A 52,418-nucleotide genomic window follows, 5' to 3' on the forward strand; every position below is an offset into this window, starting at 1 on the left:
GGCGAGTGCGACCAGCTGCGCGCCCGGCTCGGTGCCGTCGCGCGCGGAGAGGCCTTCCTGCTGCAGGGCGGTGACTGCGCCGAGGCCTTCGACGGCGTGTCGGCCGAGCAGATCCGCAACAAGCTGAAGACCCTGCTGCAGATGGCGGCCGTGCTGACGTACGCCGCCTCCGTGCCGGTCGTCAAGGTCGGGCGCATCGCCGGCCAGTACTCCAAGCCGCGCTCGAAGTCGACCGAGACCCGGGACGGCGTGACCCTGCCGGTGTACCGCGGAGACTCGGTCAACGGCTTCGAGTTCACCCCGGAGTCGCGCATCCCGGACCCGGAGCGCCTCAAGCGGATGTACAACGCCTCCGCCGCGACGCTCAACCTGGTGCGCGCCTTCACCACCGGTGGTTACGCCGACCTGCGCCAGGTGCACGCCTGGAACCAGGACTTCGTGCGCAACTCGCCGTCCGGCCAGCGCTACGAGCAGCTCGCCCGCGAGATCGACAACGCGCTCGCCTTCATGAACGCCTGCGGGGTGGCCCCGGAGGAGTTCAAGACGGTCGAGTTCTACTCCTCGCACGAGGCGCTGATCCTGGACTACGAGACGGCGCTGACCCGCACCGACTCGCGCACCGGCGACCTGTACGACGTCTCCGGCCACATGGTCTGGATCGGCGAGCGCACCCGCCAGCTGGACCACGCGCACATCGAGTTCGCGTCCAGGATCCGCAACCCGATCGGCGTGAAGCTCGGCCCGACCACCACGGTCGACGAGGCGCTCACCCTGATCGACCGGCTCGACCCGGACCGCGAGCCCGGCCGGCTGACCTTCATCACCCGGATGGGTGCGGGCAAGATCCGCGAGCACCTGCCCGCCCTGGTCGAGAAGGTCACCGCTTCCGGCGCCCAGCCGGTGTGGATCTGCGACCCGATGCACGGCAACACCTTCGAGGCCGAGACAGGCCACAAGACCCGCCGTTTCGACGACGTGCTCGACGAGGTCAAGGGCTTCTTCGAGGTGCACCGCGCGCTGGGCACCCACCCGGGCGGCATCCACGTCGAGCTCACCGGTGACGACGTCACCGAGTGCGTGGGCGGCGGCGACGAGGTCCTCGTCGACGACCTGCACCAGCGTTACGAGACGGCCTGCGACCCGCGGCTCAACCGCAGCCAGTCGCTGGACCTGGCCTTCCTGGTCGCGGAGATGTACCGCAACCAGTGAGGCCGGCGCCCACGATGATCGCAATGTGACAAACGCCCCTCCGCTTTCCGGGCCACCGGGAGCGGAGGGGCTTTGCTTTGCGGGTACCTTGGGTAAGGTAAGGCTTAGCGAGGTAAGGCGAGCCTTGCCGATCAACGAACACCAGCCCGGGAGAACCGCCGATGTACGTGTGCATGTGCCATGCGGTCACTGAGGCCCAGGTGAAGCAGGAGATCGACGGCGGCGCCGTCACCCCGCGCCAGATAGCCAAGGGCTGCAAGGCCGGCACCGACTGCGGTTCCTGCGTCCGCCGTATCCAGGCCCTGCTCGGTGAGCACGGTGCCCGCCCGTGCCCGACGGCCAGGCTGGCCGCCAAGCTGGGGCTGGCCGATCCCGCAGCTGAGACCTCGCCCGAGCGCGGTCTCGAAGCCGCCTGAGCTCAGCTCTCCGGCTGTTCGACGAGCGTCGCCAGGTAGAGCGGCTCGCCGAGCTTCTCCAGCAGCTCCAGCTGCGTGTCCAGGTAGTCGATGTGGTGCTCCTCGTCGGCGAGGATCGCCTCGAAGATGTTGGCCGAGGTGACGTCGTTCTTGGCCCGCATCACGACGATGCCGCGGCGCAGCCGGTCGATCGCCTCGACCTCGATCTGGCGGTCGGCCTCGAACATCTCCTTGACCGTCTGGCCGATCCGGACGTGGAAGAGCCGCTGGTAGTTGGGCAGGGCGTCCAGGAAGAGGATCCGGTCGGTCAGCGTCTCGGCGTGCTTCATCTCGTCGAAGGACTCGTGCCGGGTGTAGGCGGCGAGCTTCGTCCAGCCGTTGTTCTCCTGCATCTTGGCGTGCAGGAAGTACTGGTTGATGGCGGTCAGCTCGGCGGTGAGCTGCTCGTTGAGGAACTCGATGACCTCGGGGTCGCCCTGCATGGCGTGCCTTCCTGTAGCCGTCCGTCGCTTGCCCGCATCGTGGCACCGGAACGGGGGGTGATTCCAGTAAGTTCACACTTACTCGACTCTGTGGCGCATTGTCCGATTTGCCGATGGTCGGATTTCGTGGAGGGGCGTGCACGAGGGGCGCGCAACGCACATCGCCCGCCGTCTGCGACCATGGAGTCATGGGTCAGCACGAACCGGAACCGGCGCAGCCGGCCGACCCGAGACTCCCGCCCGGCCAGCGCCTCCAGCGCGGCTGGCCGGTGCTGCACTACGGCCCGGTGCCCCGCTTCAAGCCGCAGAGCTGGGACTTCCAGGTGTTCGGCGCAACCGCCTCGGCCGAGAAGCACACCTGGGACTTCGAGGGCTTCCACGCACTGCCGCGGGTGACCGTGCGCGGCGACATGCATTGCGTCACCCGTTTCTCCATGCTCGGCAACGAGTGGGGCGGCGTCGCCGCCAAGACCGTCGTCGACCTGGTGCCGCCCGCCCCCGGCGTCACCCACGTCATGGTGTGGGCCGAGTACGGCTACAGCGCCAACCTCAGGCTCGCCGACTTCACCGACCCGCAGACCGTCTTCGCCACCCACCGCAACGGCGAGCCGCTCACCGTCGAGCACGGCTTCCCCGTCCGCCTCGTGGTGCCGCACCTGTACGCCTGGAAGGGCCCCAAATGGGTGCGGGCGGTCGAGTACATGCGGGCCGACCGCCGCGGCTTCTGGGAGGAGCGCGGCTACCACAACCTCGCCGACCCGTGGGCCGAGCAGCGGTACTCCTACCAGGAGAAGCCGGGCGACGGGCCCCTGCGGTAACCCGTCAGGGGGCGCCTAGAACAGGCCGAAGCTGATCACCACGGTGCTGCCCTGGGGGCGGGGGGTGCCCGCCTTGGGGGTCTGCCCGGAGACCTTGCCGGTGCCGAACAGGTTCAGCCCTGTGGTCTGCACCTTGAAGCCGGCCTCGGTGAGCGCCTTGGCGGCGTCGTCCTTGCTCAGGCCGACCACGTCCGGGACGGGCGCCATGCCCTTGCTGACCACCAGCGAGACGGGGGTGTTCGGGCTGACGGAGGTGCCGGCGCCCGGCTCCGCGCTGATCACCGAACCCTCGGGCACGTCGTCGTCGAACTCCTCGCGGGTCGTCCCCGGGGTCAGCCGGGCATCGGTGAGCGCCTTGCGGGCCCGCTCCACCGGCAGGCCCTCCACGGACGGCACCGGCACCCGGTCGGGACCCTTGGAGAGCACCACCTTCACCGGATCGCTCCTGCGGGCGCGGGCACCCACCCCGGGATCGGTGGAGATCACCTGCCCGGCCTTGACGGTCTCGCTGAACTGCTGGCTGAACGTGCCGCGCAGCCCCGCCCCGTCCAGGGTCGACACCGCCTGCGCCTCGGTCTGCCCGAGCACGCTCGGCACCGTCGTGTACAGCCCGTCCGAGAGCAGGTACGTCGCCCCGCCGACCAGCAGCAGCACCACGGCGATCACCGCGGTCCAGATCAGCGGGGTGCGCGAGCGCGGCGGCCGCGGTGCCCGCGCAGGGCGGGCCGGCACCGTCTCGTCGTACGGGCGCGGCGGGGTCAGCAGGTCGGCGGGTACGTCCAGCACGCTGGTGCGCTCCACCGGCCGGTCGACCACCGCGGTGATCTCACCGGTCGGGTACTGCGGGGTCGGCCGGGTGGAGGCCGGCGGCTCGGCGTCCAGCTGGGCCGGGGTGAGCGCGCGGCGGGCCCGCTGCAGCGCGGCCAGCAGCTCCACGGCGTCCCAGGGGCGGGCCTCCGGGTCGCGGGCGGTCGCGGCGGCCACTATGGCGTCCAGCTCCCGGCCGACGCCGGGTGCGGCCAGCGAGGGCGCCGGAACGTCCTCGTTGAGGTGCCGGTAGATCACCTGCATGGCGTTCTCGCCGGTGTGCGGCTTGGCGCCGGTCAGCATCTCGTACAGCAGGATGCCGGCCGCGTAGACGTCGACCCGCTGGTCGGTGGGGCCCTCCTGGCGGATCTGCTCGGGGGCGAGGTAGGAGACGGTGCCGAGCACGGTGCCGGTGGAGGTGGTGCTGGTGACGGCGTCGCCCGCGCCCTCCGTGCCGGTCAGCAGGCGGACCAGGCCGAAGTCGGCGACCTTGACCATGCCGCCGTCGGTGATCAGCACGTTCTCCGGCTTGACGTCCCGGTGCACCAGGCCGGCCCGGTGGGCGGCGCCCAGCGCGGCCAGCACCGGCTCCAGGATGTCCAGGGCGGCCCGCGCCGACAGCGCCCCGCGGTCGCGCAGCAGGTCGCGCAGCGTCCGCCCGGGCACGTACTCCATCGCCAGGAAGACCGCCCGGCCGTCGGCGCCCTGGTCGAAGACGTTCACCACGTTCGGGTGGGAGAGGCGGGCGACCGCCTTCGCCTCGCGGATGAACCGGCCGGTGAACTCGTTGCCGCCGTCGGCGGCCAGCGCGGGGTGCATGACCTTCAGCGCGACGACCCGGTCCAGCCGGGTGTCCGTGCCGCGGTACACGGTGGCCATGCCCCCGACGGCAATGCGGCGATCCACCCGGTACCGGCCGTCGAGCAGGGCACCGATCAGGGGGTCGTCGAGCGTCATGTCCACCCGAGGAGTGTAGGGCGCAGGGGTGACCCTCGGCTCGGGACGGCGCGGCCCCGGGCCGGGTTGTGCCGATGTTGAGACATGCGGTGGCGCCCCCGGGGGCGCGGGGTGCCCCGGAGCGTTAGAACGCCGGGTGCTCGCGGGTGTCGAGGTGGGCGCGGCCGGCCATCTGGGAGGACGCCTCGGCGTGGAAGCGGCGCGGGATGCGGCCCGCGCGGTAGGCCAGGCGCCCGGCCTCCGCGGCGCGCCGCATGGCGTCCGCCATCAGCACCGGGTCCTGAGCCCGCGTCACCGCCGAGGCCAGCATCACCGCGGAGCAGCCGAGTTCCATCGCCAGCGCCACGTCCGAGGCGGTGCCCGCGCCGGCGTCGAGGATCACCGGCACGCCCGCACTCTCCACGATCAGCTGGAAGTTGTGCGGGTTGCGGATGCCGAGGCCCGAGCCGATCGGCGAGCCCAGCGGCATGATCGCCGCGCAGCCGACGTCCTCCAGCTTCCGCGCCAGCACCGGGTCGTCATTGGTGTACGGGAGCACGGTGAAGCCGTCGTCGACCAGCGTCTCGGCGGCGTCCAGGAGTTCGATCGGGTCGGGGAGCAACGTCCGCTCGTCCGCGATCACTTCGAGCTTCACCCAGTCCGTGCCGAGCGCCTCCCGGGCCAGACGGGCGGTCAGCACGGCCTCCCCGGCGGTGAAGCAGCCCGCGGTGTTCGGCAGCACCCGGATCGCGTTGCGGGCCAGCACGTCCAGCACCGAGCCCTGGGTCGAGGCGTTGACCCGGCGCATCGCCACCGTGGTCAGCTCGGTGCCGGAGACCTGCAGCGCCTGCTCCAGCACGTCCAGGCTGGGGGCGCCGCCGGTGCCCATGATCAGGCGCGAGGTGAAGGTGGTGTCCGCGATGGTGAGCAGGTCGTCGGCCATCGTCAGCCTCCCTGGACGGCGGTGAGGATCTCCACCCGGTCGCCCGCGCCGAGCACGGTCGCCGGCCAGGCCCCGCGCGGCACCACGGCCTCGTTGACCGCGGCCGCCACCCCGGTGTTCGCGGCGCTGACCTCGGCCACCACCTGGGCCAGCGTGGTGCCCGCGGGCAGCTCGCGCGGCTCGCCGTTGACGGACAGGGGGACGGGCGCCGGTTCGGTGTTCAGCATGCGAGGGCCTTCGAGTGGAAACGGTCGGGGGAGAAGGGGGCGGCGAGTCCGGGGACGCTCCCGGTGGCCAGGTACTCGCCGAGCAGGTCGGCGGTCACCGGCGTCAGCAGCACCCCGTTGCGGTAGTGCCCGGTGGCGGCGACCAGCCCCGGCAGCGCGGTCGGGCCGAGCAGCGGCGCGTTGTCGGGCGAGCCCGGGCGCAACCCGGCGCCGGTCTCCACCAGCGGAAGCTCGGTCAGACCGGGTACCAACTCGTGTGCGTCGCGCAGCAGTTCGTAGACCCCGCCGGCGGTGACGGTGGTGTCGAAGCCCTGCTCCTCGCTGGTCGCGCCGATCACCAGCTCGCCGTCCGCCCGCGGCACCAGGTAGATGTGCTGCCCGCGGACCACCGCCCGCACGTTGCGCGACAGGAACGGCCGGTACGCCGGCGGCACGTGCAGCCGCAGCACCTGGCCCTTCACCGGCCTGACCGGCGGCAGCACACCCTCCGGCAGGCCCGGCAGCAGGTGGCTGCGGCAGCCCGCCGCCAGCACCACCCTGTCGCCCGCGAGCTCCTCGCCGCCGTCGGTGCGCACGCCCGCCGCCCGGCCGTCCTCGACCAGCAGTTCCCCGGCGCTCGCCCGGTGCAGCACCACCCCGGCCCGCTCGCAGGCCGCGACCAGGGCGCGGGCCAGGCGCCGGCCGTCGACCTGGTGGTCCCCGGTGACCAGCAGCCCGCCCCGGACGCCCGGAGCCAGCATCGGCTCAAGTCGGCGGCACTCCCGCCCGGTCAGCCACTGCGAGTCCAGGCCCAGCCGGCCCTGGAAGGCGTGCAGTTCGCGCAGTTCCTCGCGGTCGTCCGCGTCCAGCGCCACCGCGAGCGTGCCCGTCCGCCGGTACCCGGTGTCCAGGCCCGTCGCCTCGGTCAGCTCGGCGGCGAACGCCTCGTACCGCTCGTTCGACGCCATCCCCAGGCGCAGCAGCGGCTCCTCGCCGTACTGCAACTCGGTGACCGGCGCCAGCATGCCCGCGGCGACCTGCGCCGCACCGCCGCCCGGGGCGGGATCGACCAGCGCCACCGACAGGCCGCGCTGCGCCGCCCGCCAGGCGACGCCGAGCCCGATGATGCCGCCGCCGACCACCAGCACGTCGGAATGGGACCGTGCCACGTCGCTGATTCTCCCTTCGCCGGCATGACCCGGATCAGGTTCGGACGGTCGCAGGCCGCTCCAGCCCGCCTCTCAGCCCGGTGCACCGGGCTCCCGTGTGGTGTGCACCCACCATAACGCCGGGTGTCGCCCACCCCGAAAGGGCGTACACGGGCTGGACACCCCGGCCGATAGGGTGGCCGCCGTGGCAGAGCTGAACAGCACGGACCGGGTCGTCGTCGTCGGCACCGGCATGGCCGGCGCGCAGTGCGCGCTCGCACTGCGGCAGGGGGGATTCGGCGGCCGGGTGGCCCTGGTCGGCGACGAGCCGCACCGCCCCTACGACCGGCCGCCGCTGTCCAAGGACGTCCTGCTCGGCAAGACCGACAGCACCGCCTTCGACATCGACTGGGAGGACCTCGGCGTCGAGCTGCTCCTCGGCCGCCGCGCCACCGGCCTCGAACCGGGCGTCCTGCACACAGACGCCGGCCCGCTCGACCACGACGCCCTGGTCGTTGCCACCGGCGCCGAGGCCGTCGAACTGCCCGGCGCGGCCGGCGCCCGGCTGCTGCGCACCGTCGACGACGCCCTCGCGCTGCGCGCCGACCTCACCCCCGGCACCCGGATCGCCCTGGTCGGCGCCGGCTGGATCGGCGCCGAGACCGCCACCGTCGCCCGTCGGCTCGGCTGCCGCGTCACCGTCGTGGAGGCCGGGCCCGCCCCGCTGCCCGGCGCCCTGCCCGCCGAACTCGGCGCGCTGATGGCCCGCTGGTACGCGGACGCCGGCATCGACCTGCGCTGCGGCACCGGCGTCGCCGCCGTCGAGCCCGGCGGCCTGCTGCTCGCCGACGGCAGCCACGTCCCGGCCGACCACGTCGTCGTCGGCATCGGCGCCCGCCCCGCCACCGGCTGGCTGGCCGGCTCCGGCGTCGCCCTCGACACGAACGGCGCCGTCCTCGCCGACGAACGGCTGCGCACCACCGCCCCCGGCGTCTGGGCCGCCGGCGACTGCGTCTCCTACCCCTCCGCCCGCTCCGGCACCCGGCTCACCGTCCAGCACTGGGACCACGCCCTGCACTCCGGAGCCGCGGCCGCCGCCTCGCTGCTCGGTTCCGACGCCGCGTACGACCCGGTGCCGTACTTCTGGTCCGAGCAGTTCGGCCGCATGGTCCAGTACGCCGGGCGGCACGGCGACGCCGACGAACTCCTGTGGCGCGGCACGCCCGACGACCCCACCTGGTCGGTGCTGTGGCTGCGCGACGGCGCCCTCACCGCCCTGCTCGCCGTCGACCGGCCGCGCGACCTCAACCAGGCCAAGCGGCTCATCGACAAGGGCACCGTGCTCGACCCGGCCCGCGCGGCCGACCCCGAGGTGCAACTCAAGTCCGCCGCCGCCTGACCCGGCGCCCGGCCCCCGACGCCCGGCGGCCGTCCGGTCACGATCCGTCATCGGTCACCCGCGCCCGGTGCGGGCTGCGTGCACGCGGGGCCCGGCAGGTGGCAGTCTGGTGCCGTGAGTGAGATCGATCCCAAGATTGACGCCCTGGTCCCGGCCTGGATGTACCTGCCCGACATCTCCGAGCTGTGGGGGGTGCAGGTCACCGAGGTCCGCAACATGGTGAAGTCCAACACCCTGCTGGCCGTCCGCCGCGGGGAGAACAAGTCGCTGCAGGTGCCCGCGGCCTTCATCACCCCCGACGGCCCGGTGAAGCACCTCGTCGGCACCCTGACCGTGCTGCGGGACTCCGGCTTCAACGACGAGGAGATCCTCGAGTGGCTCTTCACCGAGGACCCGTCGCTGCCCGGCAGCCCCATCCAGGCCCTGCACGAGAACCGCGCCACCGAGGTCAAGCGCCGCGCCCAGGCGATGGCGCTCTGATGGCCGACCCGCGCGAGCTCCTGGCGGACGCCCGGCTGTACCTGTGCACCGACGCCCGGCGCGAGCAGGGCGACCTGCCCGCGTTCCTCGACGCGGTGCTCGCGGGCGGCGTGGACATCGTCCAGCTCCGCGACAAGGGTCTGGAGGCCCGCCAGGAACTCGAGTACCTGGAGGTCTTCGCCGACGCCGCCCGCCGCCACGGCAAGCTCTTCGCCGTCAACGACCGGGCCGACGTCGCGCACGCCGCACGGCCGCAGGTGCTGCACCTCGGGCAGGACGACCTGCCGGTGCCGGCCGCCCGCGCGATCCTCGGTGAAGGGGTCGTGATCGGACGGTCCTGCCACGCCGAGGCGGAGGTCGACGCCGCGATCGCCGAACCGGGCGTCGACTACTTCTGCACCGGCCCGGTCTGGCCCACCCCCACCAAGCCCGGCCGGCCCGCACCCGGCCTCGGCCTGGTCTCCTACGCGGCCAAGGCCGTGACGGACCGTCCGTGGTTCGCCATCGGCGGCATCGACGAGACCAACCTCGACGAGGTCCTCGCGGCCGGCGCCCGGCGGATCGTCGTCGTCCGCGCCATCACCGCCGCCGAAGACCCGGGCGCAGCAGCCGCCTCCCTGGCCCGCCGCCTCCGCAACGCCTGAGGGCCAAGCCGGCCCGTCAGGGGTGCGGGGAACTGCGCAGTCCGAGAGCGGGCATCACGACGGTACGGGCCGAGCCGGTTTCCGTACGACGACCCGCATCCGAATTGCGCAGTTCCCCGCGCCCCTTCTTGTGGTTTGCCGTTCTGGCTCGGTGGGCCCAGCCCGGACTGCGCAGTTCCCCGCGCCCCTGATCGAGCTCTCCGGGTCAGTGCTTCCGGACGGTGGCGGCTTCGGCGAGGGCGAGGAGGGTGGGGCGGGCGGGGCCGTCGGCGAGGGGGGCGGCGTCGAGGGCGGTGAGGGACTGGTGGACGAGTTCGTCGATGCGCGCCTCGACGCGGTCGGCGGCTCCGCTGCGCTCCACCAGCGCCCGCAGGACGGGGATCTCCTCGGGGGCCAGGTCGGCCGCGCCGAGGCGTTCGTCGAGGTGCCGGGCGTCGGCGGGGGAGAGGCCCCGCATGGCGTGGGCGACGAGGAGGGTGCGCTTGCCCTCGCGGAGGTCGTCCCCGGCGGGCTTGCCGGTGACGGCGGGGTCGCCGAAGACGCCGAGGAGGTCGTCGCGGAGCTGGAAGGCCTCGCCGAGCGGCAGCCCGAACGCGCTGTAGGCCTCGACGAGTTCCGGTCCGGCGCCGGCGAGCAGGGCGCCGGTCTGCAGCGGCCGTTCGATGGTGTACTTCGCGGACTTGTAGTGGAGGACGGTCTGCGCCCGGTCGAGGGCGCCGTCGTCGGCGGAGTCGCCGGCGACGGGCTCCAGGACGTCGAGGTACTGGCCGACCATCACTTCGGTCCGCATGAGGTCGAAGACGGGCTTGGCGGCGCGGACGGCCTCGTCGGGCAGCCCGGAGGACTGGAAGAGTTCGTCGCACCAGATGAGCAGCAGGTCGCCGAGGAGCACGGCCGCGCTGGCGCCGTACTGCTCGCGGTCGCCGCGCCAGCCGTGCTCGCGGTGCACGGCCTCGAAGCGGCGGTGCACGGAGGGCAGCCCGCGGCGGGTGTCGCTGCGGTCCATCAGGTCGTCGTGGACGAGGGCGCTGGCCTGGAGGAGTTCGAGGGCGGCGGCTGCGTTGGCGATGCCGGGGTGGTCGGCGGGGCCGCCGGCTCCGCGCCAGCCCCAGTAGCAGAAGGCGGGGCGCAGCCGCTTGCCGCCGTCGAGGAGGAAGTCGCGCAGTGCTTCGGAGACCGGCCCGAGCTGGGGGGAGATGCCGGCGAGCAGGGCGCTCCGGCCGTCCATGAACGCGGCGAGGGCGTGGTTGACGCGCTCGCGCACGGCCTCCCGGTCGATCGGGTTGGCCGGCAGGCTGGTGGGGGAGGGCACGGTGTACTCCGGGTCGCTGGGCTGACAATCAGCCTATCCGGCGGCGGTGGGGCCTCCGAATCGGTGCGCCGGCCCCCGCCTCTGCTGCGGCCGGATGACCTGCGTCACCCCGTGTCCCACGTGCGTATCTCATTCAGTGGACTGCGTTTGGTCACGCTCCGCGGCGGACCGATAGCCTGCCAGCATGGCACTCGGCATCCCCTCCACCCGGACCGACCGCGCGCAGACCGTCCGGGACCTGCTGGCGGCCGGCGACCGGTCGTTCTCGTTCGAGTTCATGCCGCCGCGCAACGAGGCCGCCGAGCGCCGCCTGTGGGATGCGATCCGCCGCGTCGAGGCGCTCGACCCCAACTTCGTCTGCATGACCTACGGCGCCGGGGGCTCCTCGCGCGGCCGGACGGTCAACATGGTCGGCCGGATCGCCACCGAGACCACGCTGACGCCGGTCGCGCACCTGACCGCCGTCGACCACTCCGTGGCCGAGCTGCGCAACATCATCGGCCAGTACGCCGACGCGGGCGTGCGCAACGTCCTCGCCGTGCGCGGCGACCCGCCCGGCGACCCGATGGGCGCGTGGGTCCGCCACCCCGACGGCGTCACCTACGCCTACGAGCTGGTGGAGCTGATCAAGGGCATCGGCGACTTCTGCGTGGGCGTGGCCGCCTTCCCGCAGATGCACCCGCGTTCGGAGAACTGGGACGACGACATCCGGCACTTCGTCGCCAAGTGCCGGGCCGGCGCCGACTACGCGATCACGCAGATGTTCTTCGAGGTGGAGGACTACCTGCGGTTGCGCGACCGGGTCGCCGCGGTCGGCTGCGTGACGCCGATCATCCCGGAGATCATGCCGGTCACCAACATCCGGCAGCTGGAGCGCTTCCCGCAGCTGTCCGGCTCGGACTTCCCCGAGGAGCTGAAGGCGCGCTTCCTGGCCGTCGCCGACGACCCGGAGGCGGTGCGGGCGGTGGGCATCGAGCACGCCACCGCGATGTCCGAGCGGCTGCTCGCCGAGGGCGCTCCGGGCCTGCACTTCATCACCCTCAACCACTCCACCTCGACCCTGGAGATCTACCAGAACCTGGGCCTGCACCAGCGCTGAATCCGGGGCTGTCGCGGATGCGGTGGTGTTCGCCCGGAGCCTGTACAGTCGCCGCACGGCCGGGGCACGACTGGAGGTAGCGGATGGGCATCGGATACCTGCTGCTGTACGCCGCCCTCGCGGTCGTCGCACTCTGGCTGATCGCCGAGCTGCTGCTGCAGAACCGTGCCCCGGTGGTGTGGCGCGGTGTCGCCCTGGCCGGTTTCCTCACCGTGGTCTCCGGCATGCGGCTGCAGTCGGTGCTGGTCATCGGCGCCGGCGCGGCCGCCTTCGCGGCCGGCCAGTTCTTCGTCACCACCTCGGTGAAGCGCGGTTTCGTCGCCGGCTGGTCGCTGCGCCGGCCGGACGGGACGCTGCCCGGCCCGCTGGCCCGTGTCCCCCTGCTCGGCGCCGCCACCGGCGGTGCGGCCGGTGCCGCGGCGGTCGCCGTGCCCGAGCCGTCGACCGTCGGTGAGGTCGGCCCGGTCGAGCCCGACCTGCTGGGCGCCGCGTACGCCGAGGTCGAGGAGATCGCCGACGACGGCGTGTACGCCGAGCAGCAGGTGTACCACCAGCAGGAGCAGCAGGCCTGGACCCAGCAGGCCGTCCCGCAGCAGCCCGCCTACCAGGACGCGTACGGCCAGCAGCAGGCCGGCTACGGCTACGGCTGGGACCAGCAGTGGGCGGCGCAGCAGCAGGCCGCCCACGCCCAGTACCAGCAGCAGGACCAGTACGCCCAGCAGGCCGCCTACGCCCAGTACCAGCAGGACCCGTACGCCGCGCAGCAGTTCGCCGCCCAGCAGGCGCAGCAGGCCCAGCAGCAGGGCTACTACTACCAGCAGGGCTGGGAGTACCAGCAGCAGCAACAGCAGCCGGTCGTCCCGCAGCAGCAGGGCCACCACCAGCAGCAGACCTGGGACTACCAGCAGCAGGGCTGAGCGTCAGGCCGGGCCGATCAGCCCGGCGGTGATCGAGGCGGACATGCCGACCCGGGCGAGCCCGCCACCGGGGTGGGCGCCGCCGCCGATCCGGTACAGGCCCGGGACGCCGGACTCGTTCGGCGGGTTGAGGGTGCCACCCGCCAGTGAGGGCACGGGCACCCACGGGGTGGACCGCACCTCCCGCCACAGCACCCGTTCCCGCAGGTCCAGCCCGGACTCGGCGAGGTGGTCCAGCAGGTGGCCCGCGTAGGCGTCCAGGTCGTCGCCCTCCCGCACCCCGCAGGTGACGGTGAGGGTGACCGCCTCGTGCCCGGCGTCCGGCACCAGGGCCGGGTCGTCCGGCCGCAGCACCTGCACGGTCGGGCCCTCGGGGACGCTCTCCTCGTGGATCAGTGCGTCCGTCTCCCAGCTCGCGCCCGCGGCGTGCACCACCGTGCGGTGCACGGTGCCCTCGGGCCGTCCGCCGCGCAGTGCCAGCAGCACCGTCACCCGGCCGAGCCCGCTGCCCGGCTTCTCCCACCCGAGGCCCGGGTCGGCGGAGGAGGAGAGCACCAGGTCGGCCCCGATCCGCTCGCCGTCGGCGGTGAGCACCCCGCAGGCCCGGCCGTCCTCGGTCAGCACCTCGGCCACCCGGGTGCCGAAGCGGAAATCCACCCGGCGCTGCTCGCAGCGGCGGAACACCGCGTCGGCCAGCGCCCGGATGCCGCCGCGGACGTACCAGACGCCGAAGGACTGCTCCATGTACGGCAGCACGGTCGCCCCCGCCGGGGCGTCGAGGTCCAGGCCGAAGCGGGTGGCGTACTCGGTGAGCAGCGCCGTCAGCCCGGGGTGGCCGCCGAGTTCGCGCCGGGCCACGTCGGCGAGGCTGTACGAGCCGCGCGGCAGCCACTTGGCGGGGCCGCGCCGCGGCGGCCGCGGGTACGGGTCGGTGAGGCGACCCTCGGGCAGCGGCTCCTCCATCAGCGGGCGGCGGGTGGCCTCCCAGACGGCGCGGCCGCGGTTCATCACCTCGCCCCAGCGCTCGCCCGAGCCGGCGCCGAAGGCCTCGTCCAGGGCCTTGGCGACGCCGCCGCGGGAGGCGTTGGGCAGCACCAGATCGGTGCCGTCCGGGAAGAGGTGCCGGCTCTCCGGGTCCACCGGGACGAGGTCGACCAGCTCCTCCAGCGGCTCCCTGCCGGTCTTCAGCGCCAGGTCGCGGTAGACCGCCGGCAGGTTGAGCAGGCCCGGCCCGGTGTCGAAGGCGAAGCCGTCCCGCTCGTACCGGCCGACCATGCCGCCGTACGTCTGCGCGGCCTCGCAGACCGTCACCCGGTGCCCGAGGGTCCCGAGCCTGGACGCTGCGGCGAGCCCGGCCATGCCTGCGCCGATGATGACGATCCGTGCCATGGGCGCCGAGTCTACGGGCGAGCCCGCGCAGGTCACTCGGGGGCTGCCACCCGGGGCACCCCTGCCCGGTCAGTACTGCGGCTGGACGGCTGCCGCGCGGGCGGCCTTGCGCTCGCGGCGGCGCTGCAGGAAGCGGCGGATGCGGGAGACCGCGAACCAGACCAGCAGCACGCCGAGCACCAGCAGCACCGCGGCGCCGGAGGCCGCCACCCACGGGTGGAAGATCGCCAGGGTGACCAGGCCGGCCACCGAGAGGTCCTCCAGCACACTGACCACGATGTTGGAGGCGGGCTCCGGCGAGGTGTTGACGGCCATCCGCAGCGAGGCCTTGATGCCGTGGCTGACCAGCGCCGTCGTACCGCCGAGTGCGCCCGCCGCGATCTCGCTCAGCGAGCCCGGGTCGTTGCTCGCCAGCAGCACGCCGACCACCGTGCCCGCGGCCGGGCGGATCACGGTGTGCACCGCGTCCCACACCGAGTCCACGTACGGGATCTTGTCGGCCACCGCCTCGCAGAGGAACAGCACCCCGGCGGCGATCAGCACGTCCGTGCGCTCCAGCGCGGGCGGCACCGACTCGGCGCCGCCGAACCGGCCGAACAGGCCGAGCAACAGCACCACGGCATAGGCGTTGACACCGCTCGCCCAGCCGCTCGTGAAGACCAACGGGATGATGCTCAACTCTGCTCCCCTCCGGCAGGCCGCCCGACACCGGGCGGTCGGGACGTACCGTACCGGTGGTCCAAGGACGCAGCGGGCGCCCTGCCGGTTCCCGCGGCCGCGGTCGCCGGCGATCTGAGTACGGATACTCAGATCCGCGAATGAGTACGCCGACGGATGGTCGGTGACCTGCGGGGACGACAGAGTGGTGGACACCGGACGGAGCCGCTGCGAGGCACCGTCCGGGAACGACCGGGGCCGACCGCCGCCAGTGGGGGACCGGCGGGCCAGGCCCGGTCGTGCGTACGGGCCGATCGGGGCCGCGCACCGCCGACACGGGGCGGCGGAGCGCGGTCCGGGGGGCGGCCCGGCCGGGGGAGGACCGGGGGCCGGGGGAACGGCCTCCGGCGGACGTGCGGGGCGGCAGCGCCCGGCCGGGCGGCACGGGGGAGCCGCTCCGGCCGCGGCCTGCCGCCCCCGCCGCTCCCCGCCCCCCGCGTGTCCTGCCTGCCCGCCCGGCCGCACCGGCCCCACCCGATCCGTCACAGGGCCGTTCGCACCCGGGATTGTCAGTGGCGGTTGCCACGCTGGAGGGGCGCGGGCCGCCCGGCCCGGGCACCCGCATCGGACCGGGGGAGACCATGACCATCAGCCGCCCCGAGCGCGTCACCCGCCACCCTGTCGCCGACACCCTGCCCGTGGACCGCAACCGCGCCGCCGACGTGCACCCGGTGGTGCGCCGCGCCGCCGCCCCGCCCGCCGCCCTCGACCTGCTCCGCCAGGCCCACCGCACCCTGACCGCCGCCCGCAGCATGCCGGACCCGCTGGAGCGCTACGCCACCGCGCACCTGGCCGCACTGCGCACCACCGCGGCGGTGCTGGCCGTCCGCGGCCGCCCCGACCGCAACCCGCGCCGCCGGCAGGCGATCCGCAGCGCCTGGGAGCTGCTGCCCCAGGTCGCCCCCGAACTCGCCGAGTGGGCCTCCTACTTCGCCGCCGGCGCAAGCCGCCGGGCGGCGGCCGAGGCGGGCATCCGCAGTGCCGCCGGCGCCCGGGACGCCGACGACCTGATCCGGAACACCGGCCTGTACCTGCGCATCGTGGAGCGCCTGCTCGACCTCCACCCGTCCCTCCCCCAGCAGCCCTTACCGCTCGGCGGGGACTGACCGGCCGCCGCCCCGCCCGGCAGTGCGTGCCGAGGGCGCCGTCGGCGGGCTGTGCAGGGCCCAGGATCGGCCGGCGGCAGGGAGCGCGGGGCAAGATGGGCCCCTCCTGCCCGGTGGCGGGCAAGGAGGGAGAGAGCCGTCGGCACGCGACGCCGCGGGCCCTGTCGCCGGGCGGTCTAAGGTGGTGGCGTTCGGTGATCCACCCCAGTACCGAGGAGCCCCGCCGTGTACCCGACGCGTCCCCGCAGTGCCCTGCGTACCGCTGTGGTCTGGGAGGTGCTGTGCGCAGCGCTGGAGCAGCGCGCGGCGGAGCTCGACCGGCCGGTGCTGGACGTCCTCGACACGGGCGGCGGCACCGGCAACTTCGCCGTGCCCGTCGCCCGGCTCGGCCACCGCGTCACCGTGGTCGACCCCAGCCCCGACGCCCTGTTCGCCCTGGAGCGCCGCGCCGCCGAGGCCGGTGTCACCGACCTCGTCCGCGCGGTCCAGGGCGACACCCAGACCCTGCCCGAGGTCGTCGAGGGCGGCTCCGCCGACGTGGTGCTCTGCCACGGCGTGCTGGAGGTCGTCGACGACCCGGCCGAGGCGCTCGGCAACCTCACCGGGACGCTCCGCAAGGGCGGCCTGGTCAGCCTGCTCGCCGCCAACCGCAACGGCGCGGTGCTCGCCCGCGCCCTGGCCGGCCACTTCGCCGAGGCCCGCACCGTGCTCGACGCCGAGGACGGCCGCTGGGGCACCGGCGACCCCATGCCGCGCCGCTTCACCGGCGACGAGCTCGCCGCCCTGGCCGCCGCGGCCGGCCTCCAGGTGCGCTCCGTGCACGGCGTACGGGTCTTCGCCGACCTCGTCCCCGGCGTGCTCGTCGACACCGAGCCCGGCGCCATGGACGCCCTGCTGAAGCTGGAGCAGGCCGCCGCCGAGCAGCCCGCCTTCCACGCCGTCGCCACCCAGCTGCACCTGCTCGCCGCTCTGGTCTGATCCGGTCCGGGGCCGCAGCGGCGGCCCTGGACTGCACCGATTCCGACCACCCGGGCACTTGTGCGGCCGCCGCGGCGTTGGCACCGGTGCAGGACCGCACCGAAGTGGCCGATGGCACGTGTCCACCACCACCCCGAACAGCGCCTGCGGACCGTATGATCTGGGTAAAGCCGGAAAGCATGACACCCGAACGCCTGGGGCATATGGACCACACAGGATCAGGCCCAGGGGTGGCGGACCGGTCGCCCCGCGACCGACGAGTAGGAGGACTCCGTGCCGCTCTCGGAGCACGAGCAGCGACTGCTCGAGCAGATGGAGCGAGCGCTGTACGCCGAAGATCCCAAATTCGCGTCAGCGCTTGAGGGAACCGGGCTGCGCACCTACACCCGTCGGAGGGTCTACCTGGCCGCCGCAGGGTTCGTGGCCGGCATAGGCCTCCTCATGGGAGGCATGGTCGCCCAACTGATCTGGGTGAGCGTGATCGGTTTCCTGGTGATGCTTGGCTGCGCGGTCCTTGCCGTGACCGGTTGGCGGCGCGGTGCCCTCGGGCACGGATCGGGCGCCAAGGCATCCCCCGCTCCCCGCCGCAAGGCGAACGTGATGGACCGGATGGAACAGCGCTGGCAACGCCGTCGCGACGAGCACGACGGCCTCTAGGACCCGAGCCGACACAACAGCAGCAGACACAACCGCCGGGGGCGGGCAGTTCACCGAACTGCCCGCCCCCGGCGGTTCGCCTTCCCGGCGGCCCCGCGCGGCTACCCGCCGTCCGCGGGCGGCCGGCGCAGTGCCTTGCGGACGGCCCGGCGGACGGGCTGCGCCAGCCGGTCCCAGCGCTCGCCGACGGCCTCCCGGGCGGCCGACACCCGCTCGGTGGCCCGCCACCACAGCCGTGCCGTGGATGGCGGCAGCAGCACCGCCCGGGCCCGCCCGTAGCGGCCGACCGAGGCGCTCAGCGCCTCCCGGGTCGCCCGGACGTCCGCCCCGAGCGGCGACAGCGGGCCCGTCTCCCGGGCGTACAGCACCTGCTCGGTGGCCAGGGCCACCCGGCCGGCCGCCGCCCGCGCGTCCGGGTCCAGCGAGCCGATCTCGGCGATCCGCGCCACCGTGCGGCGCGGCGTGCTGGCGTCGTCCGGCGGGATGCCGAGGTCCCAGGCCGAGTCGACCAGCTCCTGCCAGGCCGCGAGGACCTGCTCGTCGGTGAGCCCGATCCGGTCGGAGCCCGGCAGGTGCCGCCCGGAGCCCAGCCGGCGCCGCCGCAGCCGCGCCCGCCAGAGCGCCGGCACGGCGAGCAGCAGCAGTGCGAGACCGACCACCGAGAACGTCGCCAGCGCCCGCCAGGACTGCCACCAGGGCTCGTTGCCGACGGCCTGGTCGGCCGCGGTCTGCTGCTCCCCGCAGTCCTCGATGCGGTGCCCGCCGCCGCAGCTGTTCGTCGCACCCGGCGCCGCCGAGGCCGCGTCGCTCGGCACGTCGCCGGGCTGCGCGGTGGTCGCGCCGGGGGAGGGCTCCACCTGCTCGCGGGTGTAGCTCGGCACGATCGCGCCCTGGCCGGCCGCCGGGGTCGGCTCGAAGCGCACCCAGCCGGTGCCGGCGAAGTACAGCTCCGGCCACGCGTGGTAGTTCGTCGACCGCACGACGTACACCTTGCCGTCGTTGGAGCTGCCTGGCGTGAAGCCGATCGCCACCCGCGCCGGGATGCCCAGCGAGCGGGCCATCGCCGCCATGGTCGACGCGAAGTGCACGCAGAAGCCCCGGCGGTCCTGCAGGAACTTCAGGATCGCGGTGTTGCCGGTGCCCGCCTCGATGTCCGTGTCGTAGTGGAACTCCGAGGAGGTGAACCACTCCTGCAGGGCCACCGCCCGGTCGAAGGCGGTGTCCTTGCCCGCCGTGACCGTCCGGGCCGTTTTCGACACCTCGGCCGGCAGCGTCTGCGGCAGCTGCAGGTACTTGGCCGGCAGGTCGGCCGGCACCGGGCCTGCCGAGCGCAGCTGCTCGGCGGTGGCCTCCACCTGCAGGCTGCTCACCGAGTACTTCACGCCGTCGGTCTTCTGCCCGTCCGCACCCACCAGGGCGCGGGTCTCCGGCTCGTACCGCCAGGAGCCCGGCACCGACACCCGGGACGCCGGGTACGGCATCGGCAGCCAGTCGGTGCGCAGGTTCTCCGAGATCGACACGTCGGTCTCGGCCTGCGAGATCGCGACCGCGGGCGAGAGCCCCTCGAGCTTCGGCAGCGGGTCCGGGCGCTGCTGCAGCTTCTGCTGCGAGAACCGCCAGTCCACGCCGTTGAACTCGTCCAGCGCGCCGATCCGCAGGTACATCTCGCCGACCGTGCTGGCATTGGTGCGGTACTGCAGCAGCGGCACCGGATCCGTCCGGTGCAGGCTCTCGGTGAGCGCCACCACCGGGTTGAGCGAGGTCACCTGCCCGCCCCTGCCGATGCCGGACCCGGAGCCGCCGCTGCCGGCCAGACCGCCCACCAGCCCGAGCCCCGCCTGCGGCAGGAACGCCGGCACCGCGAGCGCCAGCACCAGCGCCGCCACGCCCACCCGGTGCCCGCTGTGCACCGGCGGCGAGTTGGTGGCCTTGCCGGTGCCGCTGAACACCCGGCCCCAGCGCGACAGCCGGTCCTGGCCCTCGGCGCGCAGCAGCAGCAGGTAGCCGCCGGCCGCCGGGAGGAACCAGATCCACGCCCCGGACCCCAGGCCCGACAGGCCGCAGCCCACCGAGTACAGCGCCAGCAGCGGCAGACCGGCCGCCGCCGCCCGCCGGTGGGTCACCGCGAGGGCGTCCACCAGCACCGCGATCAGCGCGACCGAGCCGACCAGCACCAGCCGCAGCCCCGGCGTGTCCGGGGCGGGCACCGAGTACTGGGCGAGGTCGGTCCCGGCCTGGCCCAGACGGCCGCCCAGCGCGTCCAGCGCCCGGCCGCCCGGCAGCAGGCCCCAGGCCATCGAGCTGCGCACCGAGGTGAGCATCAGGACGTACAGCACGACCAGCAGCTGCACCGGCGTGACCGCCCAGCCCGCCACCGCCAGGCGGCGCAGCCCGGAGCCCGCGCCGGCCGCGACCATGATCATCAGGAGCGCGTGCCCCGCCCACCCGTGCGTGGTGAGCAGCGGCAGCAGGCACATCGCGGTGAGCGCGGTCGCCGTTGCCGCGCAGATCGTCAACCTGGCCCGGGTGGTCACGCGCCGACCTCGTCTCGGTAGGGGCCCGACTGCTCGGTGCGGTCGGCCGTACGCCACAGCTCGGGCAGTGAGGCTCCGGCCTTCACCGGCACCACCGTCCAGCCGGCCCGGCCGAGCAGCTTCTGCTGCTCCTCGAACGTGCTGTCGGCGGTGTCCGGCAGCAGGTGCCGCAGGCCCGCCCAGGTGGCGGTGTCGAGCAGGAACACCACCGCGCCGGCCGCCCGGCGGCGCAGCGAGCACAGCCGCTCCAGCTGCTCCTCGTCGAGACTGCCGACGATCGCCACCAGCAGGCCCTCGCCGCTGCGCAGCACCTCCTCGGCGCGGGCCAGCCCGCCGCCGTCGGAGTGCTCGACGACGGCCAGCTCGTCCAGCAGCAGCCCGCTCGCCTCGACCGGGGTGGTCGGCGAGGAACTGCCCGAGGAGGGCACGCAGCGGCCGGTGTCGGTGATCAGGCGCGTCCGGTAGCCGCGCTCGATCAGGTGGATGCCGACGGACGCGGCGCAGGACACCGCCCACTCGAAGGACGAGCCGGGACCGCTGCCGCGGTGCGCGATCTCCCGGGTGTCCAGCAGCACCGCGGCGTGCGCCTGCAGCGGCTGCTCCTCGCGGCGGACCATCAGCTCGCCGTAGCGCGCGGTGGACTTCCAGTGCACCCGGCGCAGGTCGTCGCCGTGCCGGTACTCGCGCGGGATCACGTCGTCGTCACCGGCCAGGGCCAGCGCCCTGGCGTTGGTGTCGCCGTGCCCGGCCCGCTCGCCCGGCAGCCGCACCGGCGGCAGCTGCTGCACCTGCGGCACCACGGTGAGCGTGTCGGAGGCGTTGAAGGAACGGGTCAGCTCGCACATCCCGAACGGGTCGGCCAGCCGCAGCTGCAGCGGCCCCAGCGGGTAGCGGCCGCGCAGGTCGGAGCGGACCCGGTAGGAGACCTCGCGGTACCCGTGCGGCTCCACCCGGTCCAGCACGAACCGCGGCCGCGGGCCCAGCATGTACGGGACCTTGTCCTCCAGCAGCAGCACGCCGGTGGGCACCCGGGAGACGTTGTCCAGCCGCAGGTGCACCCGGGCCTCGTGGCCGGCCGGGGTCCGGTGCGGGGTGAGCCGCCGGCCGCCCGCCACCCGGTAGCGGGTGCGCAGCAGCACCAGGGCCGCCGCCAGCGGCAGCGCCGCCAGCAGCACCCCGACCCGCAGCAGCGCGTCCTGCCCGAAGACGTACGCGCACAGAGAGGCGGTGATCCCGGCGGCGAGGAACGAACGCCCCCGGGTGGTCAGGCCGTGCAGCCCCGACCGCAGGCCGTGCGGGGTCTGCCCGGCCGGCGGCGGAGGGTTCTCGCCGGCGGCCACGTCAGCCGCGCCCCTGAGGACGGGGGATCGGCATCCTGGCGACCAGGTCGAGCACGACCTGCTCGGAGCTGCGGCGGCTGAGCCGGCTCTCCGCGGTCGGCAGCAGGCGGTGCGCCAGCACCGGGACGGCCAGCGCCTGGATGTCGTCCGGCACCACGTAGTCGCGCCCGTCCAGGGCGGCCGAGGCGCGGGCCGCGCGCACCAGGTGCAGGGTGGCCCGCGGCGAGGCGCCGAGCCGCAGCTCCGGGTGGTTGCGGGTGGCGGCGACCAGTTCGACCGCGTAGCGGCGGACCGCGTCCGCCACGTGCACCGTGCGGACCAGGTCGATCAGCTTGAGGATGTCGTGGGCGTGCGCGACCGGCTGCAGGTCGTCCAGCGGGTTGGCGCCGGCGTGCACGTCGAGCATGGCGAACTCGGCGTCCGGGCTGGGGTAGCCGATCGACACCCGGGCCATGAAGCGGTCGCGCTGCGCCTCGGGCAGCGGGTAGGTGCCCTCCATCTCGACCGGGTTCTGGGTCGCCACCACCATGAACGGAGAGGGCAGCTCGTAGCTGGTGCCGTCGATGGTGACCTGGCGCTCCTCCATCGACTCCAGCAGCGCCGACTGGGTCTTCGGCGAGGCGCGGTTGATCTCGTCGCCGACCACGATCTGCGCGAAGATCGCGCCCGGCCGGAACTCGAAGTCCCGCTGGTTCTGGTCGAAGACGTTGGTGCCGGTCACGTCGGAGGGCAGCAGGTCCGGGGTGAACTGGATGCGGCGCACCGTGCAGTCCACCGACCGGGCCAGCGCCTTGGCGAGCATGGTCTTGCCGACGCCGGGCACGTCCTCCAGCAGCAGGTGGCCCTCGGCCAGCAGCACGGTCAGGGCGATCCGGACGGCCTCGGGCTTGCCCTCGATGACGCTCTCCACCGACGCGCGGATCCGCTCGGCCACCGCGCTCAGCTCCCCCAGGCCTGCGGGCCTGCGCGCCGCGAAGCCGTCGGAGCGGGTCGCACCCGCCGTGTCCTGCGTGTTGTAGGTCGTCACCCGTTCGCTCCCATGTGGACCGCTTGTGCCGGCGGTGGACGCCGGCCCACCAAGATGGCGCCGCCCGGGCGGGCGTGCGGTTCCGTCGAGGGAGTGGCACGGGCGGTGGGCGTGCGGCAAGGCCGCCCCAGGTGGAACGGGGCCGGGCCTGCACCGGCATTCTTCCCTGTCGGGCGGCCGGAAGTCACTCGCACGGGCGACACGCGTGCAGTGTCCCGGTTCGTCCCGGCACGACACCGGCCACCCCGGGGCGAGGTGGGACCCGGACGGCGCTGGCCGGGTCGGTGGCGGCCGTTCGCCCCGGCCGGGGCGAACGCGGACTCGGAGGTCTCAGACGATCTCGCGGAGCAGACCGGTGTGGACGTCGAACACGAAGCCGCGGATGTCGTCCTTGTTCGGCAGGAACGGCGAGGTGCGCACGCGCTCCATCGACTGGCGGACGTCGCCGTCCAGGTCCACGAAGGCCTCCACCGCCCACTGCGGGCGCTGGCCGACCTCCAGCTCCAGCTCGCGGCGGAAGTCCTCGGTCAGGCCGAGCAGACCGCAGCCGGTGTGGTGGATCAGCACCACCGAGCGGGTGCCCAGGGCACGCTGGCTGATGGTGAGCGAGCGGATCGTGTCGTCGGTGACGACACCGCCCGCGTTGCGGATGATGTGGGCGTCGCCGAGTTCGAGGCCGAGCGCGGCGAACAGGTCGAGGCGGGCGTCCATGCACGCCACCACGGCGACCTTCTGCACGGGGCGGGCGTCCATGCCGCCGTCGCGGAAGTCCACCGCATAGGTGCGGTTCGAGTCCACGAAGCGGTCGATGATCCCGGAAACGGTGCCGGCAGCGGCGTCCGGCGCGGAACGGTCGGGGGTCACTGTCATGGTGACGAAGGTAATCCGAATTCCAGTGCCGTGGTGAGGGCGGCCCGGTGCTGTGATCGAGTCCATAGCCCGCCGCGGCCCGGGCCCGGGAGGGATTGCGGACTTGCTCCCGTTTTGCCCGGCGCGGGGCCGTCCGGTGCGCCCGGCCGCCCCCGCCCCGGTGCGCCGCCCCCCACCTGCGAGGAGCCGTACCTCCGCCCGGGTGGTCCGCCGCCGGGGAGCGTTGACTCGCCCGGCCCGGGCGATAGTCTGGCGGCGCAGTGGAGCACTGCCCGTACGCCCCGCCGACGCCCCCGGGCCGGCGCCGGGGCCACCCGTACGCAGCCCGCGGCCTCCACCCGCTCCTGTGCCACCTGGCGCACCTTCCCCGGTGCCGGGCGGTCACCCCTTCCCCAGGCGAGCGGGCGGGGACCGCGGGCTGCGTGCGCGACCGGCTGCGGGAGGCGTCCCGGCGGTGGGCGAGAATGGGGCCAGCCGTCCGGGCCCGGGCGGCCGCACCGAGGAAGGGCGCCACCGCGCAATGAGCAACGAGAGTCCGGCACCCAGGCACGTCCCGGTGATGCTGCAGCGCTGCATGGACGCACTGGCCCCGGCGGCCTCCGCCCCCGGCGCGGTCGTGGTGGACGCCACGCTCGGCCTCGGCGGCCACAGCGAGGCGATCCTCACGCAGTTCCCCGAGGCCCGGCTGGTCGCCGTCGACCGGGACCCGGTCGCGCTGGAGCTCTCCGCCGAGCGCCTCGCCCCCTTCGGCGACCGCGCCACCCTGGTGCACGCCGTGTACGACGAGATCCCGCGCGTCCTCGACGACCTCGGCATCCGCGAGGTCCAGGGCGTCCTGTTCGACCTCGGCGTCTCCTCCATGCAGCTGGACGAGGCCGACCGCGGCTTCGCCTACGCCCAGGACGCCCCGCTCGACATGCGCATGGACCAGACCCGCGGCCTGAGCGCCGCCGAGGTCCTCAACACCTACAGCCACGGCGACCTCGCCCGGATCCTCAAGGTGTACGGCGAGGAGCGGTTCGCCGGGAAGATCGCCTCGGTGATCGTCCGCGAACGGGAGAAGGAACCGTTCACCACCAGCGCGCGTCTCGTGGAGTTGGTACGCAACGCCATCCCGGCGGCGACCCGGCGCACCGGCGGCAACCCGGCCAAGCGCACCTTCCAGGCCCTGCGGATCGAGGTCAACGGGGAGCTGGAGGTGCTCGACCGGGCCATCCCCGGGGCGCTGGAACGCCTCGCGGTCGGCGGGCGGATCGTGGTGATGTCCTACCAGTCCCTGGAGGACCGCCTGGTGAAGCAGTACTTCCAGGCCGGCGCCACCTCCACCGCCCCGCCCGGGCTGCCGTTCGTACCCGAGGAGCACCAGCCCTGGCTGAAGCTGCACACCCGCGGGGCGGTGCTGGCCACCGAGGAGGAGATCGAGGAGAACCGGCGCGCCGCGCCCGTCCGGCTGCGCGTGGCGGAGAGGATCAGGGCGACCCGGGGCTGACCGGGTGGACGAACGAGCGAGGAACGGCGAGAGGGAGGGCGCAGTGCCGGTGGCCGGCGGTGGGCCCGTGCTGCCCGTGGGCGGGCGGGGTGGGCGGACCCGGAGGAGCGGAGCACTGCCGGGGCAGGCGGGCCGGGGGCGGATCACCGCCGGGCCCGGGTCCCGGTCGGTCCGCGGACGGACCCCCTTCGCCGTCCTGATCGTGGTGCTGCTCTCGGCCGGCCTGCTCGGCCTGCTGGCGCTCAACACCGCCCTCAACGAGGGCTCCTTCGAGCTGTCCCGGCTCAAGAAGCAGACCACCGACCTCACCGACGAGCGCCAGGGCCTGCAGGCCCAGATCGACCGCGACGCCGCCCCGGACGCCCTCGCCCGCCGCGCCCGCGAACTGGGCATGGTCCCCGGCGGTGGCCCGGCCTTCCTGCAGGACGACGGCTCCGTGCTCGGCAAGCCCGGCCAGGCCCAGGACAGCCCGCCGGTCAAGCGCCCCGAGGACACCGCCTCCGCTGCCGCCCCCTCCTCCTCGGGCGCACCCGCCGACCCCAACGCGGGCGCGAGCCCGAGCCCCGGCCCGTCCGCCTCCGACGACGGCGTGCAGATCGCACCGGCCCCGCCCGCCGCCACCGCCACCCGTACCGGGGGCGCCCGATGAGCACCCCCCGCAGGCCGCACGGCCCCGGCGACCGCCGACCGCCCCGCCCCGCCCGGTCCGGCGAGGCCGGCCGCAACCCCTCCGACCGCGTCCGCGCCCCCCGCCCGCGCTCCGCCGACCAGGCCCGTCAGACACCCCGCCGCGGCGGCGACCCGCGCGCCGCCCGCCCCGCGGCCCGCCGCCCGCAGCGGCCCGCGGCCCGCCCGCAGCCGCGCATGATCCGCCTCGCCGACCCGCGCCGCCGGCTGCGGGCCGCCGGCATCGCCCTGGTCGTGGTCTTCACGGTGTTCGCCGGCCGGCTCGTCCAGCTCCAGCTGCTCGACTCCCACGCGCTGGCCGCCGAGGCCGGCGCCAACCAGTACGTCCCGGTCGTGCTCTCCGCGGAGCGCGGCTCGATAACGGCCTCCGACGGCACCGTGCTCGCCACCACCGTGGACGCGTACGACATCACCGCCGACCCGACGCTGTTCACCCCCGAGGCCACCCACGTCCCGGACGCGCCCGAGCAGGCCGCCGCCCTGCTCGCGCCGATCCTCGACCTGCCCAAGGAGAAGATCGCCGGGCTGCTCCACCTCAACCCGAAGAACCCCAAGAGCCGCTACGCGCTGCTCGCCGCCCGGCAGACCCCGGAGGCCAAGAACCGGATCTCCGACCTGCGCGCCAACCTGGCCAAGCAGGCCGACACCAAGGCCTGCCGGGCGCAGCGCCAGCTGCTCGGCAAGCCCGCCGACAAGGGCGGCCGCAGCTCGGTCGACACCGCCTGCGCCAACACGCTGGCCGGGGTCGTCTACTCGCCGAGCAAGCGGCGGGTCTACCCGGCCGGCGACCTCGCGGGCAACCTGGTGGGCTTCGTCAACGCCGAGGGCACCGGCACCGGCGGCCTGGAACTGCAGTTCCAGAAGGACCTGGCGGGCGTCGACGGACGCTCCACCTACGCCTCGGTCGGCGGCCGGATCGTGCCCAGCTCCGGCGGCAGCCAGCACGCCCCGGTGCCCGGCACCGACCTGCGGCTCACCGTCGACAAGGACATCCAGTGGGCCGCCCAGCGGGCCATCACCGACCAGGTCGCCAACGCCGGGGCGGAGAAGGGCTACGTCGTCGTCCAGGACGTGAAGACCGGCCGCATCCTCGCCATGGCCACCTCGCCCGGCCTCGACCCGAACAAGCTGTCCACCGCCCGGCCCGAGCAGCTCGGCAACGCCGCCGTCCAGGACGCCTACGAGCCCGGCTCCACGGCCAAGCTGATGACCATGGCCGCCGTGCTCGACACCGGCACCGCGACCTGGGACACCCACGTCACCGTGCCGAACACGCTGCAGCGCTCCGACCGGGTGTTCCACGACGACGTCGACCACGAGACCTGGTACCTGACGCTGGCCGGCGTGCTCGCCAAGTCCTCCAACATCGGCACCATCGAGGCCGCCGAACACCTGGGCAAGAACCAGGCCGAGGCCAACAAGGTGCTCGGCGGCTACCTGCAGAAGTTCGGCATCGGCCAGCCCAGCGGCCTCGGCTTCCCCGGCGAGACCCGCGGCATCCTGGCCAAGCCGGAGGATTGGAAGGGCTCGCAGCAGTACACCATCCCGTTCGGGCAGGGCCTGTCGGTCAACGCCCTGCAGGCCACCTCGGTGTTCTCCACCATCGCCAATGGCGGGGTGCGGGTCGCGCCGAGCCTGGTCATGGGCACCACCGGCCCCGACGGCCGCTACACCCAGGCCCAGGCCGGCGCACAGACCCGGGTGGTGAGCGAGGCGACCGCCAAGACGCTGACCGAGATGCTGGAGTCCGTCGTCACCGACGAGCAGGGCACCGGCACCAAGGCGGCCATCCCCGGCTACCGGGTCGCCGGCAAGACCGGCACCGCCAACCGCGTCGACCCGAAGACCGGCCGGTACTCCGGCTACACCGCCTCCTTCATCGGCTTCGCACCGGCCGACCAGCCCCGGGTGACGGTCTCCTGCGTCATCCAGAACCCGGTCAACGGCCACTTCGGCGGCCAGCTCTGCGGTCCGGTGTTCAAGCAGGTGATGGAGTTCGCCCTGAAGACCCTGCGGGTCGCGCCGAGCGGCAGTGCGGCGCCGAACCTGCCCGTCGAGTGGAAGCCCTGATGAGCGACGCCCCCGACCACCGCAGCAGCCACCCGCGCCCGGCGGGGCGGAACGACGGGGGCACCCCCGCCCGGTTTGGCCCTGGAGGCCCTTCGGCCGATACCCTGCCCGCCGTGCCGAAACCCGATCAAATCTCCGCGAGCCCGCCCCGCCCCTCCAGCCCGGCGGCGCTGCCGCTCGCCGAGGTCGCCCGACTGCTGGGCCTGGCGCCCGTCGAGGGCGCGGAGGCCACCGGCATCACCCACGACTCCCGCGCGGTGCGCCCGGGCGACGTGTACGTGGCGTTCCCCGGTGCCAACCACCACGGTGCCGCCTTCGCCGGGCAGGCCGCGGCGGCCGGCGCCGTCGCCGTCCTGACCGACCCGGCCGGCGCCGAGATCGCCGCCCCGGCCGGACTGCCGCTGCTGGTCGTCGACAACGTCCGCGGCGCGATGGGCCACCTGGCCGCCGCCGTGTACGGGCGCCCCAGCGAACAGCTGCTGATGATCGGCCTGACCGGCACCAACGGCAAGACCACCACCTCCTACCTGGTCGAGGCCGGGCTGCGCGGCGGCGGACGGCTGCCCGGGGTGATCGGCACCGTCGAGATGCGGGTCGGCGACGAGCGGATCAAGAGCGAGCGCACCACCCCCGAGTCGACCGACCTGCACGCGGTCCTCGCGGTGATGCGCGAGCGCGGCGCCTCCGCCGTGGTCATGGAGGTCTCCAGCCACGCCCTGGTCTTCGGCCGGGTCGACGGGGTGCTGTACGACGTCGCGCTGTTCAACAACCTCACCCCCGAGCACCTCGACTTCCACCCGGACATGGAGGACTACTACCGGGCCAAGGCCCGGCTCTTCCAGACCGACAAGGCCCGCCGCGGGGTGGCCAACTTCGACGACCCGTACGGCCGCAGGCTGGCCGGCGAGGCGCCGATCCCGGTCGCGACCTTCTCCGCGAAGGGCGACCCGGAGGCCGACTGGCGGGCCGTCGACGTCCAGCTCGGACCGGCCGGCTCCACCTTCCGCGTGGTCGGCCCGGACGGCGCCGCCGCGGACGCCTCGGTGCCGCTGCCCGGCCCGTTCAACGTCGCCAACGCGCTCGGCGCGATCACCGCGCTGGTGACCGCCGGTGTGCCGCTGCCCGCCGCGGTCGCCGGCGTCGCCGCCTCGACCGGAGTCCCCGGCCGCCTGGAGCGGGTCGACGCCGGGCAGCCGTACGTCGCCGTGGTCGACTACGCGCACAAGCCGGACGCCCTGCAGGCCGTCCTGGAGTCGCTGCGCGAGGTCACCAAGGGCCGGCTGCACGTGGTCGTCGGCTGCGGCGGCGACCGCGACCCCTTCAAGCGCGGCCCGATGGGCGCCATCGCCGCCCGGATCGCCGACACCGCCGTCCTGACCAGCGACAACCCGCGCTCGGAGGACCCGCTGGCGATCCTCACCGCGATGCTCGCCGGCGCCGCCGAGGTGCCGGAGGAGGAGCGCGGCGAGGTGCTGGTGGTGCCGGACCGCGCCGAGGCGATCCGCCAGGCCGTCGCCCGCGCCCACGCCGGGGACACCGTGCTGGTGGCCGGCAAGGGCCACGAGGTCGGCCAGTACGCGAAGGGCGAGGTCCGCCCCTTCGATGACCGGGACGAACTCCGCGAGGCCATCACGCGGCATTCCCGCCCCGAGCAGGCGACCCCCCGCCCCGAGCAGGCCATTGGCGAGCGGGCGAACAACGAAGGAGAGCAGCCGTGATCGCACTGACCCTGGCCGAGGCCGCCGCGGCGGTGGGCGGCACGCTCGACGGTGCCGACCCGCAGGCCGTGGTGACCGGGACGGTCGTGGTGGACTCCCGCCAGGTGCAGCCGGGCGGCCTGTTCGTCGCCGTGGTCGGCGAGCAGGTGGACGGGCACGACTACGCCGCGAAGGCGGTCGGGGCGGGCGCCGTCGCGGTGCTGGCCTCCCGTCCGGTCGGTGTGCCGGCGATCCTGGTCGACGACGTGGTGGCGGCCCTCGGCCGTCTCGCCCGCGCCGTGGTGGAGCGCGCCACCGGCACCGCCGTGGTCGCGCTGACCGGCTCCTCCGGCAAGACCAGCACCAAGGACCTGATCGCGCAGGTGCTGCAGCGCCGCGGCGAGACCGTCTACCCGCCCGGCAACCTCAACAACGAGATCGGGCACCCGATGACGGCCCTGCGGGTCGAGCCCGCCACCCGGCACCTGGTGCTGGAGATGGGTGCGCGGCACAAGGGCGACATCGAGTACCTGACCGGCATCACCCCGCCGAGCATCGCGATCGTGCTGAACGTCGGCACCGCCCACCTCGGCGAGTTCGGCTCCAAGGAGGGCATCGCCGAGGCCAAGGGCGAGATCGTCGAGGCGCTCGGCGCCGACGGCGTCGCCGTCCTGAACGCCGACGACCCGCTCGTACGCGCGATGGAGACCCGTACCAAGGGCCGCGTCGTGCTGTTCGGCGAGAGCCGCGACGCCCACGTCCGGGCGGCGGATGTTCGCCTGGACGACACCGGACGTCCTTCCTTCACGCTGATCACCCCAGCCGGTTCCGCACCCGTGAACCTGCGCCTGTACGGTGAGCACCACGTCTCGAACGCCCTCGCCGCCGCAGCGGTGGCGGTGGAGCTCGGGATGCCCGTCGACGACACCGCCGAAGCGCTCAGCGAGGCGGGTGCGCTGTCCCGCTGGCGCATGGAGGTCGTCGACCGGGCCGATGGTGTCACCGTCGTCAACGACGCCTACAACGCGAACCCGGACTCGATGCGGGCCGCGCTCAGGGCGCTGGTGTCGATGGCGGGCCGCGGTCCGGAGCGCCGCCGCACGTTCGCGGTGCTCGGGGAGATGCGGGAGCTCGGCGGGGACAGCCTCGACGAGCACGACGCCATCGGGCGGCTCGCCGTCCGGCTCGACGTCACCAAGCTGGTGGCGGTGGGCGGACGCGAGGCGGCCTGCATGGAACTCGGCGCGAGGAACGAAGGTTCGTGGGGTGAGGAGTCGGTGCTGGTGTCCGACGCGGACGCGGCGATCGAGCTGCTGCGCAGTCAGCTGCAGCCTGGGGACGTGGTGTTGGTGAAGGCGTCCCGTTCGGCCGGCCTGGAGAAGGTCGCCGAGGCCCTGCTCGCCGATGGGGCCGCTCAGTGAAGCAGATCCTCTACTCCGGCGGCATCGGTCTGATCCTGTCGCTGCTGGGCACGCCCGCCCTGATCAAGCTGCTCGCGCGGCACGGCTACGGCCAGTACATCCGCGACGACGGCCCCAAGGCGCACCACAGCAAGCGCGGCACCCCCACCATGGGCGGCATCGCGTTCATCCTGGCGACGCTGATCGCGTACTTCGCCACCAAGGCGATAGCAGGCGAAACACCCACGGCCTCCGGCCTGCTGGTGCTGTTCCTGACGGCGGGTCTGGGCCTGGTCGGCTTCCTCGACGACTACATCAAGGTCGTCAAGCGCCGCTCCCTCGGCCTGCGGGCCAAGGCGAAGCTGCTCGGCCAGTCCTTCGTCGGCCTCGCCTTCGCCGTCCTGTCGCTCCAGTTCTCCAACAGCCGCGGTCTCACCCCGGCCTCCACCCACCTGTCCTTCGTCAAGGACTTCAGCTGGTCCATCGGCCCGGTGCTCTTCGTCATCTGGGCCTACTTCATGATCGCCGCTATGTCGAACGGCGTGAACCTCACCGACGGCCTCGACGGCCTCGCCACCGGCGCCTCGGTGATGGTCTTCGGCGCCTACGTCTTCATCGGCGTCTGGCAGTACGGCCAGACCTGCGCCCACATGATCACCGCCACCGCGAACTGCTACGACGTCCGCGACCCGCTGGACCTGGCCGTCGTCGCCTCCGCCCTGATGGGCTCCTGCTTCGGCTTCCTGTGGTGGAACACCTCGCCCGCCAAGATCTTCATGGGCGACACCGGCTCGCTCGCCCTCGGCGGCGCCCTCGCCGGCCTCGCCATCTGCTCCCGCACCGAACTGCTGCTCGCCCTGCTCGGCGGCCTGTTCGTCATCATCACCCTGTCGGTGATCATCCAGGTCGGCTCGTTCCGGATGACCGGCAAGCGCGTCTTCAAGATGGCCCCGCTCCAGCACCACTTCGAGCTCAAGGGCTGGAGCGAGGTGCTGATCGTCGTCCGCTTCTGGATCATCCAGGGCCTGTGCGTCGCGGTCGGCCTCGGACTCTTCTACGCAGGATGGGTGGCCGGATGACGGAGAACCCCGACTGGAACGGCCTGAGGACCGTCGTGGCAGGCCTCGGCCTGTCCGGCGTCAGCGCCGCCCGCGTGCTGCGCGACCTCGGCGCCGAGGTCACCGTCGTGGACGGCGGCGACGGCCCCGCGCTGCGCGCCAAGGCCGCCGACCTCACCGGCATCACCGTCCGCCTCGGCGACGGCGCGACCCTGCCCGAGGGCACCGAACTCGTCGTCACCTCGCCCGGCTGGCCGCCGAACAGCCCGCTGTTCCTCGCCGCCGACGCCGCCGGCGTCCCGGTCTGGGGCGACGTCGAACTCGCCTGGCGGCTGCGCCGCCCGCACCCCGCCACCGGCGAGCCCGCCCCCTGGCTGGCCGTCACCGGCACCAACGGCAAGACCACCACCGTCCAGATGCTCGCCTCGATCCTCACCGCCGCGGGCGCGCGCACCGCCGCCGTCGGCAACGTCGGGGTCTCCGTGCTGGACGCGGTCCTCGCCGAGGAGCCCTACGACGTCCTCGCCGTCGAGCTCTCCAGCTACCAGCTGCACTGGGCGCCCTCGCTGCGCCCGCACTCGGCGGCCGTCCTCAACCTGGCCCCCGACCACCTCGACTGGCACGGCTCCATGGAGGCGTACGCCGCCGACAAGGGCCGCATCTACGAGGGCAACAAGGTCGCCTGCGTCTACAACCTGGCCGACCCGGCCACCGAGGCGCTGGTCCGCGAGGCCGACGTCGAGGAGGGCTGCCGGGCCATCGGCTTCGGCCTCGACACCCCGAGCCTGTCGAACTTCGGCGTCGTCGACGGCCTGCTCGTCGACCGGGCCTTCGTCGAGGACCGGGCCAACAACGCGGCCGAGATCGGCGCCGTCTCCGACATCGTGCCGCCCGCCCCGCACAACGTCGCCAACGCGCTCGCCGCGGCCGCCCTCGCCCGCGCCTACGGCGTCGACGCCAAGGCCGTCCGCGACGGCCTGCGCGCCTTCCGCCCCGACGCGCACCGGATCGCCCAGGTCGCCGTGGTCGGCGAGGTCACGTACATCGACGACTCCAAGGCCACCAACACCCACGCGGCCGCCGCCTCGCTCGCCGCGTACGAACCGGTCGTCTGGATCGCCGGCGGACTCGCCAAGGGCGCCACCTTCGACGAGCTCGCCGCCTCCGCCGCCGACCGGCTGCGGGCCGCCGTGCTCATCGGCCAGGACCGCGCCCTGATCCGGGAGGCGCTGGCGCGACACGCCCCGGATGTGCCCGTGGTCGAGGCGGCCGAGGGCCAGACTGGCGCGGTGGCGATGGCCGAGGTGGTCCGCACCGCGGCCTCGCTCGCCAAGCCCGGCGACACCGTCCTGCTGGCGCCCGCCTGCGCCTCGATGGACATGTTCACCAACTACAACGAACGCGGCGACCTCTTCGCCGCCGCGGTGCTGGACCTGATGGAATAGCGGCAGCACGGCCGGACGGCACCAGGGGTGCCGCCCGGCCCGTCCACGGAGAGACAGGGGGAGCACGTGTCCGGTGAGGGCAAGGCGGGAACGGCCGCCCCACCGGAGCGCGGCTCCGCCCGCCTCCAGCTGATCTCCGCGACCACCACCACGTTCAAGGCCGCCACCCCCGTCACCCGGCTCCGCGCCCTGCGGGCCAGGGTGCGCTGGACGCTGGACCGGCCGCTCACCCCGTACTACCTCATCCTCGGTTCCACCATGCTGCTCGTGGTGCTCGGCCTGGTCATGGTGTTCTCCTCCTCCCAGATCCTGGTGATGGAACACCGCCTGCCGATCACCTTCTTCTTCCGCAAGCAGCTGGTCGCCACCATGCTCGGCACCGTCATGCTGGTGCTGCTCGCCCGCACCCCCGTGAAGGCGCTGCGGCTGCTCGCCTACCCCCTGCTGCTCGCCGTGATCGCCGGGCTGCTGCTGGTCGCCGTTCCCGGCATCGGCGTGATGGTCAACGGCAACCGGAACTGGCTGGGCTTCGGCTTCTTCCAGGTCCAGCCCTCCGAGTTCGCCAAACTCGCCCTGATCCTGTGGGGTGCCGACCTGCTCGCCCGCAAGCACCGCACCCACACCCTCGACCAGTGGAAGCACCTGCTGGTGCCGCTGGTGCCGGGCACCGTCCTGCTGATGATGCTGATCATGCTCGGCGGGGACATGGGCACCACCATGGTCCTGGTCGCCATGCTCTTCGGCCTGCTCTGGATGGTCGGCGCACCGCTGCGGCTCTTCGGCGCCACCCTCGGCATCGCGGTGGTCGCCTGCACCGCCCTGATCATCACCGTGCCGCACCGGCTCGACCGCCTGGCCTGCATCGGCGTCACCAAGCCGGACCCGAACCTCAACTGCTTCCAGGCCCTGCACGGCCTGTACGCCTTCGCCGCCGGCGGCCCCTTCGGCTCCGGACTCGGCGCCGGCGTCGAGAAGTGGGGCCAGCTGCCGGAGGCCCACACCGACTTCATCTTCGCCGCCACCGGCGAGGAACTCGGTCTGGTGGGGACGCTGTCGGTGCTCGGACTCTTCGCGGCACTAGGCTACGCGGGTATCCGTGTGGCCCTCGGCACGAAGGACCCTTTCGTCAGGTACGCCGCGGGAGCCGCCACCACGTGGATCATGGCGCAGGCCATGGTCAACCTGGGGTCGGCCCTGGGACTCCTGCCCATCGCGGGCGTCCCCCTCCCGCTGTTCTCCTACGGAGGGTCCGCCATGCTGGCGGCCATGTGCGCCATCGGTGTGCTGATCAGCTTCGCGCGCAGCACCCCGGCGGCGAAGGCGGCCCTCGCCGCCCGGACCCCCACCCGAGCCGGGACGCTCCTGGCCCGGGTGCTGCCACGACGACGAACCACAGCGCGCAAGCCGGCCGCACGGCCGGCGCGCAGGGAGCGGTGAATTTCGGTGCATGTCGTACTCGCCGGCGGCGGGACCGCCGGTCACATCGAGCCGGCCATGGCCCTCGCGGACGCCCTCCGCAGGCACGACCCCTCCGTGGGGATCACCGCCCTCGGCACCGAGCGCGGCCTGGAGACCCGGCTGGTGCCCGAGCGCGGCTACGAGCTCGCGCTCATCCCCGCCGTCCCGCTGCCCCGCAAGCCCACCCCCGAGCTGATCACCGTCCCCGGCCGGCTCCGCGGCACCGTACGCGCCGCCCAGGACGTCATCGAGCGGGTCGGGGCCGACGTCGTGGTCGGCTTCGGCGGCTACGTCGCCATGCCCGCCTACCTGGCCGCCAAGCGCGCCGGCGTGCCGATCGTGGTGCACGAGGCCAACGCCCGCCCCGGCCTGGCCAACAAGATCGGCGCCCGCTACACCGACTTCGTCGCCGTCTCCACCCCGGACTCCAAGCTCCGCGACTCCCGGTACATCGGCATCCCGCTGCGCCGCACCATCGCCACCCTGGACCGCAACGCCGTCCGCCCGGAGGCCCGCCACTACTTCGGCCTCGACCAGCGGCTGCCCACCCTGCTGGTGTCCGGCGGCTCGCAGGGCGCCCGCCGGCTGAACGAGACCGTCCAGTCCATCGCCCCGCGCCTGCAGCAGTACGGCGTGCAGATCCTGCACGCGGTCGGCCCGAAGAACGAGCTGCCGCGGATCGACGACATCCCCGGCATGCCGCCGTACCGCGCGGTGCCGTACGTCGACCGGATGGACCTCGCCTACGCCGCGGCCGACCTGATGCTCTGCCGGGCCGGCGCGATGACCGTGGCCGAGCTGGCCGCGGTGGGCCTGCCGGCGGCGTTCGTGCCGCTGCCGATCGGCAACGGCGAGCAGCGGTTGAACGCCCAGCCGATGGTGAAGGCCGGCGGCGGCCTGCTGGTCGACGACGCCGATCTCACCCCCGACTGGGTGCTGCAGAACGTGCTGCCGGTGCTCACCGACCCGGCCCGGCTGTGGGACATGAGCCGCGCCGCCGCCGAGTTCGGCCGCCGCGACGCGGACGAACTGCTGGTGCGCATGGTGTACGAAGCGATCGAGGCGTCCCGCGGCGGCCGCGGCCGTGGCTGACCCGGCCGTCGCCGACCCGGTGGGGGAGGACGACGCGCCGGTTCCCCGGCTGCGGCTCTCCCGGCGGGGGATCGCGGTGCTGTGCGCGCTCGGTGCCCTGCTCACCGGCGGGCTCTCCTGGCTGGTCTTCGCCTCCTCGGCCCTGGACGTGCGCGCCGTCGCCGTCCAGGGCCTGGACAGCGGCCGGCTCGGCCAGGACGAGGTCGCCGCGGCGCTCGGCGGCCTGCGGCACGGCCCGCTCGCCCGGGTCGACCTGGACGAGGCGGAGCGCCGGGTGGAGGCCGTGCCCCGGGTGGCGAAGGCCGAGGTCTGGCGCGGCTGGCCGCACACCCTGAGGGTGAAGGTGACGGAGCGTCGGGCGGTGGCCGCCGTCCGCACCGAGGACGGGAAGTTCGCGCAGGTCGACGCGGGGGGCTTCACCTTCGCCACCGAGCCGGCCGCGCCGCAGGGGGTGCCGGTGGTGGATCTGCAGCTCAGTCAGCAGGCGAACGAAGCGCTGGACCTGTTCGACCGGCCGGCCCTGGTGCACGCCGCGATCACGGTCGCCGCCGGTCTGCCCGCCGAGCTGTCCGGCAGGGCCGGCGCGGTGCAGGTGCACAGCTACGACGACATCCGGCTGCAGCTGTCCGGCGGGGCCACCGTGCGCTGGGGGAGCCCGGAACGGACGGACCGCAAGGCCCGGGTGCTGGCCGCGCTGATCGGCCGGAAAGCCGCCATTTACGACGTGAGTGCGCCGGATGCCCCGGCCGTGTCGGGATGATCCGGTAAGTTCTTCCTGAAGGGGCGGTATTGACGGGGCCGAGGCTCCGGTCCGACCCTTGGTGGTCACCCCGGTTTCACCGGGGGGTCGATGATCACATAGGCTCAAAAGAAAAACGGGAAGCTCGGCGTGTTCGTTGAACACCGACCGGATGCGACCTACTGTCCTGTGTCACCAGGCTGTGTCCAGCAGCAATGTGACAGAGGTACAGCTACAACCCTAAACCTCAAGTTTAGGGTTCGGGTCGGCGGTCGGCATTTCGGACATACAGCACCGAAAGCGCGTGCTCCCCACCCATCGACATCCGTCGGCCTTCGCGACACGGGGAGCCGACCCGGAAATTCGAGGCGAGAGGCCTTCGACGTGGCAGCACCCCAGAACTACCTCGCAGTCATCAAGGTCGTCGGTATCGGCGGCGGTGGTGTCAACGCCATCAACCGGATGATCGAGGTCGGGCTCAAGGGCGTCGAGTTCATCGCGATCAACACCGATGCGCAGGCCCTCCTCATGAGCGACGCCGACGTGAAGCTCGATGTGGGCCGTGAACTCACCCGGGGCCTCGGCGCCGGCGCCAACCCCGAGGTCGGCCGCAAGGCCGCCGAGGACCACCGCGAGGAGATCGAGGAGGTCCTCAAGGGGGCCGACATGGTCTTCGTGACGGCCGGCGAGGGCGGCGGCACCGGCACCGGCGGCGCGCCCGTCGTGGCCAACATCGCCCGCTCGCTCGGCGCGCTCACCATCGGCGTGGTCACCCGCCCGTTCACCTTCGAGGGCCGCCGCCGCGCCAACCAGGCCGAGGACGGCATCGCCGCCCTGCGCGAGCAGGTCGACACCCTCATCGTCATCCCGAACGACCGCCTGCTGTCCATCTCGGACCGCCAGGTGAGCGTGCTGGACGCCTTCCGCTCCGCCGACCAGGTGCTGCTCTCCGGTGTCCAGGGCATCACCGACCTGATCACCACCCCCGGCCTGATCAACCTCGACTTCGCCGACGTCAAGTCGGTCATGTCGGACGCCGGCTCCGCCCTCATGGGCATCGGCTCCGCCCGCGGCGAGGACCGCGCCAAGGCGGCCGCGGTGATGGCGATCTCCTCGCCGCTGCTGGAGGCCTCCATCGACGGCGCCCGCGGCGTGCTGCTCTCCATCTCCGGCGGCTCCGACCTCGGCCTGTTCGAGATCAACGAGGCCGCCCAGCTGGTCAGCGAGGCCGCCCACCCCGAGGCCAACATCATCTTCGGCGCCGTCATCGACGACGCGCTCGGCGACGAGGTCCGGGTCACCGTCATCGCGGCCGGTTTCGACGGCGGCCAGCCCCCGGCGATCGTCCGCGAGCCGGTGGTCAAGGCCTCCAGCAACCCGCCCGCGGCCGCCCCGGAGCGCCCGGCCACCCGGCCGTCCTACGGGATCGGCTCCGTGACGGCCCGTCCGGACGACTCCGACCGCACCTCCGACGTGCCGGCCCGGATCACCGCGCCCGCCGTCCCGCCGGTCCCGCCGCAGGTGCAGCCCGCCCGCCAGCCGTACGTGGAGAGCCCCGCCGAGGAGCTCGACGTGCCCGACTTCCTGAAGTAGACGTCTCGCACGTGATTCCTCACATCAGTCGACACGGTGCTCACTTCGCCTCCACCACCCGGTGGGGCGGGGTGAGCACCTCGCCGTACGGGGAGCTCAACCTCGGCGGCGCGGTCGGGGACGACCCGGCCGCCGTCCGGCGCAACCGGGAGATCGCCGCCCGGGAGCTCGGGCTCGACCCGGCGGACGTGGTCTGGATGAACCAGGTGCACGGCAACGCGGTCGCCGTGGTGGCGGAGCGGCAGCCCGACGGGCAGGCCCCCACCGTCGACGCGGTGGTCACCGACCGCCCGCTCGCCCTGGCGGTGCTCACCGCCGACTGCACCCCGGTGCTGCTGGCCGACCCGGCCGCCGGGATCGTCGGCGCCGCCCACGCCGGCCGACCGGGCCTGGCCGCAGGCGTCGTCCCGGCCGCCGTCCGCGCCATGGCGGAGCTCGGCGCCGACCCGGCACGGATCACCGCCGTGCTCGGCCCCGCCGTGTGCGGCCGCTGCTACGAGGTGCCCGCCGCACTGCGCGACGAGGTCGCCGCGGTCGTGCCCGCCGCGTACGCCGAGACCTCCTGGGGCACGCCCGCACTGGACGTCGCCGCCGGCGTCGTCGCCCAGCTCGCCGGGGCAGGCGTCACCGACGTGGTGCGCTCCGCCGTCTGCACCCTCGAGTCGGACGACCACTACTCCTACCGCCGGGAGCAGCGGACCGGCCGCCTCGCGAGCTACGTCTGGTTGGGCCCCGATCTCTCATGACGAACGACATCTACGGACCGTTCCCCGGCGGTGCCGAATTCCTCGCCGCCCTCGACGAGCGGCAGCGCGAACGGTACGAGGAGCTCGGCGCCAACCTCGAGGTGGTCGAGAAGCGGATCGTCGACGCCTGCTCCGCCGCCGGCCGCGCCCGTGACGAGGTCACCCTGGTCGTGGTCACCAAGACCTACCCGGCCGAGGACACCGCCCTGCTCGCCGGACTCGGCGTCACCGACGTGGCCGAGAACCGAGACCAGGACGCCGCGGGCAAGGCCGCGCAGTGCGTGAACCTGCCGCTGACCTGGCACTTCGTCGGCCAGCTGCAGACCAACAAGGTGCGCTCGGTGGTCCGCTACGCCGACCTGGTGCACTCGGTGGACCGCCCGCGGCTGGTCGACTCGCTCTCCGCGGCGGTGCGGGGTTCGGGGCGCGCGCCCCTCGGTTGCCTGGTGCAGGTGGCACTCGACAAGGAGGCCGGGGAGGGCGCGCACCGGGCCGGGGTGGCGCCGTCCGAGGTGGAGGCGCTGGCCGACCTGATCGCCGCCGCGCCCGGTCTGCGGCTGGAGGGCCTGATGACGGTCGCTCCACTGGCCGGTCCGCTGGCCGGCGATCCGGCCGCGGCCTTCGCCAGACTCGCGGAAATCGCAAGCGCCGTACGGGCGAGCCATCCGGCTGCCACGATGGTGTCCGCAGGCATGAGCGGGGATTTGGAGCAGGCCGTGGCAGCCGGAGCGACACATGTACGCGTCGGTACGGCGGTACTCGGCGTGCGGTCACCGCTCGGGTAACGTCACCGGTTAGTAGATCAGACTGCAGGACAAAACAGGACAGAACCTAGCAGCCCTTCCAGTGCGCTAGCGAAAACTTCGTGGATCGCATCTCCGCAGAATCTCCACGGCCTGACGGGCCGTCGGTCCGGCGAGCCCGGGCCGCCGCTGCGGAGACCGCAGGCCGAGGCCGGAGTCGGAGCCGATCCACCACAGAGCGGAGGAGACAGGAGCATGGCCGGCGCAATGCGCAAGATGGCGGTCTACCTCGGCCTCGTGGAGGACGAGACGTACGACGGCCAGGGTTACGACCCCGACGACGACTACGACGCCGACCCGGAGCCGATCCGCACCGGCCGCACCGAGGACCTGCGCCCGGCGGCGGCCGAGCGCCCGGCGCCCGCGCCGGTCGCGCACATCGCCCCGCAGCCCGTGCCGGCCGCCGTCCCGATCCGGCAGGAGGCGCCGCGGATGGCGCCCGTGTCGTCCATCACACCCGACCGCCGCCAGAACCTGGAGAAGAGCTCCCCGGTGATCATGCCCAAGGTAGTGAACGAACGAGAGCCCTACCGCATCACCACGCTGCACCCGAGGACCTACAACGAGGCCCGTACCATCGGGGAACAGTTCCGCGACGGCACACCTGTGATCATGAATTTGACCGAGATGGACGACACGGACGCCAAGCGGCTCGTAGACTTCGCCGCTGGACTCGTCTTCGGTCTCCACGGCAGTATCGAGCGCGTGACACAGAAGGTGTTCCTCCTGTCTCCTGCTAACGTCGATGTCACGGCGGAGGACAAGGCTCGGATCGCCGAGGGTGGGTTCTTCAACCAGAGCTGACCCGGCCACGACTTTCCGTGTGGACCGATCGACGGTGCGTCACTGACGGGCTGAATGACCAGGAGAGGGAGACGAGATGGGGATCGTCGGGGCGGTGCTGTACTACGCGCTGACAGTCTTCCTGCTCATCCTGCTCTTCCGCCTAGTGATGGACTGGGTCTTCCAGTTCGCACGCTCGTGGCAGCCGGGAAGGGCCATGGTCCTGGTCCTGGAGGCCACGTACACTGTCACGGATCCGCCGCTCAAGCTTCTTCGGCGCTTCATCCCGCCGTTGCGTCTCGGGGGCGTGGCGCTCGACCTGTCCTTCTTCGTACTGATGATCATTGTGTATGTCCTGATCTCGCTCGTGCGGTCCCTGTCGTTGTGAGCGATGCGACAGGATTCCGGAGTGCCGACGATCACGTTGAGGTGAAGAGATGCCATTGACCCCCGAGGACGTTCGGAACAAGCAGTTCACGACCGTCCGGCTGCGCGAAGGCTATGACGAGGACGAGGTCGATGCCTTCCTCGACGAGGTCGAAGCCGAGCTGACCCGCCTGCTTCGCGAGAACGAGGACCTGCGCGCCAAGCTGGCAGCCGCCACGCGTGCCGCCGCGCAGAACCAGGCCAACATGCGCAAGGAGCCGCCGCAGGACGCCCGTCCCGCCGGCGCCCCGGTGCCCGCCGCCATATCCGGCCCCCCGGTGCCCGGCCAGCAGCAGGGCCCCGGTCCCCAGCAGATGGGCGGCCCGCAGCCGCAGATGGGCAACCAGCCCCTCGGCCTGCCGTCCGGCGCCCCCGCCCTCCCGCCCGGCCCCGGCGCCGGCCCGATGGGCCAGCCGCAGCAGATGGGTCAGCCGCAGCAGATGGGCCAGACCATGGGCGGCCAGCAGCAGCTGGTCCAGCCGATGGGCGGTCAGATGCTCCAGCCCATGGGCGGTCCGATGGGCCAGCCCCAGCCGATGGGCCAGACCATGGGCGGCCAGCAGCAGCTCGCGCCGATGGGCGGCCCCATGGGCCAGCCGATGGGCCAGCCGATGGGCGGACCGCTCGGCGGCCCGATGGGCCAGCCGCAGCAGCAGCCCGGCGGCGACAGTGCCGCCCGCGTGCTCGCCCTCGCCCAGCAGACCGCCGACCAGGCGATCTCCGAGGCGCGCTCCGAGGCCAACAAGATCGTCGGCGAGGCCCGCAGCCGCGCCGAGGGCCTGGAGCGGGACGCCCGCTCCAAGGCCGACGCCCTGGAGCGGGACGCCCAGGAGAAGCACCGCGTCGCCATGGGCTCCCTGGAGTCCGCCCGCGCCACGCTGGAGCGCAAGGTCGAGGACCTGCGTGCCTTCGAGCGCGAGTACCGGACCCGCCTGAAGTCCTACCTCGAGACCCAGCTGCGCCAGCTGGAGTCCCAGGCGGACGACTCGCTGGCCCCGCCGCGGATCCCGGCCACCGCCTCGCTGCCCCCGGCGGCGTCGTCGATGTCGCCGGCCACCTCCTCGGTGAGCAGCCCGAGCTTCGGCGGCCAGCCCTCCTTCGGCGGCAACCAGCCGTCGTTCGGCGGCAACGGCCAGTCCTTCGGCGGGAACTCCTTCGGCGGCGGCAGCAGCCCGAGCTTCGGCAGCCAGCCGGGCGGCACCGGTGCCGCACAGATGGCTCCCGCCGGGATGACGCAGCCGATGGCCGCGGTGCGCCCGCAGCCGCCGCAGCCGATGCAGCAGGCGCCGGCCCCCATGCGGGGCTTCCTCATCGACGAGGACGGCGACAACTAAGCACCATCCACATCGAGGGCGCCCCCACTGTGATCAACATCACGGCGGGGGCGCCCTCGTTTCTGCGAACGGCCGGCCAGAAGAACAAAGGGGCGCGGGGAACCGTGCGATTCGGGAGGAGGACCACATCCGAATCGCGCAGTTCCCCGCGCCCCCAGGGGTCGGCCCGAGCCTCTACGGGACGGCCCGAGCTGCTACCGGCCGGCCGGTGTCAGGCCTTGCGGAGCTGGAAGGCGAGGCCGAGGGAGTCGTCGGCGAAGTTCTCGGAGTCCCAGTCGGCGGCGCCGGCGGCGAAGTCGACGGCGAGGACCTCGTCGGCGACCAGGGGGCCGTGTTCGGCGATGGCCTCGGCGGTCTCCTCGCTGGTGGCGCGCCAGCGGAGGACGATCCGGTCGGCGACGTCCAGGCCGGAGTTCTTCCGGGCCTCCTGGATCTGGCGGATGGCGTCGCGGGCGATGCCGAGCCGCTTCAGCTCCGGGGTGATCGCCAGGTCGAGGGCGACGGTGGCGCCGGACTCGTTGGCGACGGCCCAGCCCTCCCGCGGGGTCTCGGTGATGATCACCTCGTCCGGCGAGAGCTCGATCCGCTCGCCGTTCAGCTGGACCCCGGTGGTGCCGGAGGCCCGCAGTTCGGCGGCGAGGACGGCGGCGTCCGCGGCGGCGACCGCTTTGGCCACGTCCTGGACGCCCTTGCCGAACCGCTTGCCGAGGGCCCGGAAGTTGGCCTTGGCGGAGGTGTCGACGAGCGAGGCGCCGACACCGGCCAGCGACTCCAGGGTGGTGACGTTGAGCTCCTCGGCGATCTGCGCCCGCAGGTCGGCGGGGAGCTCGTCCCAGCCCTGGGCCGCGACGAGCGCCCGGGACAGCGGCTGACGGGTCTTCACCCCTGACTCGGCGCGGGTGGCCCGGCCGAGTTCGACGAGGCGGCGCACCAGCGCCATGTTCCGGGAGAGGTCGGCGTCGACGAGGGTCTCGTCGGCGGTCGGCCAGGCGGCGAGGTGGACGGAGGACGGGGCGCCCGGGGTGACCGGGACGACCAGGTCCTGCCAGACCTGCTCGGTGATGAACGGGGTGAGCGGGGCCATCAGCCGGGTGACGGTCTCCAGCGCCTCGTGCAGGGTGGCGAGCGCGGCGGCGTCGCCCTGCCAGAAGCGGCGGCGGCCGCGGCGGACGTACCAGTTGGAGAGGTCGTCGACGAAGGCGGACAGCAGCTTGCCGGCCCGCTGGGTGTCGTAGGCCTCCAGGGCCAGGTCGACCTCGCGGACGAGGGTGTTGAGCTCGGAGAGCACCCACTTGTCGAGCTGCGGGCGCATCGCCGGCGCCGGGTCGGCGGCGGAGGGCGCCCAGTCGGCGGTGCGCGCGTACAGGGCCTGGAAGGCGACGGTGTTCCAGTAGGTCAGCAGCGTCTTGCGGACGACCTCCTGGATGGTGCCGTGGCCGACGCGGCGCGCGGACCAGGGCGAACCGCCCGCGGCCATGAACCACCGGACGGCGTCGGCACCGTGCTGGTCCATCAGCGGGATCGGCTGGAGGATGTTGCCCAGGTGCTTGGACATCTTCCGGCCGTCCTCGGCGAGGATGTGGCCGAGGCAGACCACGTTCTCGTAGGAGGACTTGTCGAAGACCAGGGTGCCGACGGCCATCAGCGTGTAGAACCAGCCGCGGGTCTGGTCGATCGCCTCGGAGATGAACTGCGCCGGGTAGCGCTTCTCGAACAGCTCCTTGTTGCGGTACGGGTAGCCGTACTGCGCGAAGGGCATGGAGCCCGAGTCGTACCAGGCGTCGATGACCTCGGGGACGCGCACGGCGGTGCCGGAGCACTGCGGGCAGCCGAAGGTGACGTCGTCGATGAACGGCCGGTGCGGGTCGAGGCCGCTCTGGTCGGTGCCGGTGAGCTCGGAGAGCTCGGCCAGCGAGCCGACGCAGGTGAGGTGGCCCTCGTCGCAGCGCCAGATCGGCAGCGGGGTGCCCCAGTAGCGGTTGCGGGAGAGCGCCCAGTCGATGTTGTTGTTGAGCCAGTCGCCGAAGCGGCCGTGCTTGACGTTCTCGGGGAACCAGTTGGTGTTCTCGTTCTCCCGGAGGAGGGCGTCCTTGACCGCGGTGGTGCGGATGTACCAGGACGGCTGCGCGTAGTAGAGCAGCGCGGTGTGGCAGCGCCAGCAGTGCGGGTAGCTGTGCTCGTACGGCAGGTGGCGGAAGAGCAGGCCGCGGGCCTGCAGGTCCGCGACGAGGGCCTCGTCGGCCTTCTTGAAGAAGACGCCGCCGACCAGCGGGACGTCCGCGGCGAAGGTGCCGTCGGCCTCGACCGGGTTGACCACGGGCAGGCCGTAGCGGCGGCAGACCGCGAGGTCGTCGGCGCCGAAGGCGGGGGACTGGTGGACGATGCCGGTGCCGTCCTCGGTGGTGACGTAGTCGGCGGTCACCACGAAGTGCGCGTTCTCGATCTCGACCAGCTGGAACGGCCGGTCGTACGTCCAGCGCTCCATCTCGGCGCCGGTGAAGGTCTGCCCGGTGGCCTCCCAGCCCTCGCCGAGGGCCTTGGCGACCAGCGCCTCCGCGACGACCAGCTTCTCGGTGCCGTCGGTGGCCACCACGTAGGTGACCTCGGGGTGCACGGCGGCGGCGGTGTTGGAGACCAGCGTCCAGGGGGTGGTCGTCCAGACCAGCAGCGCGGCCTCGCCGGCCAGCGGGCCGGAGGTCAGCGGGAAGCGGACGTAGACCGAGGGGTCGACGACGGTCTCGTAGCCCTGGGCCAGCTCGTGGTCGGACAGGCCGGTGCCGCAGCGCGGGCACCAGGGGGCGACCCGGTGGTCCTGGACCAGCAGGTCCTTGTCGAAGATCTGCTTGAGCGACCACCAGACCGACTCGATGTACGAGGGGTCCATGGTCCGGTACGCCTCGTCGAGGTCGACCCAGTAGCCCATGCGCTCGGTGAGCTTGACGAACTCGTCGGTGTGCCGGGTGACGGACTCGCGGCACTTGGCGTTGAACTCGGCGATGCCGTACGCCTCGATGTCCTGCTTGCCGGAGAAGCCGAGCTCCTTCTCGACGGCGAGCTCGACCGGCAGGCCGTGGCAGTCCCAGCCGGCCTTGCGGGCGACGTGGTAGCCCTTCATGGTGCGGTAGCGCGGGAAGACGTCCTTGAAGACGCGGGCCTCGATGTGGTGGGCGCCCGGCATGCCGTTGGCGGTGGGCGGGCCCTCGTAGAACACCCACTCCGGGCGTCCCTCGGACTGCTCGAGGCTGCGCTGGAAGATCTTGTTGTCCTGCCAGAACGACAGGATGCCGTGCTCCAGGGCAGGCAGGTCGACCTGCGCGGGGACGGGGTTGTAGGTGCTCATCGCTGGCGTCTACCTCCGACGGATGCGTGGACTGGCTCCGACGGAGGGACGAGACGGCAGGCCGTCCCGCGGTACCACCCTCCTTGGCCGCGGCCGGCGTGGCCCGCGACCCTCTTGTTTGGGTCTGCTGCCGGTTCTACTGGGCCGCCCGAGCGGGTCGTGCGGCCGTTCTTCCGGCGGCTCCGGGGTGATCTTCGCGCCGTGCACACCCCCGGGCTCGCACCGTCCCCGGGTCGCTGGTGGCTGCGTACAGCGGTACTCGTCCCATCTGCGCCTTGCCAGCCCAGTGTATCGGCCGTGGCAAACCGGTAAGCGCACCCGAGGGCCGCCCGGCGGACGCCGCGGTTAGCCGGTGGCGATCTGGGCACAACAGGGTCAGCACTTGGGCGGCATCGGCGGCGGAGGCTGCCCGGGTGGGATCGGATCTGGCACCGGTATGTCCCGTTGTGGCCGGATTCGATGAGGTTTATCTTTCCGGCACTGGAGGCCGCCGGGAACCGGCGGTTCGCATCATTCGTAAATGAGGTCGAAAGCCATGGCTGAGAGAGCAACTGGCACGCGTACCGCCGCCAAGCGGACGCGGGAGGCTGTGGCAGGCGACCCAGGGGAGGGGACCGTGAGCACTGCACGGCGGAAGACCAGCACCACCACCGGCCGGGCGGCGACCAGCCGCACCCATGTCCCGGCGGGCTCCGGCGCCCGGGGCGGCGGAGCCGAGTCGGTGGACCCGGCCGAGCTGCCGGTCCGCCCCGGCGAGGACGCCTGGACGTCGGCCGAGGTGGCCGAGCTGCACGCCGAGCTCAACACCGACCTGGAGCGGCTGCGCGCCGAGATCGAGGCGTCCGAGGCCGCCATCACCGGCCTCATGCGGGACTCCAACGACGGCGCCGGGGACGACCAGGTCGACGCCGGCACCAAGAACATCAACCGGGAGAGCGAGCTCGCCCTCGCCAACAACGCCCGCGACAGCCTCGCCCAGACCGAACGCGCCCTCGCCCGCCTGGAGGGCGTCGGCTTCGGCGTCTGCGAGTCCTGCGGCCAGGCGATCGGCAAGGCCCGGCTGCAGGCCTTCCCGCGGGCGACGCTCTGCGTCAGCTGCAAGGCCAAGCAGGAGCGCAGGTAGCGCCCACCTGTGGTGACGGGGAACGGGCGGTCCGGCCGCCGAGTGCCGTACGCTCGTCCCCGTAACCCCGGCCCACGGCCGGCCCGCCTCGGGCCGGTCCTCTTGTACACGGCAGCGGAGCGGATCATCAACACTCCAGGTTCCCCCCAGACGCAGGACGAAGCCGTCCCCACCGCACGCGTGCCGCACGAGCCGGAGACCGCCGTGGACGACTCCGCCCCCCAGCCCGGGACGGGCGCCGCCGGCGCCACCGCAGCCTCCGGTGCCCGGACGGTCCGCCGCCGCCGGATCGGCGTGCTGCTGGCCGTCGCCCTGCTCGCCTTCCTGATCGACCTCGGCAGCAAGCTGCTGGTCGTCGCCCGCCTGGAGGGGCACCAGCAGATCCAGGTGATCGGCGACGTCATGACCTTCGAGGTGATCCGCAACCCCGGCGCCGCCTTCGGCATGGGCCAGGCCATGACGGTCGTCTTCACCGCGATCGCCGCCGCCGTCATCGTGGTCATCTGGCGGATCGCCCGCCGCCTCTACAGCCTGCCCTGGGCCGTCGCCCTCGGCCTGCTGCTCGGCGGCGCCCTCGGCAACCTCACCGACCGGCTGTTCCGCGCCCCCGGCGTCTTCCGCGGCCACGTGGTGGACTTCATCTCCGTCCAGCACTTCGCGGTCTTCAACCTCGCCGACTCCGCCATCGTCTGCGGCGGCATCCTGGTGGTGCTGCTGTCCTTCCGCGGCTCCAACCCGGACGGCACCACCCACCAGCCGGCCAAGCAGCCCGCCGCACAGGACGGCGACGGCGAGGAGAACACGGGCGGCGGCGCCCGCTGACCCCCTGAGCGCCCGCGCAGCCCGGCCACAGCCCCACGGGGCCGGTCGGGCCGCTGCCCGCGGTCCGGCATACTCGTACGAGTGAGTATCGCAGCGCAGACCCGCAGCCTTCCCGTACCCGACGGCCTGGAGGGCGAGCGCCTCGACGCCGCCCTGGCCCGGATGTTCGGATTCTCCCGGACGAAGGCCGCCGAGCTGGCCGCCGACGGCAAGGTGACGCTCGACGGCTCCGTCGCCGCCAAGTCGGACCGGGTGACCGCGGGCGCCTGGCTGGAGGTCGAGATCCCGGCCCCCGCCGCCCCGGTGCAGATCGTCGCCGAGCCCGTCGAGGGCATGCGCATCGTCCACGACGACGACGACATCGTGCTCGTCGACAAGCCGGTCGGCGTCGCCGCCCACCCCAGCCCCGGCTGGACCGGCCCCACCGTCATCGGCGGCCTCGCCGCCGCCGGCTACCGCATCTCCACCTCCGGCGCCGCCGAGCGCCAGGGCATCGTGCACCGCCTCGACGTCGGCACCTCAGGCCTCATGGTCGTCGCCAAGTCCGAGCGCGCCTACACCGACCTCAAGCGGCAGTTCCACGACCGCATCACCGAGAAGCGGTACAACGCCCTCGTCCAGGGCCACCCCGACCCGCTCTCCGGCACCGTCGACGCCCCCATCGGCCGCCACCCCAGCAGCGACTGGAAGTGGGCCGTCACCCGCGACGGCAAGCCCTCGGTCACCCACTACGACCTCATCGAGGCCTACCGCGCCGCCTCCCTGCTCGACATCAAGCTGGAGACCGGCCGCACCCACCAGATCCGGGTGCACATGTCCGCGCTGCGCCACCCCTGCGTCGGCGACCTCACCTACGGCGCCGACCCCACGCTCGCCAAGCGCCTCGGCATCACCCGCCAGTGGCTGCACGCCGTCCAGCTCGGCTTCGAGCACCCCTCCGACGGCCAGTGGGTCGAGTTCCGCAGCGAGTACCCCGCCGACCTGCAGAAGGCCCTCGACATCATCGCCTCGGAGAGCTGACATGGCTGGGACCCCCGACCGGGCGCCGGCCCCGGTGGAGATCAGGATCGCGGTGACCGAGGCGGACCTCGCCCAGGTCCGCAGCGTCCGCCGCGAGGTCTTCGTCGATGAGCAGAACGTCCCCGAGGAGCTGGAGTACGACGAGCTGGACGCCACCTCGGTGCACCTGCTCGCCGTCGGCCCCGACGGCACCGGCCTCGGCACCGGTCGCCTCATCCACGGCCCCGAGGCGCTCAAGCTCACCGGCGTCGAGGGCCGGGTGCTGCTCGGCCGCCTCGCCGTGCTCAAGGCCGCCCGCGGCACCGGCCTCGGCGCCGACCTCGTCCGCGCCATCGAGCAGGCCGGCCGCGAGCGCGGCGCCCGCGAACTCGAACTGCACGCCCAGACCCAGGCGCTCGGCTTCTACGAGCGGCTCGGCTACACCGCCGAGGGCCCGGTCTACGAGGACGCCGGAATCCCGCACCGCACCATGGTCCGGGTGTTCTGACCGCGGGTTCACCCCGCCCCCGCCGACCGGTACGCTCCCGCCCGTGAACGATCTTCGGGTGGGAGCGTCCGTCGTCGCGGGCGGACTGGTCTTCGGCACCCTCACCGTCCTCGGCGGCTGGTGGGCGCTGAACGGCGGGATCTACGGTTGCAACTTCGCCGATTCGGCCCTGGAGGGCCCGATGGAGACCGAGGTCCGGGCGCTCGGCACCCCGCGCGGGGCGCAGGTTGACGGGGAGCCGTACGCGGGCTGCGACGAGGACGACCGATTCGCGTACTCCGGCCGTTGGTACACCGAGCCCGACCGGCGGGCGGACGTCGTCGCCCACTACCGGGCCGCCGCCGCCCGCAACGGCTGGCAGCCGGCACCGCCCGAGCCGGACGAGCCCGCATGGCGCCAGGACCCGACCGGCGAGCGTATCGGTCTCTGCTTCACCAAGCAGGTCGACGGCGCCACCGCCGACCTCGCGGTCTCCTGGGCCTTCGACGGCAGGCAGGGCTACTCGGTGGAGGCCCGGGCGAGCCGCAGCGGCGGCTCCTGGTGCGCATGAGCGGCCGGGACGGCGGCGCGGCGGTTCGGGTGCCGGGCCGCGGGTAGGCGCCGGCATGTGAGCGGGGCCGAGGAGACCGCGGCCGGGCTGCTGCGCGAGCACGGGCGGACGTACGCGCAGGAGGCCGGGATCACCCTGCGCGACCAGCCCGCTCCGCTGTACCGGCTGCTGGTGCTGGCGGTGCTCTGCGCCACCCGGATCAGGGCCGACATCGCCGTCGCCGCCGCCCGCGAACTCTTCCGGGCCGGGATGCGCACCCCGCAGGCCATGGCCGACGCCGAGTGGCAGGACCGCGTCGACGCCCTCGGCCGCGCCCACTACGTCCGCTACGACGAGAGCACCGCCACCGCCCTCGGCCGGGGCGCCGAACTCCTGCTCTCACGCTGGCACGGCGACCTGCGGCGGCTGCGCGAGGAGGCCGACCGGGACGCGGCCGCCGAACACCGCCTGCTCCAGGAGTTCCCCCGGATCGGACCGGTCGGCGCCGACATCTTCTGCCGCGAGGCCCAGGGCGTCTGGCCCGAGCTGCGGCCGTACTTCGACCGGCGGGCCCGGGACGCCGCCGCCTCGCTCGGCCTGCCGCGGGACGCCGACGACCTGGCCGCACTCGTCCCCGAGCCCGACCTGCCCGCCTTCGCCGCCGCCCTCGTCCGCGCCGGGCACACCTGAGGCCGGGTCCTGCTGCGGACGCGGGGTCAGAACAGCCCGTGCCACATCTGCTCGACGACGACGCTCCACCAGGTGGAGTCCTTGTGGAAGGCCTGCGGGTCGATCGCCGCGAGCTCGTTCTGGAGCGCGGCCACCGCGGTGCCGGCCGCCAGCGGGTCGAGCCCGCGCATCGCGCTGCGGGCCGTCACCAGGGCGTCCAGGCTGCGGAGGAAGGCGGAGACCGAAGCGTTGACGTACCGTCCGCTGCCGGTGCGCGGGCTGACCGCCCACACCGAGCCGAGGCTCTGCTCGTCGCCCGTGCACTGCACGGCGACGATGCACAGGCCGTCGGAGCCGATCCTCGTCCAGCCAGCGAGGACGTCGAGCAGTGACTCCTCCAGCTCGGTGCCCGCGGCCGTCAGGTGGGTCCGCAGGTCGGCGAGGAGGCCGCCGGCCGGCGGGGCGTCCGGGCGGTCCGCGGCGAAGAACAGCGGCACGTCGGCGGGCAGCCCCGCCCAGGTGAGGGTGGAGCGGGTCGGCTCCGGCAGGGCGCTGCCGGCGATGTCGTCGGCGTCGTACCGCACGATCTCGCCGAAGACCTTGGCGACCCTGCGGCCGAGCGCCACGTCGCGGACCGGTGCGGCCTGCTCGACCTCGCCGGGCTGCGGCGCCGGCACCCGGTGCGGCCGCGGCGGCAGCGGCTGCCCCGCGAGGCGGGCGATCCGCTCGGCGTGCAGCGTGAGCGCGGCAGCACCCTCGGCCCGCTCGTCGGCGAAGATCCCGTAGGTGTGCGAGCAGGAGATCTCGGCGTTGGGGAAGGCACGCTCGACCAGGGCGGCGGTGTAGCCGCCGGGCAGGGTGGCCGGGCGCAGGTCGGTGTGGACGGCGACCACGTTGCCGGCCGGGACGCCGAGCCGGTCGAGCTCGGCGGCGAGCTGGTACTCCGCGGGCGGCAGGCCCGGCCCCGCGTTGCGGTAGAGCATGACCTCCTGGCCGTCGGCCGGGTTCACGTAGGTGGCGACGGCGGTGTTGCCCGGGCCGGTGGCCGGCGGGTCGTTCCGGTGCACCCGCTCGGCGTGCTTGGCCTCGTACGAGCGGATCACCTCGTCCACCGGGATCGACGGCCACACGGTGAGCTCGCCGGTCTCCCGGTCCACCACGCCGCAGGCGTCGCCGAGATCGGCCGGCGGGCGCCGCTCCCCGGTCACCGGGTCGCGCTCCAGTGGCGCCGGCGCGGCCCAGACCACCCATCCGAGGCCGAACTCGCGGTGTCGGACGGCACGGCGCTGCTCGGCCGGCGCATCGCCGTTCAGCCAGCGGTCGGCTGCGGCGAGGGCCTGCTCCTGGGTGATCACGACGACTCCTCCGTGGTAGCGGACTCCGGCCGACATTACCGTCAGGCACCGTCGACTCCGAACGGTTGCATATGATCGCACGACGAAAGCGACCGCGGCCGACCGGTCTTGGCCCGCCGCGGTCCAGGGTGAGGGACGACGGGGAGGTGGCCGCCATGGCCGAAGAGCGCGAGATCGGCGACGACGAACTGCTGGACGTGGCGGACAATCCGACCCAGGCCGCCTCGCTGCACAAGGCGCTGCGCACCATCGCCAACAACTCCAACGTCGGCCCCGAGCTGCAGGAGATGGCGAAGAGCGTGCTCAGCGGCCGGATCGGCATGAAGGACGTCATCGAGTCCGACCGCTACATGCACGCGATCGGCGCCCGGCTCGGTGAGATGCGCGACGCCGCCGAGCACATGTCGCCGGAGGACCGCCGCAAGTCGGAGGAGCGCGCGGAGAAGATGGTCCGCGAGCGGGAGGAAGCCGAGAACGGCGCCGCCAAGCGCGACGGGCGGAAGTGACGGGCCGTCCGGCTCCGAGTGTGCAGGGTTGTCGCGGTGTCCGTGCGGGGTCGGTGAAGGATCGGCCCCGACGGCACTGAGCAGGGGGTCCTGCCGACTGTGGGAGCGTCGGCGTGTCGGTGTGATGAGTAGGATCACCTGACCGATCGTCGCGTGTCCTACTGCGCTTCGTTCTTGTTCACCCGTGACCGGCCTCTCGGCCGGACGGGATCGTCAGTTGGGGGGAACTGACTCGTGTCGCTGATGCTGCCGGACGGCCTTGAGTGGGTCCTGGAGATGCTCGGCTTCGACTGGCCGAAGGCGGACGAGGACA

The 52,418-nt window shown here is 73.4% G+C and carries 48 protein-coding genes and 1 riboswitch (1 of these 49 only partly in view); of the genes, 34 read left to right on the plus strand and 14 right to left on the minus strand.

Features of this window, described 5'->3' with window-relative positions; translation table 11 throughout:
- A protein-coding gene (locus tag AB0M03_RS07220; RefSeq protein ID WP_363489361.1) for a class II 3-deoxy-7-phosphoheptulonate synthase crosses the window boundary here: on the plus strand, positions 1–1,209 show its 3' portion. Its footprint begins 141 nt before the window's first position; the window shows 1,209 of its 1,350 coding nt (coding positions 142–1,350); its start codon lies off the left edge, out of view; it ends in the stop codon at positions 1,207–1,209.
- Positions 1,210–1,370: 161 nt separating this feature from the next.
- Complete coding sequence (locus AB0M03_RS07225; RefSeq protein ID WP_363489363.1) at positions 1,371–1,625, plus strand: (2Fe-2S)-binding protein; 255 nt, start codon at positions 1,371–1,373, stop codon at positions 1,623–1,625.
- A gap of 2 nt (positions 1,626–1,627) precedes the next feature.
- Here the strand turns inward: AB0M03_RS07225 and bfr are convergent, their stop codons facing one another.
- Positions 1,628–2,107: a bacterioferritin gene (bfr, locus tag AB0M03_RS07230; protein WP_363489365.1), complete on the minus strand. Its 480-nt coding sequence runs from the start codon at positions 2,105–2,107 to the stop codon at positions 1,628–1,630.
- 188 nt (positions 2,108–2,295) lie between these two features.
- On the opposite strand from bfr, the gene AB0M03_RS07235 reads away from it, so the two are divergent.
- Positions 2,296–2,925, plus strand: coding sequence for a sulfite oxidase-like oxidoreductase (locus AB0M03_RS07235; RefSeq protein ID WP_363489367.1), 630 nt, complete (start codon positions 2,296–2,298; stop codon positions 2,923–2,925).
- 15 nt (positions 2,926–2,940) lie between these two features.
- On the opposite strand, the gene pknB is transcribed toward AB0M03_RS07235, so the two are convergent.
- From pknB to thiO, 4 genes are all read right to left on the minus strand, one after another.
- Entirely contained in the window at positions 2,941–4,689 is a 1,749-nt protein-coding gene (gene pknB / locus AB0M03_RS07240; RefSeq protein WP_363489458.1) for a Stk1 family PASTA domain-containing Ser/Thr kinase, read from the minus strand.
- Positions 4,690–4,813: 124 nt separating this feature from the next.
- A complete protein-coding gene (locus tag AB0M03_RS07245) occupies positions 4,814–5,611 on the minus strand; it encodes a thiazole synthase (protein ID WP_363489369.1) in 798 nt (265 codons plus the stop codon).
- Between the two features lie 2 nt (positions 5,612–5,613).
- Complete coding sequence (gene thiS / locus AB0M03_RS07250) at positions 5,614–5,838, minus strand: sulfur carrier protein ThiS (protein ID WP_363489371.1); 225 nt, start codon at positions 5,836–5,838, stop codon at positions 5,614–5,616.
- A complete protein-coding gene (gene thiO, locus AB0M03_RS07255; RefSeq protein WP_363489373.1) occupies positions 5,832–6,986 on the minus strand; it encodes a glycine oxidase ThiO in 1,155 nt (384 codons plus the stop codon). Before thiO ends, thiS begins: the two co-directional genes overlap by 7 nt.
- Positions 6,981–7,093, minus strand: a riboswitch (TPP riboswitch). (Overlaps the previous gene by 6 nt.)
- A gap of 125 nt (positions 7,094–7,218) precedes the next feature.
- Between thiO and AB0M03_RS07260 the strand changes: the two genes are divergently transcribed.
- The 3 genes from AB0M03_RS07260 (at position 7,219) to thiE (ending at position 9,488) form a co-directional block, all read left to right on the plus strand.
- Entirely contained in the window at positions 7,219–8,364 is a 1,146-nt protein-coding gene (locus AB0M03_RS07260) for an FAD-dependent oxidoreductase (protein WP_363489460.1), read from the plus strand.
- Between the two features lie 114 nt (positions 8,365–8,478).
- Positions 8,479–8,844: an Rv2175c family DNA-binding protein gene (locus AB0M03_RS07265; protein ID WP_363489375.1), complete on the plus strand. Its 366-nt coding sequence runs from the start codon at positions 8,479–8,481 to the stop codon at positions 8,842–8,844.
- On the plus strand, positions 8,844–9,488 hold the full coding sequence (gene thiE, locus AB0M03_RS07270; protein ID WP_363489377.1) for a thiamine phosphate synthase: 645 nt from the start codon (positions 8,844–8,846) through the stop codon (positions 9,486–9,488). Before AB0M03_RS07265 ends, thiE begins: the two co-directional genes overlap by 1 nt.
- 205 nt (positions 9,489–9,693) lie before the next feature.
- On the opposite strand, the gene AB0M03_RS07275 is transcribed toward thiE, so the two are convergent.
- Entirely contained in the window at positions 9,694–10,800 is a 1,107-nt protein-coding gene (locus AB0M03_RS07275; RefSeq protein ID WP_363489379.1) for a polyprenyl synthetase family protein, read from the minus strand.
- Between the two features lie 184 nt (positions 10,801–10,984).
- On the opposite strand from AB0M03_RS07275, the gene metF reads away from it, so the two are divergent.
- Both metF and AB0M03_RS07285 read left to right on the plus strand, forming a co-directional pair.
- Entirely contained in the window at positions 10,985–11,899 is a 915-nt protein-coding gene (gene metF, locus AB0M03_RS07280) for a methylenetetrahydrofolate reductase [NAD(P)H] (protein ID WP_363489381.1), read from the plus strand.
- Positions 11,900–11,982: 83 nt separating this feature from the next.
- A complete protein-coding gene (locus AB0M03_RS07285) occupies positions 11,983–12,816 on the plus strand; it encodes a hypothetical protein (RefSeq protein WP_363489383.1) in 834 nt (277 codons plus the stop codon).
- Between the two features lie 3 nt (positions 12,817–12,819).
- Here the strand turns inward: AB0M03_RS07285 and AB0M03_RS07290 are convergent, their stop codons facing one another.
- The gene (locus tag AB0M03_RS07290; protein ID WP_363489385.1) at positions 12,820–14,205 is read right to left on the minus strand and encodes an NAD(P)/FAD-dependent oxidoreductase; all 1,386 of its coding nucleotides are present in this window, start codon (positions 14,203–14,205) and stop codon (positions 12,820–12,822) included.
- A 69-nt stretch (positions 14,206–14,274) separates the two neighbouring features.
- Positions 14,275–14,883, minus strand: coding sequence for a DUF4126 domain-containing protein (locus tag AB0M03_RS07295; RefSeq protein WP_363489387.1), 609 nt, complete (start codon positions 14,881–14,883; stop codon positions 14,275–14,277).
- A 620-nt stretch (positions 14,884–15,503) separates the two neighbouring features.
- Here AB0M03_RS07295 and AB0M03_RS07300 point away from each other — a divergent pair.
- The 3 genes from AB0M03_RS07300 (at position 15,504) to AB0M03_RS07310 (ending at position 17,663) form a co-directional block, all read left to right on the plus strand.
- Entirely contained in the window at positions 15,504–16,028 is a 525-nt protein-coding gene (locus tag AB0M03_RS07300) for an SAV_6107 family HEPN domain-containing protein (protein ID WP_363489389.1), read from the plus strand.
- Between the two features lie 225 nt (positions 16,029–16,253).
- Entirely contained in the window at positions 16,254–17,006 is a 753-nt protein-coding gene (locus tag AB0M03_RS07305) for a methyltransferase domain-containing protein (RefSeq protein WP_363489391.1), read from the plus strand.
- Between the two features lie 273 nt (positions 17,007–17,279).
- Positions 17,280–17,663 (plus strand): DUF3040 domain-containing protein, encoded by a 384-nt coding sequence (locus AB0M03_RS07310; RefSeq protein WP_363489393.1) that lies wholly within the window; start codon positions 17,280–17,282, stop codon positions 17,661–17,663.
- Between the two features lie 101 nt (positions 17,664–17,764).
- Here the strand turns inward: AB0M03_RS07310 and AB0M03_RS07315 are convergent, their stop codons facing one another.
- The 4 genes from AB0M03_RS07315 to AB0M03_RS07330 all read right to left on the minus strand — a co-directional run bounded on the left by AB0M03_RS07315 (position 17,765) and on the right by AB0M03_RS07330 (position 23,434).
- On the minus strand, positions 17,765–20,197 hold the full coding sequence (locus AB0M03_RS07315) for a DUF3488 and transglutaminase-like domain-containing protein (protein WP_363489395.1): 2,433 nt from the start codon (positions 20,195–20,197) through the stop codon (positions 17,765–17,767).
- Positions 20,194–21,537: a DUF58 domain-containing protein gene (locus tag AB0M03_RS07320; RefSeq protein ID WP_363489397.1), complete on the minus strand. Its 1,344-nt coding sequence runs from the start codon at positions 21,535–21,537 to the stop codon at positions 20,194–20,196. The genes AB0M03_RS07315 and AB0M03_RS07320 overlap by 4 nt, the downstream gene beginning before the upstream one ends.
- A 1-nt stretch (position 21,538) precedes the next feature.
- Positions 21,539–22,489, minus strand: coding sequence for a MoxR family ATPase (locus tag AB0M03_RS07325; RefSeq protein WP_363489462.1), 951 nt, complete (start codon positions 22,487–22,489; stop codon positions 21,539–21,541).
- A gap of 405 nt (positions 22,490–22,894) precedes the next feature.
- Positions 22,895–23,434 carry a carbonic anhydrase gene (locus tag AB0M03_RS07330; protein WP_363489399.1) on the minus strand — a complete coding sequence of 180 codons (540 nt, stop codon included), beginning with the start codon at positions 23,432–23,434 and terminating at the stop codon, positions 22,895–22,897.
- Positions 23,435–23,954: 520 nt separating this feature from the next.
- Between AB0M03_RS07330 and rsmH the strand changes: the two genes are divergently transcribed.
- The 16 genes from rsmH (at position 23,955) to AB0M03_RS07410 (ending at position 42,254) form a co-directional block, all read left to right on the plus strand.
- Positions 23,955–24,923 (plus strand): 16S rRNA (cytosine(1402)-N(4))-methyltransferase RsmH, encoded by a 969-nt coding sequence (rsmH, locus tag AB0M03_RS07335; RefSeq protein WP_363489401.1) that lies wholly within the window; start codon positions 23,955–23,957, stop codon positions 24,921–24,923.
- A 202-nt stretch (positions 24,924–25,125) separates the two neighbouring features.
- Positions 25,126–25,572, plus strand: a complete 447-nt coding sequence (locus AB0M03_RS07340) for a cell division protein FtsL (protein ID WP_363489403.1) — start codon at positions 25,126–25,128, stop codon at positions 25,570–25,572.
- Entirely contained in the window at positions 25,569–27,680 is a 2,112-nt protein-coding gene (locus AB0M03_RS07345; RefSeq protein WP_363489405.1) for a penicillin-binding protein 2, read from the plus strand. Before AB0M03_RS07340 ends, AB0M03_RS07345 begins: the two co-directional genes overlap by 4 nt.
- A gap of 170 nt (positions 27,681–27,850) precedes the next feature.
- Positions 27,851–29,398 (plus strand): UDP-N-acetylmuramoyl-L-alanyl-D-glutamate--2,6-diaminopimelate ligase, encoded by a 1,548-nt coding sequence (locus tag AB0M03_RS07350; RefSeq protein WP_363489464.1) that lies wholly within the window; start codon positions 27,851–27,853, stop codon positions 29,396–29,398.
- Complete coding sequence (murF, locus tag AB0M03_RS07355) at positions 29,395–30,798, plus strand: UDP-N-acetylmuramoyl-tripeptide--D-alanyl-D-alanine ligase (RefSeq protein WP_363489407.1); 1,404 nt, start codon at positions 29,395–29,397, stop codon at positions 30,796–30,798. The genes AB0M03_RS07350 and murF overlap by 4 nt, the downstream gene beginning before the upstream one ends.
- Entirely contained in the window at positions 30,795–31,856 is a 1,062-nt protein-coding gene (gene mraY / locus AB0M03_RS07360; RefSeq protein ID WP_363489409.1) for a phospho-N-acetylmuramoyl-pentapeptide-transferase, read from the plus strand. Before murF ends, mraY begins: the two co-directional genes overlap by 4 nt.
- A complete protein-coding gene (murD, locus tag AB0M03_RS07365; RefSeq protein WP_363489411.1) occupies positions 31,853–33,280 on the plus strand; it encodes a UDP-N-acetylmuramoyl-L-alanine--D-glutamate ligase in 1,428 nt (475 codons plus the stop codon). Before mraY ends, murD begins: the two co-directional genes overlap by 4 nt.
- 132 nt (positions 33,281–33,412) lie before the next feature.
- Positions 33,413–34,717, plus strand: a complete 1,305-nt coding sequence (gene ftsW, locus AB0M03_RS07370; protein WP_363489466.1) for a putative lipid II flippase FtsW — start codon at positions 33,413–33,415, stop codon at positions 34,715–34,717.
- 6 nt (positions 34,718–34,723) lie between these two features.
- A complete protein-coding gene (gene murG / locus AB0M03_RS07375; RefSeq protein ID WP_363489413.1) occupies positions 34,724–35,830 on the plus strand; it encodes an undecaprenyldiphospho-muramoylpentapeptide beta-N-acetylglucosaminyltransferase in 1,107 nt (368 codons plus the stop codon).
- Positions 35,823–36,590, plus strand: coding sequence for an FtsQ-type POTRA domain-containing protein (locus AB0M03_RS07380; RefSeq protein WP_363489415.1), 768 nt, complete (start codon positions 35,823–35,825; stop codon positions 36,588–36,590). The genes murG and AB0M03_RS07380 overlap by 8 nt, the downstream gene beginning before the upstream one ends.
- A 363-nt stretch (positions 36,591–36,953) precedes the next feature.
- Positions 36,954–38,162, plus strand: coding sequence for a cell division protein FtsZ (gene ftsZ, locus AB0M03_RS07385; RefSeq protein WP_363489417.1), 1,209 nt, complete (start codon positions 36,954–36,956; stop codon positions 38,160–38,162).
- Positions 38,163–38,173: 11 nt separating this feature from the next.
- The gene (gene pgeF / locus AB0M03_RS07390; protein ID WP_363489419.1) at positions 38,174–38,908 is read left to right on the plus strand and encodes a peptidoglycan editing factor PgeF; all 735 of its coding nucleotides are present in this window, start codon (positions 38,174–38,176) and stop codon (positions 38,906–38,908) included.
- Positions 38,905–39,693 carry a YggS family pyridoxal phosphate-dependent enzyme gene (locus AB0M03_RS07395; protein ID WP_363489421.1) on the plus strand — a complete coding sequence of 263 codons (789 nt, stop codon included), beginning with the start codon at positions 38,905–38,907 and terminating at the stop codon, positions 39,691–39,693. The genes pgeF and AB0M03_RS07395 overlap by 4 nt, the downstream gene beginning before the upstream one ends.
- 213 nt (positions 39,694–39,906) lie before the next feature.
- Positions 39,907–40,515 carry a cell division protein SepF gene (sepF, locus tag AB0M03_RS07400; protein ID WP_344627430.1) on the plus strand — a complete coding sequence of 203 codons (609 nt, stop codon included), beginning with the start codon at positions 39,907–39,909 and terminating at the stop codon, positions 40,513–40,515.
- Positions 40,516–40,591: 76 nt separating this feature from the next.
- On the plus strand, positions 40,592–40,882 hold the full coding sequence (locus tag AB0M03_RS07405) for a YggT family protein (protein ID WP_100890667.1): 291 nt from the start codon (positions 40,592–40,594) through the stop codon (positions 40,880–40,882).
- A 49-nt stretch (positions 40,883–40,931) separates the two neighbouring features.
- On the plus strand, positions 40,932–42,254 hold the full coding sequence (locus AB0M03_RS07410) for a DivIVA domain-containing protein (RefSeq protein WP_363489424.1): 1,323 nt from the start codon (positions 40,932–40,934) through the stop codon (positions 42,252–42,254).
- A gap of 211 nt (positions 42,255–42,465) precedes the next feature.
- On the opposite strand, the gene ileS is transcribed toward AB0M03_RS07410, so the two are convergent.
- Complete coding sequence (ileS, locus tag AB0M03_RS07415) at positions 42,466–45,594, minus strand: isoleucine--tRNA ligase (protein WP_363489426.1); 3,129 nt, start codon at positions 45,592–45,594, stop codon at positions 42,466–42,468.
- Positions 45,595–46,210: 616 nt separating this feature from the next.
- Between ileS and AB0M03_RS07420 the strand changes: the two genes are divergently transcribed.
- From AB0M03_RS07420 to AB0M03_RS07445, 6 genes are all read left to right on the plus strand, one after another.
- Positions 46,211–46,717, plus strand: coding sequence for a TraR/DksA family transcriptional regulator (locus tag AB0M03_RS07420; protein ID WP_363489428.1), 507 nt, complete (start codon positions 46,211–46,213; stop codon positions 46,715–46,717).
- A gap of 204 nt (positions 46,718–46,921) precedes the next feature.
- Positions 46,922–47,539, plus strand: coding sequence for a signal peptidase II (gene lspA, locus AB0M03_RS07425; protein ID WP_363489430.1), 618 nt, complete (start codon positions 46,922–46,924; stop codon positions 47,537–47,539).
- 81 nt (positions 47,540–47,620) lie between these two features.
- On the plus strand, positions 47,621–48,559 hold the full coding sequence (locus AB0M03_RS07430; protein WP_363489432.1) for an RluA family pseudouridine synthase: 939 nt from the start codon (positions 47,621–47,623) through the stop codon (positions 48,557–48,559).
- A gap of 1 nt (position 48,560) precedes the next feature.
- Entirely contained in the window at positions 48,561–49,046 is a 486-nt protein-coding gene (locus AB0M03_RS07435; RefSeq protein ID WP_363489434.1) for a GNAT family N-acetyltransferase, read from the plus strand.
- 43 nt (positions 49,047–49,089) lie between these two features.
- Positions 49,090–49,596, plus strand: coding sequence for a hypothetical protein (locus AB0M03_RS07440; RefSeq protein WP_363489436.1), 507 nt, complete (start codon positions 49,090–49,092; stop codon positions 49,594–49,596).
- Positions 49,597–49,653: 57 nt separating this feature from the next.
- A complete protein-coding gene (locus AB0M03_RS07445; protein ID WP_363489438.1) occupies positions 49,654–50,265 on the plus strand; it encodes an endonuclease in 612 nt (203 codons plus the stop codon).
- A gap of 26 nt (positions 50,266–50,291) precedes the next feature.
- Here the strand turns inward: AB0M03_RS07445 and AB0M03_RS07450 are convergent, their stop codons facing one another.
- On the minus strand, positions 50,292–51,599 hold the full coding sequence (locus AB0M03_RS07450; protein ID WP_363489440.1) for an SUKH-4 family immunity protein: 1,308 nt from the start codon (positions 51,597–51,599) through the stop codon (positions 50,292–50,294).
- Between the two features lie 155 nt (positions 51,600–51,754).
- On the opposite strand from AB0M03_RS07450, the gene AB0M03_RS07455 reads away from it, so the two are divergent.
- The gene (locus AB0M03_RS07455; RefSeq protein ID WP_363489442.1) at positions 51,755–52,105 is read left to right on the plus strand and encodes a hypothetical protein; all 351 of its coding nucleotides are present in this window, start codon (positions 51,755–51,757) and stop codon (positions 52,103–52,105) included.
- Positions 52,106–52,418 lie beyond the last annotated feature (313 nt).

It is taken from the genome of Kitasatospora sp. NPDC051914 (assembly GCF_040680995.1).
Classification (GTDB): domain Bacteria; phylum Actinomycetota; class Actinomycetes; order Streptomycetales; family Streptomycetaceae; genus Kitasatospora.

What these genes read in the sequence shown, in the direction of transcription:
- AB0M03_RS07225 (WP_363489363.1), top strand. Translation starts at nt 1,371, where the DNA reads ATGTACGTGTGCATGTGCCATGCGGTCACTGAGGCCCAGGTGAAGCAG.
- bfr (WP_363489365.1), bottom strand. Translation starts at nt 2,107, where the DNA reads ATGCAGGGCGACCCCGAGGTCATCGAGTTCCTCAACGAGCAGCTCACC.
- AB0M03_RS07235 (WP_363489367.1), top strand. Translation starts at nt 2,296, where the DNA reads ATGGGTCAGCACGAACCGGAACCGGCGCAGCCGGCCGACCCGAGACTC.
- pknB (WP_363489458.1), bottom strand. Translation starts at nt 4,689, where the DNA reads ATGACGCTCGACGACCCCCTGATCGGTGCCCTGCTCGACGGCCGGTAC.
- AB0M03_RS07245 (WP_363489369.1), bottom strand. Translation starts at nt 5,611, where the DNA reads ATGGCCGACGACCTGCTCACCATCGCGGACACCACCTTCACCTCGCGC.
- thiS (WP_363489371.1), bottom strand. Translation starts at nt 5,838, where the DNA reads ATGCTGAACACCGAACCGGCGCCCGTCCCCCTGTCCGTCAACGGCGAG.
- AB0M03_RS07260 (WP_363489460.1), top strand. Translation starts at nt 7,219, where the DNA reads ATGGCCGGCGCGCAGTGCGCGCTCGCACTGCGGCAGGGGGGATTCGGC.
- thiE (WP_363489377.1), top strand. Translation starts at nt 8,844, where the DNA reads ATGGCCGACCCGCGCGAGCTCCTGGCGGACGCCCGGCTGTACCTGTGC.
- metF (WP_363489381.1), top strand. Translation starts at nt 10,985, where the DNA reads ATGGCACTCGGCATCCCCTCCACCCGGACCGACCGCGCGCAGACCGTC.
- AB0M03_RS07285 (WP_363489383.1), top strand. Translation starts at nt 11,983, where the DNA reads ATGGGCATCGGATACCTGCTGCTGTACGCCGCCCTCGCGGTCGTCGCA.
- AB0M03_RS07290 (WP_363489385.1), bottom strand. Translation starts at nt 14,205, where the DNA reads ATGGCACGGATCGTCATCATCGGCGCAGGCATGGCCGGGCTCGCCGCA.
- AB0M03_RS07300 (WP_363489389.1), top strand. Translation starts at nt 15,504, where the DNA reads ATGACCATCAGCCGCCCCGAGCGCGTCACCCGCCACCCTGTCGCCGAC.
- AB0M03_RS07330 (WP_363489399.1), bottom strand. Translation starts at nt 23,434, where the DNA reads ATGACAGTGACCCCCGACCGTTCCGCGCCGGACGCCGCTGCCGGCACC.
- rsmH (WP_363489401.1), top strand. Translation starts at nt 23,955, where the DNA reads ATGAGCAACGAGAGTCCGGCACCCAGGCACGTCCCGGTGATGCTGCAG.
- AB0M03_RS07345 (WP_363489405.1), top strand. Translation starts at nt 25,569, where the DNA reads ATGAGCACCCCCCGCAGGCCGCACGGCCCCGGCGACCGCCGACCGCCC.
- murD (WP_363489411.1), top strand. Translation starts at nt 31,853, where the DNA reads ATGACGGAGAACCCCGACTGGAACGGCCTGAGGACCGTCGTGGCAGGC.
- AB0M03_RS07395 (WP_363489421.1), top strand. Translation starts at nt 38,905, where the DNA reads ATGACGAACGACATCTACGGACCGTTCCCCGGCGGTGCCGAATTCCTC.
- sepF (WP_344627430.1), top strand. Translation starts at nt 39,907, where the DNA reads ATGGCCGGCGCAATGCGCAAGATGGCGGTCTACCTCGGCCTCGTGGAG.
- AB0M03_RS07405 (WP_100890667.1), top strand. Translation starts at nt 40,592, where the DNA reads ATGGGGATCGTCGGGGCGGTGCTGTACTACGCGCTGACAGTCTTCCTG.
- AB0M03_RS07410 (WP_363489424.1), top strand. Translation starts at nt 40,932, where the DNA reads ATGCCATTGACCCCCGAGGACGTTCGGAACAAGCAGTTCACGACCGTC.
- ileS (WP_363489426.1), bottom strand. Translation starts at nt 45,594, where the DNA reads ATGAGCACCTACAACCCCGTCCCCGCGCAGGTCGACCTGCCTGCCCTG.
- AB0M03_RS07435 (WP_363489434.1), top strand. Translation starts at nt 48,561, where the DNA reads ATGGCTGGGACCCCCGACCGGGCGCCGGCCCCGGTGGAGATCAGGATC.
- AB0M03_RS07455 (WP_363489442.1), top strand. Translation starts at nt 51,755, where the DNA reads ATGGCCGAAGAGCGCGAGATCGGCGACGACGAACTGCTGGACGTGGCG.